Raw genomic sequence first — 57,288 nt, 5'->3', positions numbered from 1 at the left:
GCAGCTCATCGCCGATCACGAGGGCCTTGAAACGATGCGTGATGCCGAGCCCCGAGAGCAGCAGCTCGGCGTTGAGGCGCGGCGCATTCGTCACGGCGACCATGGCAATGCCGGCGGTGTCGGCGCGGTCGAGCAGCGCCATCAGGCCCGGCAGCGGCTCGATCTGTCCGGCGACGAGCTCGCGGAAGACCTCTTCCTTCTCGGCGAGAATCGCGGCACGCCGTTCCATGGTTTCATTGGGCAGAAAGCGCTCACCGATCGATACATTGGCGAAACCTTGCAGCTCCCGGGAGAAGCGCGCGTGATCGAACACATGGCCGCGCGGCCCGAGCACCTGATTGAAGGCCTTGAGGTGCAGCGGGTCGGTGTTGGCAAGCGTGCCGTCGATGTCGAACAACAATGCCCTGCCGAGAGCGTCGATCATTTCCGTACTTTCCAGAATGGATGCCGCATCAATACGGAAGCCGTATCAATACAGCGTCCATAGCGCAATGACGTGCACGCATGACCATCACGCAGCCCTCGACAAAGTCGCGCGCGGCTGCAACACTCCATGCAAGATCAAAAAGGAGGAAACGATGACGATCAACCGACGCGATCTGGCTCTCTCTGCTCTGGCTGTCTCCGCGCTCGCTCTCACATCACCCGCGCTGGCGGCATCGGCGGACGAAGAGGCCGTGGCGAAGAAGGTCGAGGCTTTCCGCCTCGCCCAGATCGCGGCCGACCCGAAAGCGCTCGGCGCGCTGTGCTGGGACGATCTCAGCTACAGCCATTCCAGCGGCAAGGTCGAGGACAAGGCGACCTTCATCGCCAACGCCACCGACGGCAAGTCGAAATTCCTGTCGATCGAATATCAGGATCCGACCATCAAGGTCGTCGGCCCCGCCGCCATCGTGCGCTTCCACTGGGTCGCGGAGCAGGAGATGGCAGCCGATGGGAAGAAAGTGCCGACCAACCTGCACATCCTGATGAACTGGCAGAAGCAGGGCGACGAGTGGAAGCTGCTGTCGCGCGCCGCGACGAAGTTGTGATCGACGACTTACCCTCTCCCCGACGGACTCCCTTTGTGGGAGAGGGCGCACGGGGCCTTCGGCCGCCTTTTGCACCCGGAAACGCAAGATCAAGAACGGAGAATAGGATGACCACGACGGACCACGAGGCGGTCGCAAGAAACGTCGAGGCGTTTCGTCTCGCCCAGATCGCGGCCGACCCGAAGGCACTCAGCGCGCTGTGCTCGGATGAACTGAGCTACAGCCACTCCAGCGGCTTCCTCGAGGACAAGGCGGCCTTCGTTGCTAACGCCACCGACGGCAAGACGGAGTTCCAGTCGATTACGTACAAGGACCCGACCATCAGGATCGTCGGCCCCGCCGCGACCGTGCGCTTTCACTGGCTCGCCGAAATGACGACCGGCGGACAGAAAGTGGCAAACAGCCTTCACATCCTGATGACCTGGCTGAAGCAGGACAACGAGTGGAAGCTGTTGTCGCGCTCCGCGACGAAGCTGTAACCAACAAGGTCATTCCGCGACGCGTCGGAAGGGCGCGAGCTAGGATGCGCAATTGCGCATCTGAGAATCCATTGGTCGGCAATTTCTGCAGCATGATGAATTCCGGGCTCGTGCTTGGCACGCCCGGAATGACAGGCGAAACTACGCCGCCTCCTTCACATCGCCGTTAACCAGCTTCCTTGCCGCACGCTCGGCTTCGCGGGCGTTGCGGAAGAGTTGGCCTTCAAGGCGGTTGAACTGGTGGGACGAGGCGAAGAAGCAGTAGCCGCCCTGGCCGCGAACCACGATGCCCGCGGTCTCTGAATTCACTTCGATGATGTAGCTGTCCGGCATGGCCCGTAGATTCCTCAGTGCGGGCAGATAACGGCATCTCTGCCCTTTGGTTCCCAGGGCAAATCAGCCGGTTTCCAGCCCGAATCGACGTGCTCATGGGTACGCCCGGACCTCATCCGTTTTATGACCCGTTCTTGGCAAAGCAGCGACGCGCTGACGCGTCGGCGCCGCGTTTCGTGAACCACAAGCTCTCGCGAGACGGGACGGAAGGTCGCGCGCGATTACGTCGCAATCGGTGCGTCGGTCGGGCGCACTTCCTGCGGGCGCCCATGTTCGTCGATCGAGACGTAAGTGAAGTTGCCATCGGTAACGAGAAACGGATGCTCCTCCCCGCGACGAAGCGCCCAGGCTTCGAGATGCACGGTCATGGACGTCCGCCCGACGCGCACGAGGTTGGCATAGACCGAAACGAGATCGCCGACATAGACGGCCTTGCGAAAATTCATCGCCTCGATCGCAACGGTCACGGTCCGTGACTTCGCCACCTTCGACGCGAAAACACCGCCGCCGACGTCCATCTGGCTGAGCAGCCAGCCACCAAAAATGTCGCCGTTCGCATTGGTATCGGCGGGCATCGCCAGCGTGCGGATGCAGAGATCGCCACGCGGCCCGGTGGTAGACTCTTCGGTCATGTGCCTCTCATTTGAAATTGTCCCAGCCCGGATCGGGCGCGAAGCGCGCGCCGAATCGCTCGGCCAGCGCGCGCAGGGTGGATACAATGTTCTCCACCCCGCGCGTGCGAGCGTAGTTCAGCGGGCCACCGCGGAACGGTGCATAACCCGTGCCGAAGATCATGGCGCCATCGACCGCATCGGGATCGTCGACGATGCCCTCGCGCAGCGCCGCGACGCAGACATTGGACATTGGCAGCACCAGGCGGTCGATCATCTGGTCGGTGACGCGCGGGCCGGTCTCGGGCAATGGCGCCTTCTCGGCCTTGCCGTCCTTCCAGGTGTAGAAGCCTTTGCCGGTCTTGCGGCCGAGTTCGCCCTTGGCGACTTTTTCGCGCAGCCACGCGGGCGTCGGCGGCAGCAGGTCCCCGAACTTGGTGCGGAGCATGTCGCCGACATCGAGGCAGATATCGAGCCCGACCTGATCGGCCAGCTCGATCGGCCCCATCGGCATGCCGAACTGCTCGGCCGCGGCATCGATCAGGCGCTGGTCGGTCTTCTCGTCCAGCATCACCATGGCTTCCAGCATGTAGGGCGTCAGCGCGCGGTTGACGAGGAAGCCGGGCGAGCTTTTTACCGACAGCGGCAGGCGATCGATCGCACCGACGAAGGCGAGCGCCTCTTTCAGCACCTCTGGCCGGTTGCCGTCATGACTGACGACTTCGACCAGCTGCAGCCGCGACACCGGGTTGAAGAAATGCAGGCCGACCAGCCGCTCCGGCCGCGCCAGCGTGGTGCGGAGGTCCTGGAGCGGGATGCTGGAGGTGTTGGTCGCGAGGATTGCGCCCGGCTTCATGCGCGGCTCGAGGGCGGCATAGACCTTCTGCTTCAGCTCGAGCTTTTCCGGCACCGCCTCGATGATGAGATCGGCATTGCGCACGCCCTCCCCGTCCATGTCGGGGATCAGGCGGTCCAGCGCGTCGCGGACCTCGGTCGGCTTGCGGATGATCTTGCCATAGAGTTCGGCGGCACGCTTCACCGCGCCGGCGATCGGCTCTGCCTTCATGTCGGCGAGGGAGACGCGCAGGCCCTGCCCGGCGACCCAAGCCGCGATGTCGCCGCCCATGGCGCCGGCGCCGATGACGTGGACATGCTTGATGGTGCTGCCGGAGCCCGCCGCCTTCTTCATCTGCTCGCGCAGGAAGAAGACGCGGATCAGGTTTTGCGCGGTCGGCGTCACCATCAATTTGGCGAAGGAGGCCTGCTCCGCCTTCAGCATCGCGGTCCTGCTGCCGCCATGGGTCTCCCAGAGGTCGATCAGGGCGTAAGGCGCGGGATAGTGCTCGCGTGGCGCGGCCTTCGCGGCCTCGCTGCGCATGCGCTTGCCCAGCAGCCCGCGCACCGGGCCGAGATTGGCCGCACGGGTGAGCAGGCCACGCTTGGCCCGCTTCAGCCGGCCGAACAGCACGTCCTTCACGGCGTTACGAACATGGCGCTCCTGCGTCACGGTGTCGACGAGGCCGAGCGATTTGGCGCGGCGCGCATCGATGGTGCGGCCGGTCAGCATCAGCGCCATCGACTGGGTCGGATTGACTAGCGCGGTGAAACGCGCGGTGCCGCCGAGGCCGGGATGCAGGCCCAGCATCACCTCCGGGAAGCCGAACCGTGCGCCGTCGATCGCGATGCGCGCCTGGCAGGCGAGTGCGACCTCGAGGCCGCCGCCCAGGCAGAAGCCGTGGATGACCGCGACCGTCGGCAACCTCAAGGCTTCCAGATGATCGACCACCGCATGCGCGGCGCGGATGCGGGTCTCGACCATCCCGGGATCGGTCGCACCGCGGAATTCGTTGACATCGGCGCCGGCAATGAAGCCGGACGGTTTTGCCGAGCGGATCACGAGACCGGCAGGACGCTCGGTCTCGATCGTCGCGAGCGCGGCGTCGAACTCCTCCATCACGTCGGAGGACAGCGTGTTGGCGCTGGCGCCAGCGCGGTCGAACAAGAGCCAGGCGACGCCGTCAGCATCGCGCGTCAGCTTGAAGTGCTTGTACGGGCCAGCGGTCGCGGGCTGCGGCCCCAGCGTCAGGACGCGGTCGCCAAGCGCGGTCATGATCCTGGAATCCATGGTCACACCGCCTCGATCAGCATGGCGCCGCCGAGCCCGCCGCCGATGCACTCGGTGGCGACACCGCGCCGCGTGCCAAGCCGCTTCATCGCGTTGACGAGATGCAGCACGATCCGGTTGCCGGAGGTGCCGACGGGATGGCCGAGCGAGATCGCGCCGCCATCGACATTGAGCTTGTCGCGGTCGATCTCGCCGGCGGCCCCATCAAGGCCAAGAATCTCGCGGCAGAATTTGTCGTCATTCCAGGCGGCGAGGCAACCGAGCACCTGCGTGGCAAAGGCCTCGTTCAGCTCCCAGGTCTCGACGTCCTGAACCGAGAGGCCATTGCGCTGAAGCAGCGGCGTCGCCGACATCACGGGGCCGAGCCCCATGATGCTGGGATCAAGCGCGGCCCAATTACTGTCGACGATCGCCGCCTTCGGCGTCAGCCTATGCTTTGCGACCGCCGTGTCGGAGGCGAGGATCACCCAGGACGCACCGTCGGTGATCTGTGAGGAATTGCCGGCAGTGACCTGGCCCCAGGGGCGCTCGAACACCGGCCGGAGTTTTGCCAGCGTCTCGGCCGTCGAATCCGGACGCACGCCATCATCATGGTCGAAGAATTTTCCGTCGCGGGCGAACGCGGTCTCGACCTCGCCCTTCAGATAGCCTTCAGCCTGCGCATGCGCGAGGCGGCGATGGCTCTCGGCAGCGTAGGCATCGGACTGCGCGCGCGTAATGCCGAAGAGATGACCGACGACCTCGGCGGTCTGGCCCATGTTCAGATCGGTGACGGGATCGGTCAGTCCGCGTTCCAGCCCTATGATCGGCTTGAGATAACGCGGGCGCAGCTTGAACGCGGCGGCCATCTTCGCGGCCACGCCCTTGGCGGTGGCAAGGCCGGCAAACCAGCGCACGCCGGAATTCGGCCAGACCAGCGGGGCGTGGCTCAGCGCTTCGGTGCCACCGGCCAAAATCATGTCGGCATGGCCTTCGCGGATGTAGCGGTAGGCGGTGTCGATCGACTGCATGCCGGAGCCGCAATTGATCTGCACCGTGAAGGCGACCATGTCCTCGCCCATGCCGAGCCGCAGCGCGGCGACGCGGGCCGGGTTCATCTCGTCCGCGATCACGTTGACGCAGCCGAGGATGACCTGGTCGAAATCGGTTGGAGCAAACGGCTGGCGCGCCAGCAGCGGCCGGCCGCATTGCACGGCGAGATCGACCGGCGTGAAGGGCCCGGGCCCCGACCGCGCCTTCAGAAACGGCGTCCTGCTGCCGTCGACGATGAAAACCGGTCGTGTCATCAGCTCGCCGCCCTCTGCTCACCGAGTTCCTGGAAGAACTGATGCACGTCGCCGGTTTTCTTGTAAATCGGCGACAGCGCCTCCGGCGCAAAATCGTCGACCTCGATCACCTTTGTGACGGCTTCACGAGCGGCGGCAAGCTGCTCGCCCTCGGCCTGCGTGATCACGCCCTTTGTGACGGCCTCCTTCCAGTCGCGGATGTGTGCGGCGCGCATCCGCTTGGCGATCGCGTCGGTCGCCGCGACCAGCTTGAACGCACGTTCCAGCCGGGCAAAGCCGCTGTCGTCATCGACATGAGCGAGATCCGGTGTGAGGCGTTCGCGCGCTGCCGAAGGCTCCAGCATGAGGCCGGCGCATTGGTGCACGACGCGGTCGGACGGGCCCAGCACGCGGGCGCCGAAGGGCTGAACGACGAACTTCAGGAAGCCGGCAACGAAGCGGTTCGGCAGGTTGGCGAGGATTTCGGCGAGCCGGTTCTCAATCGTTTTGAAGCCGGTCGCCATGCACCATTCCAGTGCGGCAAAATCCTCCTTCTGGCGTCCCTCGTCCTGCCAGCGTTTTAGCGCGGCAGACAGCAAGTATAGCTCGGAAAGAATGTCGCCAAAGCGCGCCGACAGCATCTCCTTGCGCTTGAGCGCGCCGCCGAGCGTCAGCAGCGCCATGTCGGCGCACAATGCGAATGCCGCGGAGTAGCGCGAGAGCTGGCGATAGAACGGCGTGGCATCGCCTGCATCCGGCGCCATTGCGAAGGCGCCAAAGGTCCAGCTCCGGCCGAAGGCGCGGAACAGTGTCCGGAAGCTATGGCCGACGTGCTTCCAGAACGCCTTGTCGAACGCGGTCAGCCCGCGCTCGCGGTCGGTGTCTGCCAGCGCGTTCATCTCGTCGAGCAGATAGGGATGCGCGCGGATGGCGCCCTGCCCGAACACGATGAGATTGCGGGTGAGGATGTTGGCGCCCTCGACGGTGATGCCGACCGGCACGGCGCGGTGGAGATTGCCGAGATAGTTTTGCGGACCGTCGATCACGGCCTTGCCGCCATGGACGTCCATGGCGTCGTCGACCGCAATGCGCATCCGCTCGGTCGCGTGCAGCTTCATGATGCCGGAGATGACGGCTGGATGAACGCCGGCATTCAGCGCCGCGCAGGTCAGCCGCCGCGCCGCGTCGAGCTGGTAGGCGGTCGCGACGATGCGCGCCAGCGGCTCCTCGACGCCTTCGAACTTGGAGATGGAGATGCCGAACTGCTCGCGGATGCGGGCGTAGGCGCCGGTGGTACGCGCGGCGTAGGCGGCGCCGGCCGCCGAGAGCGAGGGCAGCGAGATGCCGCGGCCGGCGGCGAGCGCCGTCATCAGCATCTTCCAGCCCTGCCCCAGCCGCTCTTTCCCGCCGATGACATAGTCGAGCGGGATGAAGACGTCGCGGCCCCGATTCGGGCCGTTCTGGAACACCTGCATCGACGGCAGATGGCGCTGACCGATCTCGACCCCCGGCAGATGGGTCGGGATCAGCGCCACGGTGATGCCGAGTTCTTCCTGGCTGCCGACGAGATGATCGGGATCATAAGCCTTGAAGGCGAGGCCGAGCAGCGTCGCGACCGGACCGAGCGTGATGTAGCGCTTGTGCCAGTTCAGCCTGAGGCCGACGACCTCGCGGCCCTCGAAAACGCCCTTGCAGATGATGCCGGTGTCGACCATCGAGGCGGCATCGGAGCCGGCTTCCGGACTGGTGAGGCCGAAGCAGGGAATGTCGCGGCCATCGGCCAGACGCGGCAGCCAGCGCTCCTGCTGCTCCTTCGTGCCGAAGCGCATCAAGAGCTCGCCCGGGCCGAGCGAGTTCGGCACCATCACGGTGACCGCGGCCGCGATCGAACGGGTCGAGATCTTCCGCACCACTTCCGAATGCGCATAGGGCGAGAAGCCGAGGCCGCCAAATTCCTTCGGAATGATCATGCCGAAGAACTTTTCGCTCTTGATGTAATGCCAGACGTCCGGTGGCAGGTCGCGCCATTCCCAAAAAATCTTCCATTCGTCGAGCATGGCGCAGAGCTCATCGACCGGGCCGTTGAGGAAGGCCTGCTCCTCGGCGGTCAGTTTCGCCTGCGGCACCTCTAGGAGCTTCGACCAATCAGGGTTGCCGGTGAAGAGATCGGCGTCCCACCAGACATCGCCCGCCTCCAGCGCCTCGCGCTCGGTGTCGGACATCGCCGGCAGCACGCCGCGCGCCCAGGAGAAGATCGGCTTGGTGATGTTGTCGCGGCGGAAGCTCATGGCGGACCTCATGGATCGGCGCGGGTGGCGGGTATTTTAGCGGAAACTGGCGGGCGGAAGGGAACACTTCGCCGGCAAAATTGACGCGGCCGGGCGGCCGCCCGGAGGTCTAACGGCCGGGTCGTGGGGGCAGTTCCGGGGAGGAGAATGGGACGGCATCCCCGCCGTCATTCCGGGGCGACGCGAAAGCGTCGAACCCGGAATCCATTTATCGACCAACGCTACCGCACGATGGATTCCGGGCTCGCGCCTGACGGCGCGCCCCGGAATGACGGCGTTGAGAGGCCGGCCTAATCCGGCCGGACCATCTCGAACATGTTTTCCGGCTTGATCTCGAAATAGTCGCCGCGGCGGCCGGCGCGGACGATGGGGCGGGCGGCAGCGGTCTGGTAGACGCCGTCCTTGATCATGGCCTTGTCGATGTGGACGGCGACGACCTCGCCGAGCGTCAGCCAGGCATCGGCCTCCTTGCCGTCGGCGCCCTTGAGGCGGACGATATCGGACACCTTGCACTCGAAGGCGACCGGGCTTTCGGCCACGCGCGGCACGTTGACGAGCTTGCCGGGAATGGCGGTCAGGCCGGCGATCTCGAACTCGTCGACTTCGGGGGCGACATGAGCGGCGGTCGCGTTCATGTGCCTGGCGAGGTCCATCGTGGTGAGATTCCAGACGAACTCCCGCGTCTGCTCCATGTTCGAGACCGTGTCCTTCCAGTTGGTGGAGGAGAACCCGATGATCGGCGGCACGTAAGCGAACGCGTTGAAGAAGCTGTAGGGCGCAAGGTTGACGTGGCCCTTGGCGTCGCGCGAGGAAATCCAGCCGATCGGCCGCGGCGCGATGATGGCGTTGAAGGGATCGTGCTTGAGGCCGTGGCCCTTGGAGGGCTCGTAGAAGTACAGGTCTTTGTCGGTCACCGCGGGGTCTTTCCTGATCCTGGTAGCCCGGACGGAGCGAAGCATAATCCGGGACCGCCAGCGCAACGCTGAACCACCCGGATTGCGCTTCGCTCCAGCCGGGCTACGTCAGCTTGCTTATAGGAGAGATTTCGCCGCCCGTCAGTGGCGCGGGGACAGACCGGCGATGACGAAATCGATCATCTGGTCGATGGTCGGACCAGGCTTGGTGGCGCACTGGGCGATCATCTGGGGGTGGAAGAAGCGCATCATCGCGGTGCAGGCGCACATGGAGGCCAGTTGCAGATCCGGCGCCGCGAACTCGCCGGATGCCACGCCCTGCGCGATCATCTGGCCGATCGACGTCGTGATCAGCTCCATATGGGCGACACAGACCTCCCAGTCCTCCTCCATCGCGATCGCGACCATCTCGTGCAGCTTGTTGTTGCCGACGTAACGCTCGGTGTTCATGCGGTGGATGGTGGCGAGCAGCTCCCGGAAGCGCGGGAGTACCGGACCCGGCCGGGCCACGATCCGCTGCGCCTCCAGCTCGACCTCGCCCATCAGGCCCCGGGCCACAGCCTGGTGGATCGCCTTCTTCGATTCGAAGAAGCGATACACGTTGGCGGGGCTCATCCGGAGCTCCTTGGCGATGTCCCCGACCGTGGTCTTCTGATAGCCGATCAGGCGGAACAGCCGCTCGGCCACCTCGAGGATACGCTCCCGGGTGTCGCCTTCGATATGTTCCGAAATCAGGGCCATGAGTCAGGACTCGTTCGTCAGTAGTCTTCTCACTTATTCAGCCGCTTCAGCAAGCGGAATTGCGTGGGGGTCATCGCTCCCATGCTGCGGCGCAGCAGGCTGCTCGGGGGTGCCCGCCTCGTCCAAGCTCTTCCTGAACCACAGGGCGTAGAGGCCCGGCAGGTACAGCAGCGTCAGGAATGTCGCGACAAACAGGCCTCCCATGATCGTGATGGCCATCGGGCCCCAGAAGGCCGAGCGCGACAGCGGGATCATGGCGAGGATCGCGGCGAGCGCCGTCAGCACCACCGGACGGGCGCGGCGGACGGTGGCTTCCACGATCGCCTCGCGGCGGGTCAGGCCGTGGCTGACGTCGGTCTCGATCTGATCGACCAGGATGACCGTGTTGCGCATGATCATGCCGGCGAGCGCGATCAGGCCGAGCAGCGCCACGAAGCCGAACGGGGCGTTGGCGACGTTGAGCCCGAAGGAAGCACCGACGATGCCGAGCGGCGCGGTGAGGAACACCAGGAACAGACGCGAGAAGCTCTGCAGCTGGATCATCAGCAGCGTCAGCATCACCATGACCATCACCGGGAAGAGGATGAAGATCGAGGCATTGCCCTTGGCGGACTCTTCGAACGCTCCGCCCGGCTCGATGCGGTAGGCCGGCTCGAGGTTGTCCTTGATCGCCTTCAGCTTCGGCGTGATCTGGTTGGTGACGTCAGGGGCCTGCACGCCGTCGACGACATCGGAGCGCACGGTGATCGCCATGTCGCGGTTACGCCGCCACATGATCGGCTCCTCGTGGGCATATTCGATCTTGGCGATCTGCTGCAGCGGCACGGCGACGCCGTTCTTCGAGGTGATGGTGAGATCGCCGACGCCGCCGAGGTCGAGGCGCTCGGACGGAACCGCGCGGGCGACCACGCCGACCTTCTCGATGCCGTCGCGGATGGTGGTGACCTGCGTGCCCGAGATCAGCAGCGCGAGTGCCTGCGAGACGTCCTGCGGCGTCAGGCCCATGGCACGGGCGCGATCCTGGTCGACGACGAGCTTGAGGTAGGGCGACTGCTCGTTCCAGTCGAGCTGGACATCCTTGACGCTCTTGTTCTGCCGCATGACGTCGCGAACCTGGTAGGCGATCTCGCGCACCTTGTTGGCATCGGGGCCGATCACACGGAACTGCACGGGGAAGCCGACCGGCGGGCCGAAATTGAAGCGGTCGACGCGCACGCGCGCCTCCGACAGGAAGCCGTCGGCCGCCGCGTTCTCGATCTTGGCCTTGATGCGCTCGCGCGCCTCGACGCCCTTGGCGACGATGACGATCTCGGCAAAGGCCTCGTTCGGCAGCTGCGGGTTGAGGCCGAGCCAGAAGCGCGGCGAACCCTGGCCGACATAGGCGGTGTAGGTCTCGATGTCCTTGTCGTCCTTGAGCAGCGTCTCGGCCTTCTTCACCGCCTTCTCGGTGACGTTGAAGGCGGTGCCTTCGGGCAGGCGCAGCTGGAGGAACAGCTCGGGCCGCTCCGACAGCGGGAAGAACTGCTGCTGGACATGGCCGAAGCCGACGATCGAGGCCACGAACACACCGACGGTGGCGGCCACCACCGTGATGCGGTGGTTGACGCACCATTGCACGATGGCACGCAGGCCACGGTACATGCGGGTCTCGTAAACCGCGTGCGGATCGTGGTTGTGGTGCACCTTGATGTCGGGCAGCAGCTTGACGCCGATATAGGGCGTGAAGATCACCGCCACGAACCAGGAGGCGACCAGCGCGATCGCCACGATCCAGAAGATGCTGCCGGCATATTCGCCGACTGCCGAATTGGCAAAGCCGATGGGGAGGAAGCCAGCGGCCGTGACCAGCGTTCCCGTGAGCATCGGAAACGCAGTGGATTCCCAGGCAAAAGAGGCCGCGCGCATGCGGTCCCAGCCCTGCTCCATCTTCACTACCATCATCTCGACCGCGATGATGGCGTCGTCGACCAGCAGACCGAGCGCGATAATCAGCGCGCCGAGCGTGATACGGTGCAAGTCGAGCGACATCGTGTTCATGACGATGAAGACGATGCCGAGCACCAAGGGCACGGACAGCGCGACGACGATGCCGGTCCGCCAGCCCAGCGCCAGGAACGAGACGAACAGCACGATGACCAGCGCCTCCATGAAGGAGTGCACGAACTCGCCGACGGCGTGCTCGACCACCTTGGGCTGATCGGCGATCAGCTTGACGTCGATGCCCTGCGGCACGGCCTTCATGAACTCGGCTGTCGCCTTCTCGACCTCCTTGCCGAGCTCGAGGATGTTGGCGCCCTTGGCCGTGACGACGCCGATGCCGATCGCGGCCTTGCCTTCCTGGCGGACGACGAAGCTCGGCGGATCGACATAACCATGGGTGACGCTGGCGATGTCGCCCAAGCGGAAGACGCGGCCGTTGCTCTCGACCGGGGTTTCGGCGACGGCCTTGGCGCCGTCGAGCGCGCCGGTGACGCGCAGCGGCACGCGCTGCGACGAGGTCTCGACCGTGCCGGCGGGCACCACGTTGTTCTGCTTGGCGAGCGAATCGAACAGCGCCTGCGGCGTGATGCCGAGCGTGGCGAGCTTCGCGTGGCTGAACTCGACGAAGATGCGCTCATCCTGGTTGCCGTAGACGTCGACCTTGGTCACGCCCGGCACCTTGAGCAGGCGCTGGCGGAAACCCTCGGAGACCTTCTTGAGCTGGGCGTAGTCGGCGCCGTCGCCGGTCATCATGTAGAGGATGGAATCGACGTCGGAGAACTCGTCGTTGACGACGGGTCCGAGAATCCCAGAGGGCAGCTGGCCCTGCACGTCGGCGAGCTTCTTGCGCAGCAGATAGAAGAGATAGGGCACATCCTTCGGCGGCGTGGAGTCGCGGAAGGTGACCTGGAGCGCGGTGAAGCCGGGCTTCGAATAGGTCTGCACCTTCTCGAAGTAAGGCAGCTCCTGGATCTTCTTCTCGATGGGATCGGCGACCTGCGCCTGCATTTCCTGCGCGGTCGCACCCGGCCACAGCACGGAGACGTTGACCACCTTCACGGTGAAGAACGGGTCCTCGGCGCGGCCGAGCTTCTCATAGGAGAAGAAGCCGGCGACGCCGAGGATGATCATCAGGAAGAGCACCAGCGTCGGATGGCTGACGGCCCAGGCCGAAAGGTTGAAGCGCTTCATCGCACTCTCCGAAAGACGATCCAGTTGCAAACAACGACAGCCGCTCTGTTCAAACCGTCGTCGCGAGGCAGCGAAGCAACCCAGGGGGCTGGGCAGGTTCTGGATCGCTTCGCCGCTTCAGCCTCTGCTTAGGGACACAGGCCGAAACTCACCTCACACGACGTAACTCGCAGGAAAACTAGAACGACAGGGACGACACGACCCGCACCCGCTGGCCCGGATCGAGCTTCTGCACACCGAGGGCGACGATCTTGGCACCCTCGTCCACACCGCTGGTGATGACGACGTCGTTGCTCTCGTAGGACTTCACCACCACCGGCTTCAGCGTGACGCCGCCGTTGTCGTCGACGACATAGAAGGAGGGCTTGCCGCCTTCGTTGAACAGCGCCGACAGCGGCAACCGCGCGACACGCTCGGTGGCTGCATCCGACAGCGTCAGCGTCGCGGTCATGCCGAGCGCGACCTTGTCGTCGGCCTCGGGCAGCGAGAATTTGGCGAGATAGGTGCGCGTCGCCGGGTCCGCGGCCGGCGCGATCTCGCGCAGCTTCGCCGTGTACTTCTTGTCCGGCTCGGACCAAAGAGTGACGCTGGCGACGCCCGACTTGGCGCGTCCAACCAGCGTCTCAGGGATCGCAACGACCGCTTCCTTCTCGGCAAAGCGGGCGACACGGATCGAAGCCTGGCCCGCGGCGACCACCTGGCCGGGCTCGATCAGCGTTGCGGTGACGACGCCACGGGCGTCGGCAACCAGCGTCGCGTAGGAAAGGGAATTCTTGGTCAGCTCGACCGAGCGGACGGCGCGATCGAGGCGCGCGCGGGCCTCGTCGGCGGCGGCGCGGCTCGAATCCATCACCGCATCCGTGGTCCAGCCCTTGGCCTTCAGGTCCTTGGCGCGCTGCTCGGCGGCCGCAGCCTGCGCCAGCACACCGGTCGCGGCGGTCTGCTCGGCCACGGCCTGCTCGGCCTGAAGCTTCAGGTCGACCTCATCGAGGGTGGCGAGCGGCTGGCCGATCTCGACGGTCTGGCCGACTTCGACCAGACGCTTGGCGACCTTGCCGGCAACGCGGAAGCCGAGATCGCTCTCGATCCGGGGGCGGACGGTACCGACGAAGCTGCGCTCAGGGGTTTCGGCATCATAATGGGCGGTTGCGACCAGAACCGGCCGCGGCGGCTCAGCCTTTTCGGCGACGGTGTCATTACACCCAGCCAGCGAGACCGCCACCACAGCCAGCGAGATACCCGCCAAGAGCTTGGAATAGCTCGATAAAACTGACCTGACGAACATCGAAGGACACTCCTGCCGCTGCAATGAGAGGAATGTCGACTAATCACTGATAAAAGTCAATAATCGTCAGTCATCAGGAAAGCGTGATCGTTAAGGGGTGGTAACGATTGGCAGACAGTTGCTGCGAAGGTGTTATCGTAGGGTGGGTAAAGCGTAGCGTGCCCACGGGGTCGAAATAATCAGGGCGAGATGGTGGGCACGGCGCTTCGCGCCTTTGCCCACCGTACAAGGCTCTCGCTACCGCCCCTGCTCCACGAACTCGTGCTTGCTCTCGTGACCGCCGATGAAGACCAGGATGCCGGCGATCAGCGGCAGCACGGCGAGCACGAGCAGGCCCGTCGAGGTCTGGCCGGTGGCTTCCTTGACCCAGCCGATCAGATAGGGGCCACCGAAGCCGGCGAGATTGCCGATCGAGTTGATCAGGGCAATGGCGCCGGCGGCCGCCGTGCCTGACAGCCAGGAGGTCGGCAAGGTCCAGAACACACCGAAGACGCAGAACACGCCGATGGCGGCGAAGGTCAGCGCCACCATCGTCATGGTGGGGTCAGTGAGATAGCTGGAAATGGCGAGCGCGATGGCGATCAGGATCATCGGCAAACCGACATGCTTCACGCGCTCGCGGGTGGCATCCGAGTGCCGCGCCCACAAGATCATCGCGATCGTGCCGAATAGATAGGGGATCGCGGTGACGAAGCCGGTCTGCGCATTGGTGAGACCGAACGCCTTGACGATCTGCGGCAGCCAGAACTGCATGCCGTAGAGCGCGCCGACAAAGCCGAAATAGATCAGGCTCAGCATGATCACCTTGGGCGAGGACAGCGCCTCGCCCAGCGTCAGATGCTTCACCGCCTGCTTGGCCGCGATCTCGGCGTCGAGCTTGCCCTTGAGCCAGGTCTTCTGCTCGGCCGAGAGCCAGTCCGCCTTCTCCGGCCGGTCCGTCAGGTAGAACCAAGTGACGATGCCGAGCAGCACGGAAGGGATGCCCTCGAGAATGAACAGCCACTGCCAGCCCTTCAGGCCCATCATGCCATCGAGCCCGAGCAGCAGGCCCGAGATCGGCGCGCCGATCACGGTCGAGACCGGCACGGCGATGGCGAAGGCCGCGAGGAAGCGCGCGCGATATTCGGCCGGATACCAATAGGTCAGATAAAGGATGATGCCGGGGAAGAAGCCGGCTTCGGCGACGCCGAGCAGGAAGCGCAGCACGTAGAAGCTGGTGACGCCGCTGACCAGCGCCATCAACGCCGAGATGATGCCCCAGGTCACCATGATACGGGCGATCCAGCGGCTGGCGCCGAACCTCTCGAGCGCCAGATTGCTCGGCACCTCGAAGATGAAATAGCCGAAGAAGAAGATGCCGGCGCCCCAGGAGAAGATCAGCGGCGTGAACTTCAGCTCGGCATTCATGGTCAGCGCGGCGAAGCCGAGATTGACGCGGTCGAGATAAGAGAAGAAGTAGGCCAGCACCAGGAACGGAATCAGGCGCCAGGAGATGGCGCGGATGGTCGAGCTCTCGATTTCGCTCTTGTCAGTGTTCCTGGCTGCGCCGGCGGAACCGGCATAGGTCGTGGTCTGGCTCATGGTTTCCCCCGGGGTTGTTGCTTTTATGGTCTGACCTGCGGTTTTGAGCATCGCGGGCAAAGAGTCAATGGAGCAAGCAATGCACGGGGCGCAGCCGGTCAACCTCATTGCGCTGCGGATCAGGCCAGACTGCGTGCCTGGAGTTCAGCGCGCACGTCCTTGAGGACGCTGCCCCAATCGCCGGGCTGCAATTGCCGGAATTGCCGCAAGCTCGGATACCAGGGGCTGTCGTCGCGGTTCAGCAGCCAGCGCCAGCAGCGGTCGAAACGATTGAGCAGCCAGACGGGGCGGCCCAGCGCGCCTGCAAGATGCACCACCGCGGTATCGACACCGATGACCAGATCCAGCGCCTCGATCAGCGCTGCGGTCTCATCGAAATCGTGAAGATCGTCCGTCCAATCGTGCAAGGACAGGCCAGGCGGCGGCGACTGGCGGGCCGCCGGTCCCTTCTGGAGCGAGACGAAGCTCACGCCCGGCAAGTCTGCCAGCTCCGAAAACCGTTCGAGCGACATGGATCGGCGCCGGTCACCGCTCATGGTCTGGTTGCCTGCCCAGACGAGGCCGACCCGGAGACCATCGAGTTGCGCGACGCGCTGGCGCCAGGCCGCCACGCGTTGCGGATCAGCCTGGAGATAGGGGGTCCGCTGCGGGATGGTTTCGAGGGTGGTGCCGAGGACCAGCGGCAGACTCAACAGCGGGCAATGCAGATCGAATGGCGGCAGCGGATCGCCATGGGCGATGATGCACTCAATGCCCGGGAGTCCCGCCAGCAGCCGCACCAGCGGCCGTTGAACCTCGAGCACGACCCGCCGCCCCGCCGCAATCGCCGGCACGAAGCGACAGAACTGGAGCGTGTCACCCAGGCCTTGCTCCGCATGCAGCAGCAGGACCCGATCGCCGATCTCCCCTCCATCCCAGAGCGGCTGGCTGAAGCCGCGCAGATGCGGCTTTTTCTTCTCCTGCTTCCAGCGCCACTCATATTCGCGCCAGCCTTCGTCGAACCGGCCGGCCAGCAGCAGCGCGGCCCCGAGGTTGAAATGCGCGTCGGGATAATCCGGCTTTTGCGACAGCGCCGCGCGCAAACTCCGAATAGCTTCATCAGGCCGTCCAAGATCGAGCAGCAAGGTGCCGAGATTGTTGAGCGCCTCCGGCCAGGCCGGATGGCGAGCGAGAGCTGCGCGAAAGCAAGGCTCGGCTTCATGGAAACGACCGGCCTCGCGAAGCGCGTTGCCGAGGTTCAGCAGCGCCGGGGCATAGTCCGGCTTCAGACGCAAGGCCTCCCGGCAGCATGCTTCCGCCTCGTCCGGCCGTCCCCGGCTGCGCAGCAGGTCACCGAGATTGTTCAAGGCCTCGGGGAAGCCTGAATTGAGTCTGCAAGCTTCGCGAAGATGGACCTCGGCTTCGTCGAGGCGCCCCAATTTGACGAGAAGACCGCCGAGATTGTTATGGGCCTCCGCGAATTTCGGATCGAGGCGCAAGGCCTCGCGATAGCAGCGCTCGCATTCCTCGAAAGCCCCCAGATCGAACAGCACGGCGCCGAGGTTGCAATGGGCCGCGACGAAATCGGGCTTCTGCCGCAGCACCTGACGAAAATCGCCGATCGCATCATCGAACTGCTTCCGCCTCACCAGCAGGTTGGCGAGATTGAAACGCGCATCGATCTGAGCGCGCGCGACATTGAGGTCGAGGCCGGGAGGATGTCGCAGCACGCGCCGGTATTGGGCCTCCTCACCGGCGAGGTCGCCGCATTCACCCAATAGGAGACCGAGCTGATTGTGCGCATCCAGATTGTCGGGCTTGTGCTGCAACACTTGCCGGTAGCTCGCGATGGCCTCGTCGCATCGTCCGAGCACGCGCAGAATGGTGGCCATGCTGCCATGATAGACGCTGTTGCGAGGTTGGAGCCTGACGGCACGACTGAGGAGATCGAGCGCCGCCTCGGGGTGACCAGCCCGGAGCAACACGAGCCCCAGGAGGTGGAGACTGTCCGCATGATCCGGCTCGGACGCGAGGATCTGCCGATAGATCGATTCGGCCTGTGGCAAGCGGCCTGCGCGATGGTGCGCGAGGGCGGCCTCGAGTGATGCAGAAACTGAGGATCTTTCGGCATACATTGCGATGGGCCTCGTCATCGATGCGATTACGCAAGATGCGAGACGGATGCCGCTTCGTGCATTTGCCGCTCATGCAGGCTCTTTGAAAACGCGTTTGCGCCTTGCGAACTGCACAGCCAGACAAGCCGCCTGACGCAGAGCAAGCCTGGATTTTGCTCACACCTCGCTCTCGGTCATCTTGCAGCAACGGCCTTGCGCGAAGCTGGACACGGCATGAGCGTCGACGTGTCAGCGGGAGCTGCCCCGCTCTCCGGTTCACTCCGCCAGCTGAAACCGCTCAAACCGGTCGAGCTCCTCTTCGATCACGCGCTTCAGCTCCTTGCGCCCCGCCGTTTTCTTCCCCTGCCCGACCCAGGTCCATTTCTGCATCAAGAGCTTTTTCGCCTGCCGGTCGGTCTTCAGGTCGAGCGCGGCGACGATCTCGTCACCGACCAAAACGGGAAGCGCGAAATAGCCGAGCTTGCGCTTGGCCTTCGGCACATAGGCTTCGAACAGATGATTGTAACCGAAGATGAGATTGGTGCGCTTGCGCTGAATAATCAGGGGATCGAACGGAGAGAGGATGTGGACGAGATCGGGCGCCACCTCGTGCGGCTCCAGTGCCGCAGGCGCGGCCCAATGCTCCTGCTTGCCGGCACCTTCGATTGCGACGGGCACGAGTTCGCCGCGGCGGACGCGGGACGCGATCAGGCCGGCCACCGCCTTCTTGCGCGGCGCATCGAGGTGGCAGACCGAATCCAGGCTGACCACGCCTTGCGAGCGCAGCGCGCGGTCGAGCAGATAGGCCGTGATGTCCTTGCTCGAGGCCGGCTTCGGCAGTCTGTCCCAGCCGAAATGGCGCATCATCAGATCATAGGTCTTGAGCATGCCCTGGCGCTCGCTGACGGTCGCAACGCCCGTGTAGAAGGCAAGCTGCAACGCCCGCTTCGAGGGCTTTCGGCTCTGCCAGAGATGCTCCTTCTCGGTGAGCACGTCGTCCTCGATGTCACGGATGGTCAGCGGGCCGGCGCGCAGCAGCCGCATCACCTTGCGCGTGTCGGCAGGCTTCACCGAGGCGTACCATTTGTGCCCCTCACGCTTGTGCTCGCGCATCGCCGGCAGGAAGAAGCGGAAATCGGCGGCCGGCACGTAAGAGAGCGCGTGCGTCCAGTATTCGAACACGCTTCTGTCGACGCTCTGGGCCTGGCGCAGATCGGCGCGGCGATAGGACGGGATGCGGCTGAACAGGATGTGGTGGTGGCAGCGCTCGATGACGTTGATGGTGTCGATCTGCACATAGCCGAGATGGGAGACGGCGTCCGCGACCGCCTGTGCCCCCTCGCCGAACGGAGCGCGCTCATCGAGCCGCTGGGCGTGCAGCCAGATGTGCCGGGCCTGTGTCGTGGTGAGCGGAAGAGGTTTGGGCGGGCGTGACATTGCAGGATGCAATGTAGCGGGATTCGCGCCGGGCGAAAGAATGGGGCAAAGCGGCGTGCAAAGAAAAAGCCGCGCTGCCAGCTGCTGACAGCGCGGCCGGATCGTGCGCGCCGCGCGCCTTACTTCATCATCATCGCCTTCTGCGACTTCATGTAGTGCATGCAGGCGCTCTTCATCTTGCCGTTGCTCATGTCGGTGTTGGCCATCGCCATTTCCTTGTTGGCCGCCATCTTGGCCGGCGTGTCGGGCGTGCCGCCCATCATGGCGGCGGATTTCATCATGTTGTCCTTGGTGCACCCCATCATCGCGGCGGATGCGGGGGACAGAGAAAGGGTGAACGCGACAAAGGCTGCGGCCGTGAGCAAGATCTTCATCGAAAAGTCTCCTCCGTAAAACGAAACCGGCGTCATGCCGGCCTTCGCAATTACGTATTCTCTGCCGCCGGCGTTTCGCGGAGAAGACAATTTTCTTGCTGCGGTGCGAAGGCTGAAGGCCTCAATGGCCATCCTTCGGCACCTTGGGACCACTGCCCAGGCTGCCTGTGGCGACATCGGGCTCGCAGGAAGCCTTGCCGCGCGCCTCCGCCTGGCAGCGATAGACGTTGCCGGTGAGGCGGTCGACCAGCCACATGTTCTCGTCGGTCGGCCCGTCGAGGCCGACATAGCGGCTTGTCAGCCCCGTGATCAGCGTCGACAGCAGGATCGCCACCGCGATCATTGCCGCGCCAATATAGATGGGCATGGAACTCAGGAACACGGTCCGATCCGGCGGGCCACTACGATAGGACTGATAGTCGCGCTGGTAATCACTCGGCCTCGGCACTGGACGAAACTCGGCTCCCTCGCCTGCAATTGTCGGATGGATCCTCCTGCTAGGCGCGCATCTGGCCGAAAGCGTGTTCGCAGGCGGGCCATGCCGCGACGGCTTTGCGATGATCGGTGTGCGCAGGCTTCCGACGCGGCCAGGCGGCCGTTCGGGCCGCCCCGTCGTTTGCGATGGTTCCGGTGTCAGCGGCGGCCGAACAGTCCGCCCATCATGTGGCCGAACACGGCACCGGGCCCGGCCATCCCGCCGCCACCATGTGCGCGGCGGCCACCGCCGGAGGCGTGGCGGCGCGCGGGTTCCTCCTCGGATTCGTCGGAGCTGGCCACGCGGCTGGCGACGATCTCGGACTGCATCGCCTTGTGCTGCAGCTTGTTGAGATAGCCGGTCGCGGGATAGCCGCGCGCCGCCTGCCAGCGCTTGATCACAGAGCGGGTTTCCTCGTCGAACTTGCCACTGGCTTTCACATCGAAGCCGAGGCCGGTGAGGCGGCGCTGGACGTCGCGGCGCTGGTTCTTGTCGAGACCGATCTGGTCCTCGGAGACTTGGTCGGCGGCGTCGGTGAAAGTGGCGGGATCGACGCCGGCCGTGAGGTTGCGCGTCGTCGTCGAGGGACCGTCCTGAAGCGCGGCGATACGGGCGAGCGCCAGTGGCCTGAACATGCCGTTCGGATAATTGGTGAGATAGGCGTTGAGCTCCTCGACCTTGTTGGTGTCCTTGATCGAGCGCCAGAATTCGAGCTCGACTTCGCCGGCCTGGGCGATGGTCGCAGGCGCCACGGCATCCGGCGCAGGCGCGGCGGCCGGGTTGAGATAGACCGTGCCGGTGAGATTGGTGTGGCCCCAGGGCAGCTGCGCCTTGCCCGTCTCGTCCTTGACCTGGGCGCGGACCCTGGTCATCGCCTGCTGGATCTCGAGGCCGGGGGCCGCGATGTTCGCAAGGAGCGCGCGGGTAAACGGGCTGTTGGTGCCGGCTTCGCCGTCGAGCGCGGTCTGGCCGGGGCCAGTCGCGAACCCGATCAGCGTGCCTTCGCCCGACTTCATCTCGGCAAGACCGCTAGCGACGTTGACGGAGCGCGTCGCCCTGGCCGCACGGATCTTGGCCGCGAAGGGATTGTCGCGGCAGGCATCGAGGAACACCAGCTTCACCTTGGCATCCGCCATGGTCTGCTCGAGCGTGAGATCGACATTGATCGCGGCGCCGAGCTTGACGTCCATCTCGGATTTGAGGTCTGCATCGATGGGCAGCAGGTAGTTGGTACCGTTCACCGCAATGCCGTGGCCGGCATAAAAGAACAGCGCGACGTCGGCGCCTTCGCTCTTCTTGCCGAACTCGAGCAGCTTCGCCGTCATGGCATCGCGGGTGAGATTGGCACCTTCGACCACGTCGAAGCCGACATTGCGCAGCACCTGCGCCATCGACTTGGCGTCGATCGCGGGGTTCGGCAATTGCGGGACATTCTTGTAGGTGGCGTTGCCGACCACGAAGGCGACGCGCTTGTCGGCGAGCGCCGCATGACCGCTGAAGACGAAGGCTGCGAGAGACATTGCCGCGAGCAGGACACGCATGGTCTTTCTCCCCAGATCCAGAACCATCGATGCGGCCAGTGTGATCTCCTCCACCGACGCTGGATGTGATCTAGATCACGTCGAGATCGCGACCGATCGAACCGGCCGCAAAAAAGACACAACGATACCTGTTCGCCTATCTTCCTGCGGGAACGCCTCCGGCCCGGCCACGCGGTCAAAAAGCGGCGAATTGGGCTAGATTGGGCCAGGACGGCCCGGTCGTCACCGTGACCAGGATCACATCAGGGCTTTTGAACCTGCCCTAGGCTCGCAGCATCAAATCGCCATCAGGCGTAACAGCGAGGATACGACAATGACCCGTTTTGATAAGTTTTTTGCACTGAAGGCGATCACCCTCACGGCCGCGCTGTCGATGACGGCGAGCCTGGCTCTGGCGGGCGACAGCAACGTCTCCGCTGGCCAGATTCTCGATGCGCTGAAGCCCAAGCCGGCGACCCGCGGCCTGTCCGTCGGTCCGCAGGCCGATCCGACCGCACAGGCCAAGGAAGCGACCTTCCTGAACACCGTGCGCAACCGCTCGACCCGGTCGCTTTCGATGGGCGAGCGCGAGCAGATCGCCGAGCTCGCCGCGACCAAGCCGAAGATCGATCTGGAGATCCAGTTCGACTACAACTCGGCCGACATCGCAAAAACCTCGATACCGTCGGTGCAGGCGCTCGGCAACGCACTGTCCGATCCGGCGCTGAAGGGCTCGACCTTCGTGGTCGCCGGCCACACCGATGCGATCGGCGGCGAGGAGTACAATCAGGGCCTCTCCGAACGGCGCGCCGACACCATCAAGAAGTATCTGGTGCAGAACTACGGCCTCAACGGCACCGATCTCGTCACGGTCGGCTACGGCAAGACCAAGCTGAAGGACACTGCCAACGGCGCCGACCCGATCAACCGCCGCGTCCAGGTCGTGAACATGGACACCAAGACCGCCTCGAAATGATCCGACGACGACGACCGCCTGCCAATGATGGCAGGCGGTCCGCCGCTCAGACCGGGACGGGAGCGGCCATTGCCTCGCGCACCAATCTCGCAAGCTCCGCCTTGCGGTAGGGCTTTTCGAGGATGAGTGCGCCCTGCCTGACGTGCCCGTTCGCCGCCAGCGTTTCGAGCGCGTAACCCGACGTCAGCAGCACGCGCAACTCGGGCCTCTGCTTGCGCGCAAGACCCGCAAGCTCCCAGCCATTCACACCCCCGGGCATCACGACGTCGGTGAACAGCAGGTCGACATGCGCCGCCGCCGCGAGCGTCTGCAAGGCCTCTTTGCCGTCGACCGCGGAGATCACCTTGTAGCCCAGGCTCTCCAGGCTCATGACCGCGTAGGACCGGACGAACGGATCGTCCTCGACGACCAGCACCATTTCCGAGCCGGTCTGTGCCGCCTCCTTCTCGACCGCCAGCGGTGCGCTCTGCGTCTTCGCCAGCACGGCCGGAAGATAGATCCGCACGGTCGTCCCCAGGCCCGGCTCGCTGTAGATCGTGACATGTCCGTTGGACTGCTTGGCAAAGCCATAGACCATGCTGAGCCCGAGCCCGCTGCCCTTGCCGACCTCCTTGGTGGTGAAGAACGGCTCGAAGGCGCGTTCCAGCACCCGCTTCGGCATGCCGGACCCGGTGTCGGTCACCGCTATCACGACATATTCGCCAGGTCCGACGTCGGGATGTGTATTGTGATCAGAGACATCCAGCGATGCGTTCGCCACCGAAATGGTCAGGCGTCCGCCTGAAGCCATTGCGTCCTGGGAATTGAGCGCGAGATTGAGGATCGCCGATTCGAGCTGCACCGGATCGGCGAAGGCATACCGGAGCGCCGGATCGGATTGGGTGGCGATCTCGATGTCTTCGCGCAGTGTTCGCCGCAGCAGCTTGTGCATGGTCTCGACGAGCTTGTTGCATTCGGTCTCAACCGGGCGAAGCAGCTGCTTCCGGCTGAAGGAGAGCAGGCGCTGCGTCAGCTCCGCGCCGCGTTCGCCTGCGCTGCAGATGTCGTCGGCGAGCCGCTTCAGATCACCGCGTGACACCAGCTGCTCGGCGAGATATTCGGCGTTACCGACGATCACGGTGAGGAGATTGTTGAAGTCGTGGGCAATGCCGCCCGAGAGCTGCCCGACCGCCTCCATCTTCTGGGCCTGCATGAGCTGGGCCTCGGTGCGCTTACGGTCGGAGAGGTCGTGGATCATGCCGACGAAGATGGAGGAGCCGTCCTGCTTGGCCTCACCGACCGAAAGGTCCATCGGGAAGGTGGTGCCGTCCTTGCGCTGGCCAAGCACCTCGCGGCCGATGCCGATGATCTTCTTGTCGCCGGTCGCGATGAAATTGCGGATATAGCCGTCATGCCCGGACCGGTAGGGCTGCGGCATCAGCATCCGGACATTCCGTCCGAGCACCTCGTCAGCCTCATATTTGAACAGTTTTTCGCAGGCCGGATTGAACTTCAGGACGATGCCGTCGGAATCGATCAGAATCACGCCATCCACCGCGGTGTCGACGACCGCCCGCAGTCGTGCCGCGCTCTCGCGCAGCTCGCGCTCGACCCGTTCGCGCTCGGTGAGGTCGTGAACGATGCCGACGAAGGTGGTTTCGCCCGCTGCCTGCCGCGTCTCGCCGACCGACAGATGCATCAGGAAGGTGGAGCCGTCCTTGCGCTGCCCCACCACCTCGCGGCCGATACCGATGATCTTGCGTTCGCCGCTGACATGATAATTGTGCAGATATCCGTCATGGGAGTCGCGGTAGGACTTCGGCATCAGGAGCTTGACGTTCCGTCCAACGACCTCATCGGCGGGATAGCCGAACAGCTTTTCACAGGCCGGGTTGAACATCAGGATCGAGCCGCGCGCATCGATCAGGATCACGCCATCGACCGCGGTGTCGACCACGGCGCGCAGCCAGTCCGCGTTGGAATGGTCCGGTCTTGCGATGCGATCCTCGGTGCCCACCTGCCGCCTCTCGGATTCCGATATTGGCAGCCAGTCCACACGCGCGGATTGATTCAGGCAAGACAAATTGCAAGGCAAATTCCTGCGGGCTTATGCACGCAAGCGGGCACTGGAGCCGCTTCGCTCGAAGACGTTCTAGATCCAGCTCTGGAACAGCATCAGCCGGTTGAACGTCTGCATCGACGTCCCGATGAAGGCTGCCGAGATCGGCAGCATCAGCGCAAAGCCGATCGCAGCTACGCCGACATAGGCCCAGAGCAGCCAGCGCGGCAGGTTATCCCGGCGTAGCACATAAACCAGTGCAAGTGACGCCGCGGTGGCGGCCGGCAGATAGTAGTAGATGAAGCCGAGCGTGCGCGGCAGCAGCGCCCAGGCCAGCCAGGGACCGAAATAGAACGCCGCGATCAGGAACGCATCCCAGCGCCGTGCGACGACGACATCGCGCGCCACCACGATGAGTGCGAGCAGCGCCGGCCACGCGACCAGCGGATTGCCGAGGAAGACGACCGCGGAAATCCTGTCCTCCGCAATCTTGTCGAACAGGAACCACACCGGGCGCGCGAGCAGCGGCCAGGATGGCCACGAGCTCATATAGGTGTGGCCGGCGATCGCCGTCGTGGTGTTGTCGGCAAAGATCCGGCGCTGCGCCTCGATGAGATCCGGCAGCGACAATCCGTAGAGCGGAACGAAAGCGGCAAGATAAGTCAGCATCGGCAGCGCGGCGAAACAGAACCCAACATGCACCGCGCGAAAATCGGGCCAGAGATCGGGCCGATACCAATCATCCGGCTTCGCATCGGCAAACAGCGCGCGCCAGCCCTGCATCAGACGGACCAGCGCGACGATGGCGACGCAGACGCCGAGCGGAAACAGGCCGCTCCATTTGCAGGCGGCTGCAAGGCCGAACAGGCTGCCCGCCAGCGCGAACAGCGCATGCGGCCGTTCTCGCCGAAATCCGTGCATGAAGGCGGCGGTGGCGAGCAGACCGAAGCCGAGCGCGAAGATGTCGAGCATCGCGATGCGCGCCTGCACGTAGAGCATCTGGTTGAATCCGGCGATCAGCGCCGCCGCGATCGCGGGCCCTTGCGCGGCGAACAGCGCGAGGCCGCACAGATAGATCGCGACGATCGCGAGCGCACCGAACAAGGTCGCCGGATAGCGCCAACCAAGCGCGTTGTCGCCGAAGGCCGCGATCGATGTCGCCATCAGCTCCTTGGCCAGCGGGGGATGCATCGGATTGAGCATCGGCTGCGACATCGACGGCGACAGCATCTGCCGCGCCGCCGGCACATAATGGACCTCGTCGAAAACGAACTTTTCCGGCGTGGTGAGACCGACCAGCAGAGCCAGATGCGCGATCAGGAAGATTGCGACAGCGATGACTGCGCTCTGCGACACCTTCGGAACCGCGGGCGATTCGAGCGACTGCTGTGGGACTATCTTGCGTGGCAAATTGGCTGCACCGCGGAGAAAAACAAAGACGGCACTTTTCATTGAACGCATTCTGCCGCAACTGTCACTAAGCATAACGCACGTCCCGCGCCGCTTGTGATAATTTCGCCACATCAGAAGCGCGCGCGGTCCGGTACGATCAGGGACACATCGATCGGTTGCGACATGAATTTGCGTTTCTGGCTCTTCCCAACCCTGTTGTCGGCCGCATTGTGCGCATCGTTCGGCGCACAGGCGCAGACGCGCGTCGGCCAAGCCGTAGTGATCCAGAACGACGTGGCGCGCGTGGCCGCGACCACGACGCCGATCAATGTCGGCGACAGCATGCTGCGCGACGAGACCGTGCGCACCGGCGCCGACAGCGCGGCGCGCTTCGTCATGGCCGACAGCACCAACCTGTCGCTCGGTCCCAGCGCCACGCTGAAGCTCGACCGCACCGTCTTCAACGATGAGCACAGCTATCGCGACGTCGCGATCCGCATGACCACGGGCGCATTCCGTTTCGTCACCGGACATTCGGAGAAGGCCGCCTACAAGATCACGACGCCGCTCGCGACCATCGGCGTGCGCGGCACCACGCTCGACATCCTCTCCCAGCGCGGCCGCTCCGTCGTCGTGCTTCAGGACGGCGCCGCCAGCGTCTGCACGAAGAGCTTCCAGTGCGTGCAACTGTCCCAGCCCGGCGACACCGCGATCATCACATCGACCGGCGGCAAGGCCTCGATCACCAGGATCAACACGCCGCCCTGGACCTTCGCCGCCAATTGCGCTGCGAGTGCCGGGCTGTGCGCGGTCAACCAATATGCCGAGGCATCACCGACCATCACGCCCGCCGTCGATGAGGGCGGCATGCTGTGCGGGCGGTGATGATGGTGAAATTCAAGATCAGGCGCCTCATTCTGGCTGCCGCACTGACCGCAGCTGCGGCGTTCTCGCTTGTCGCATTCAATGTCCGCCCCGCGGCAGCGCGGGCGGCGGAGTGCGAGTCCGGGTGCGGTGAACCGAATCCCAATCCGTCGCCGACCTCTTCTCCATCGCCTTACCCGTCCCCGACCTATTCGCCGTCTCCGACGCCGACACCCGCGCCGTCGCCCTCGCCTTCTCCTTCGCCCTCGCCTTCACCAAGCCCCTCCCCGTCGCCGTCGCCAAGCCCGTATCCACCACCGCCGACGGGGCCAACCGGCGCGGATTCCAGCGGCAGTTCGATAAACGGCCTTGCCAATCAGCGCTTCAACCAGATGATCACCAACCGGGTGCTCGGCACGGTGCTGCTCGGCGTCAACGAGCAGGTCAATTGCAGCGACTGCATCAGCGCGTTCGGCTCGGCCGGCTCGTTCTCGGCCGGCGTCCACGGCCGCAAGGAGCTCACCAACAATCTGTCGCTGCTCGCCGGCATCGCCTATACCCAGTACAACGAAGGCGGCTATCACATCACCAGTGCGCCAATCGGTGCCTTCGCGCTGCGCTACGACTTCACTGATTGGGGGTCCTCGCGCCCGTTCTTCGACCTCGGCACGATCCTGACGCCGTGGGAGAAGGCGCGCTACACGCGCAGCTACAACACCAGCCTCGGGCCGGTCACCGTCACGGGCTCGACCAATGCTGCCAATTACGCCGTCTACGGCCGCGCCGGCTGGATCAGCCGCCTCTCACCGCGCGACGAGGTCGCAGCGTCGATCGAGGTCTGGCAGCTCTGGCAGCGCGTCTCCGGCTATAGCGACAGCGCGGTCGCGTTCAATCCGTTCGATGCCAGCATCGCGACCGGCACCGACCGCACCAGCCTCGTCAAGATCGGCGGCCAGTGGACGCACCTGTTCGGCGGCAACATCGAGACCAACATCAATGGCGGCTGGGTGCAGTCCTTCGCCAGCCATAGCGGCATCGTCGCCACCGTGACCGGTGACGGCGTGGTGGTGCCGACGATGGGCAACCAGGGCTGGTTCGAATATGGCGGCCGCCTCGGCTTCCGCGTGCAGAAGGGCTGGATCGTGGACCTGTTCGCGAACGGCACGCTCGGCCCGCAGCCGGTGGGGAATACCATCCACGGCGGTGTGGGGCTGAGGATTAATTATTGAGGCCAGGCACAGTTTCGTAGGGTGGGCAAAGCGAAGCGTGCCCACCACCTCTCACGATGGCAAACAGATGGTGGGCACGGCGTAAGGACGCCTTTGCCCACCCTACGACACCTGTGCTGATGTCACGCCGCCGACCTGCCCTCGAACGCCCGCCGCAAAGCCTCGACGTCGAGCTTCACCATCTTCATCATGGCCTGCATCGCGCGAGCGGCTGCGGCCTTGTCGGGGCTCGACAGGAATTCGAACATCACTTTCGGCACCACCTGCCAGGCCACGCCCCAGCGATCCCTGAGCCAGCCGCACTGCTCTTCCTTGCCGCCATGGGCCAGGAAGGCGCTCCAAACACTATCGACCTGGGCCTGGTCGTCACAATGGATCATCAGTGAAATCGCATGCGTGTACTCCATCTTCATGCCGCCGTTGAGCGCGACCAGCGGCTGCCCGGCCACAGTAAATTCGACCACCAGCACGGAGCCCTCCTTGCCGGACGGGCCATCCGAAACATTACGCTGGACATGGGTGATTGCCGAATCCGGCACGAGCGAGACGTAGAATTTCGCGGCTTCTTCGGCATCGCCGTTGAACCACATGCAGGGCACGAGTTTGGACATCGTGAATGCTCCTCTTCGGATTGCTGGAGTCGTGGGGCTTCGTTCAGGCGTTTGCCATTTCGGACTGCGCGGCGAAGGCCGCGAGGTCCATCCAGTTCACACCCCACATATGGCCATCGGGATCCTCGAAGCTGCGGCCATACATAAAGGCGTATTCGTCGATCGGGCTGGGATCGGCGACCCCGCCCGCGGCCTTGGCCCTGCCGACGATATCGTCGACCTCGGCCCGGCTGTCGGCGGACAGGCAGAACAGCGCCTGGTTCGTGCTCTTGGCATCGGCGATCGGCTTGGGCGTGAACTGACGGAATTTGTCGTGGGTCGTCAGCATGGCATAGATGGTCTCGGAAAAGACCATGCAGCTTGCCGTGTCGTCGCTGAATTGTGGGTTCCTGACCGCGCCGACCGCCTCGTAGAAGGCGGTCGCGCGTTTGAGGTCGGTGACCGGCAGATTGATGAAAATCATCCTGGGCATCGGAAGCTCCTTGGGCGCGGGGTCTGCCCAAGGACGGATGGCCAGACGGCCATCCGACACAGCTTCCGGATAATTTTTACGTCTCGACCTTGCGGGGTTCTGCCGCACCGACTCCCGCGGGGCCTGTCGCCTTACTTCTTCTCTCCGGGGTCCCGGTGAATGGGGTCGACCCACAGCACGGTCTCGGGCTTCTCGACCGGCTCAATGTCGAGATTGATCGCGACCGCCTCGCCGTCGCTGCGCACCAGCACGCATTCCAGCACCTCGTCCGGGCTGGCGTTGATCTCCTGATGCGGCACGTAGGGCGGCACGAAGATGAAATCGCCGGGGCCGGCTTCCGCGGTGAATTGCAGGCTCTCGCCCCAGCGCATCCGCGCCTTGCCCTTCACCACATAGATGACGCTTTCGAGATGGCCGTGATGATGCGCGCCGGTCTTGGCGTCGGGCTTGATGCTGACCGTGCCCGCCCACAATTTCTGCGCACCGACGCGGGCGAAATTGATCGCAGCCGCACGGTCCATGCCGGCGGTCGACGGCACGTTGGTGTCGAGCTGGTTGCCGGGAATGACGCGCACGCCGTCATGTTTCCAGCGATCGTCGTGGTGATCGTGGTCATGGTGGGGATGCGAATGGTCATGGCCGGTCATGGGTTCTTGCTTTCTGTTGGTTCCGTGCGCGCGAACCTAACCAAAGCCGCGACATCAAGCCATACCAAAAAAGGAACTCTCATAGCCGCCGGACGTTGTCATCGCGAGCAAACTGGAAGGAGAGTTTCATGGGTAGCACCAGCGACAAGATCAAGGGCACCGCCAACGAAGCCATCGGCAAGGCCAAGCAGGGCATCGGCGAAGCCACCGGTTCCGACCGCATGAAGGGCGAAGGCGTGGTCCAGGAAGTGAAGGGCAAAGGCCAGCAGGCCATGGGCGATGCCAAGGACGCCGCGAAGGACGCGATCGATCGCGCCGCTGCGGCGGCACGTCGCGCGGCAGAGTAACACGGGCAGAACTGAAAAAGAAAAGACCGGCCGAGAGGCCGGTCTTTTTTATTCTGGGTGCGCTTATGCTCACTTCACCGCGAGCAGCTCGACATCGAACATCAGCGTCGCGTTCGGCGGGATCACGCCGCCGGCACCGCGGGCGCCGTAGCCGAGTTGCGGCGGAATGATCAGCGTGCGCTTGCCGCCGACCTTCATGGTGGCGACGCCCTCGTCCCAGCCTCCGATGACGCGGCCCTTGCCGATCGGGAATTCGAACGGCTCGTTGCGGTCGACGGACGAGTCGAATTTCTTGCCCTTCTGGCCATTCTCATAGAGCCAGCCGGTATAGTGCATCACGCAGATCTGGCCGGGCTTTGGCGAGGCGCCGGTGCCGACGACGCTGTCGATGATCTGCAAACCTGAAGCTGTGGTCATGGTCTTTCCTGCGGTCTGGGCCGAGGCCGTGGTGGAAACGAATGTCGACGCGCCGGCGACCAATGTGATCGCGAGGGCCGACGTGATGGCGAGGAGTGCGCGCCGGAGACGCTGCATGAGGCACCTTCCGTTAGAGGCGGGAGGTGTCTAGCCCAATGCAGGTGTCGTTTCCAGCCCTTCCGCCTCGCTCAATAGCCGAGTGCGCAGCCGTCCTTGCGCGGATCGGAACCGCCGGTGAGCGTGCCCTTGTCCCAGTCGATCCAGATCGCCTGGGCACCGCCGAGCGGGCCGACCACGTTGGTGGTCTTGTGGCCGAGCTTCTTGAGGCCCTCGACGATGTCAGCGGGTACGCTGTCCTCGAGCTGATACTGGCCCTCATAGTGCAGCCCGCGCGGCATATCGATCGCCTCCTGCACGTCGCAGCCATAGTCGAGCATGTTGGTCAGCAGATGGGTCTGGCCGGTCGGCTGGTACTGGCCGCCCATCACCGCGAACGACATCGTCGAGCGACCACCCTTGGTGAGCAGGCCCGGCATGATCGTATGCAGCGGGCGCTTGCCGCCTTCGATGCAGTTGGGATGGCCCGGCTGGATGCGGAAGCCGCCGGCGCGGTTCTGGAACAGCACGCCGGTCTTGTTCGAGACGATCGCCGAGCCGAAGGAATGCGCGACCGAGTTGATGAACGAGCAGACGTTGCGGTCCTTGTCCACGACAGTGATGTAGATGGTCGAGGGATTCATCGGCGGCGCCACGTTCGGCAGGTCGAGCACGCCGTCCATGCGGATCTTGCTGATGTACTCGTCGGCAAAGCTCTTCTCGAGCATTTCGGCGACGTTGATCTTCATGTGCTCGGGAGAAGCGACGTGCATCTCGCGGTTCATGTAGGCGATGCGCGCGGCCTCCGCCTCGAGATGGAAGCGCTCGACGCTGACGGGGGCATACTTCGCGAGGTCGAAGCGCGAGAGGATGTTGAGCATCAGCAGCGCGGTGACGCCCGGACCGTTCGGCGGGCACTGCCAGACGTCATAGCCCTTGTACATGGTGCCGATCGGCGTCGTGACTTCCGTGGTGTGCGCTGCGAAATCGTCGAGCGTGTGCAGGCCGCCGATGCCGCGCAGCGTCTCGACCATGTCCTCCGCGATCGCGCCCTTGTAAAAGGCATCGCGGCCGTCCTTGGCGATGGCGCGCAACGTCTTGCCGAGCTCGGCCTGGCGGATGACGTCGCCGGCGACCGGCGGCTTGCCGCCCGGCAGCAGATAACGCACGGTGTTGGTGCCGTTCTTGAGCTTCTCGAACTGGTTCTTCCAGTCAAAGGCGATGCGGGGCGCGACGACATAGCCCTCCTCCGCGGCCTTGATCGCGGGCTGGAGCAGGCGGTCGAAGCCGAACTTGCCGTGATCGCGCAGCACCGTCGCAAACGCGTCGATCACGCCGGGGATCGAGACCGCATGGGCCGAAGTCAGCGGCACGGATGTGATCTTGCGCTCGAGGTACCAGTCGGCGTTCGCCGCCTTCGGCGCCCGGCCGGAGCCGTTATAGGCGACGATCTTGCCCTCGCCGCGCGGCTGGATCAGCGCGAAGCAGTCGCCGCCGATGCCGGTCGATTGCGGCTCGATCACGCCGAGCACGGCCGAACCTGCCACCGCCGCATCCACCGCCGTGCCGCCCTCGCGCAGCACCTCGATCGCGGCCAGCGAGGCCTGCGGATGCGAGGTCGCCACCATCGCATTGGTGGCGTGGACCGTGGACCTGCCGGGGAAGTGGAAGTTTCTCATCGAATTCTTGCTCTCTAAAGGCCGGTGGGCGCGGGTGGCGCCATCTGGGAAAACCGGGCCTACATGACACATTCCGGCCCATCCGGGCAATGCTGGCATACCAGGGAAATGGCTGCCATCCGCTGGGCGTATAGACCTTTTGCCGTCCGGGGCCATGCGGGTTTTCTGAGCGGCGGCCGCCTGCTAAACGAGCCGCCGGGATTTAGAACATGAACTTCAAGGTTGCCGCCTTCTACCAATTCGCCGCCCTGCCCGATTACCGCGAGCTGCGCGAGCCGCTGCGCGCGTTCTGCGCCGGCTTGTCGCTGAAGGGCAGCGTGCTGCTGGCCCAGGAGGGCATCAACGGCACCATCGCAGGCACGCCCGAGGCGATTGACGCCTTTTCCCATGAGCTCGCGCATGGCGCGCTGTTCGGCGGCCGGCTGGACAATCTCGAACTCAAATTCTCGACGGCGGAAGCGATGCCGTTCGGCCGGCTCAAGGTGCGGCTGAAGAAGGAGATCGTCACGCTTGGCGATGCGGCCGCCGATCCGACGCGGCAGGTCGGCACCTATGTCGACGCCAGCGAGTGGAACGCATTGATCGCGGCACCCGATACGCTCGTGCTCGACACCCGCAACGCCTTCGAGGTGGCGATGGGGACCTTCGAGGGCGCTGTCGATCCCGACATCAAGAGTTTCGGCCAGTTCAAGGACTTTGTCAGCCGGCACCTCGATCCGGCAAAGCACCGCAAGATCGCGATGTTCTGCACCGGCGGCATTCGCTGCGAGAAGGCGAGCGCGCATCTGCTCGCGCGCGGCTTCGCCGAGGTCTATCACCTCAAGGGCGGCATCCTGAAATATCTCGAAGCCGTGCCGGAAGCGCAGAGCCGCTGGCGCGGCGAATGCTTCGTCTTCGACGAGCGCGTGGCGCTTGGCCATGGCTTGAAAGAATTGGGTCTGCGCGAACGAGAATTGGATGCGGCACGTGACGAGTGAGATCAAGGATCTGAGTGAGCGCGTCGACACCCTGGAGATGCGCATCGCCTATCAGGACGACACCATCGAGACGCTGAACCAGACCATCACCGCGCAGTGGAAGCAGATCGACGCCTTGACGCGGAAGATCGCAGAGCTCGGCGAGCGGCTCCAGGAAGCCGAGGCGAACGCGCCGGGCGCAGCCAATGAGCGCCCGCCGCATTATTGAGCGGTATCACTCGCCGACCGCCTTGGGCAGCGGGCGCGCGACCTCGACCGACATCATCAGGCGATCACGGCCGGACTCCTTGGCCGCATAGAGCGCCCGGTCGGCAGCCTCGATGAGCGTGCCGACGCCGGCCGTGCGTTCCAGCGCCGGCCGGCAGGTCGCGCCGCCCAGCGAAGCGGTGACATAGCCCGACGGCTGATTGCCGCGGTGGACGAGGCCGGCTTCGCCGATCGCCTTGCGGATCCGCTCGCCGACCCGGGCGCAACCGGCGGCGTCGGTGTTCGGCAGCAGCATGGCGAACTCCTCGCCGCCGTAGCGGCCCGCGAGGTCTCCGGGACGCTTCATCTCGGCCGCGATGACCTGCGCCACAACGCGCAGGCAGGCATCGCCCGCAGGGTGGCCGTATTGGTCGTTGTAAGCCTTGAAGCGATCGACGTCGATCATCAGCAGAGCGAGGTTGGAGCGGTCGCGATAGGCGCGCGCCCATTCCTCGCTCAGTCGCTCGTCGAAATGGCGGCGGTTGGCAAGCCCGGTGAGACCATCCTCGGTCGCGAGCGTCTCGAGTTTGGTCTCGAGCTTCTTCTGCTCGGTGATGTCGCGCGAGATCGCGACCACGCCGTCGATTTCGCCGTTGTCCTTGCGCGTGACGCGCATGGTCGATTCGAGCCAGACCTCGGTGTCGGTCCGGTGCGTGTTGCGGTAGGTGATGCGCGCCTCCTCGGCCTCGCCGCGCTTCATGGCATCTACGGCAGCCTGGACGTGCGGCCGGTCTTCCTCGTGAATGCCCGCAAGCGCGGGCGTGCCGATCAGCTGATTGGCGCGCCACCCGACGACGCGGGCGGACGAGGGCGAGACATAGCGCAGCTGCCCGTCGAGCCCGATGCGCGTCACCATGTCGCTGGACCCTTCCGCCAGCAGGCGGAAATGCGCTTCCTTCTCGACCAGCGCCACGGCCATGCGCTGCCCGCGCTGCAATTGCCGCACCAGCACCGCGCCGATGACGGCGATCAGCATGACCAGCGCCAGCACGTGGAGCATGCGGGAAATCGCGGCTGCGCGCCAGGGCGCGAGCAGCTCATCCTTGTCGACGGTGGCGAGCAGCATGAGCGGGTAGCGGCCAGAGCGCTTGAAGAAGCTGAGCCGCTCGACGCCATCCAGCGATGACTTGAAATGATAGGCTCCGGCGGGCCGCTGCAAACTCGCGTCGCGAAACAGCGGCTTGTCGGCGACGTTGCGGCCCACGAATTTGTCATTGCTCGGGTTGCGCGCAATGATCATGCCGTCGCCATGCGTCAGCGCCACGGAGCTGTTGCGGCCGATCTCGAACTGCTCGTAGAAATGCGAGAGATAGTTGGAGCTGATGGTCGCGAGCACCACGCCGCCGAAACTGCCGTCGAGCTTGTTGAAGCGGCGCGACAAGGTGACGACCCATTCTCCGTCGAGCAAGCTCTTCACCGGATGGCCGACATGGGCCTCGCGCTTGGGAGAAAGCTGGTGTTGGCGGAAGAACGCGTCGTCGCTGAGCGTGGACGAAATCGTGCCGGGCGAGGTCAGCCAGTTGCCTTTGTCGTCGATGATGGCGAGGCTGTGGATGCGCGCGATCGCCTTCTTGCGCGCGTCCAGCAGGATCTTGAGCTTGGCGATCGTGGCGGGATCGGTGCCGTCCATCTCCAGCCGGCTGACGACGCCGACCACGCCGGAATCGAGCAGGTCGAGACTGTCCTCGGCATGCTGGGTCAGCGAGCGGGCGACGTTCGCCATCTCGGTCTCGGCGCCCTTGAGCACCTGATCGCGCGCAGCCCATTCGCGCCAGCCACTGATGCCGAGGATGGTCGCGCAAGTGAGCACGACGAACGCCGCCGCGCGCAGCGGCAGGCGGCTCGATCCAACTCGGTGTGAGGCGGCGTTCATGCGGCAGACATCTCCGGTCGCCGGAAGTTCCACCGCTTCTGTTATTGAACTCTGAAACGCGCGCCGACATTCGCAGGGATATGCGGAGTTTCCCGTACTCCTACGGACCGGGGCTTCCGCAGATCACTAACAAGATCTTAGCAAGCCTATCGGAAACTGGCGCCCCCTCCGCGCTAGCTGAAGATCGCCTTCACCTTGTCCCAGAGCGACGGGCTATCGGCGTCGGCATCGGCCTTTGACGGCGTCGGTTGCGCGGCGCTGACCGGATCGGATGCCGGGAAGGTATCCTCCAACCCGGTATCGAGCTTGGCGTGACGGTCAGCGGCAAGCGCCTCATGCAGGTCGTCGGCGTGCTTGTCGTGCGGGGCGGGATTGAAAGTCTGGGCCATGGAATTCCTCCTCCAGTGGCCGGGTCAACGCGGCGCAATTGCGCTGGTTCCCCTGTTCCGCTTCCGCGCCCGGCGGTGTATCAGGAACCTCACTTCTGCATCAGGATGTCTCGTGCCCCAGTCTGCGACCAAGCCCTTCATCGACGTGCTCTCCGGCCAGCGGCAAGCCGTCCCGCCCATGTGGATGATGCGGCAGGCCGGCCGCTATCTGCCGGAGTATCGCGAGGTGCGGGCTAAGGCCGGCGGCTTCCTCGATCTCTGCTTCAATCCGGAGCTTGCCGCCGAGGTCACGCTGCAGCCGATCCGAAGGTTCGGCTTCGATGCGGCGATCATCTTTTCCGACATTTTGGTGATCCCCTACGCGCTCGGCCGCTCCGTGCGTTTCGAGGCCGGCGAAGGTCCGCGGCTGGAGCCGCTGGACGATCCGGCGAAGGTTGCAACGCTCGCCGCACAGGCCGATCTCGGCAAGCTCGATCCGGTGTTCGAGGCGCTCAGAATCGTGCGCGGCGCGCTCGATGACAAGACCGCGCTGATCGGCTTCTGCGGGGCGCCGTGGACGGTTGCGACCTACATGGTCGCGGGCCACGGCACGCCGGACCAGGCACCGGCGCGGATGATGGCCTACCGGCATCCGGAGGCGTTCGCCGGGATCATCGACGTCCTCGTCGAGAACTCGATCGCGTACCTGCTGAAGCAGCTGGCTGCCGGCGCCAACGCGCTGCAGATCTTCGACACCTGGGCCGGTGTGCTGCCGCCGGCCGAATTCGCGCGCTGGTCAACCGAGCCGACGCGGCGCATCGTCGAGGGCGTGCGCGCCAAGGTGCCGGATGCGAAGATCATCGGCTTTCCGCGCGGCGCCGGCGCGCAGCTGCCCTTCTATGTCGAAGCGACCGGCGTCAACGCCGTCAGCATCGACTGGACCGCGGAGCCGGCCTTCATCCGCGAGCGCGTGCAGAGCAAGGTCGCCGTGCAGGGCAATCTCGACCCGCTGGTGCTGATCACTGGCGGCGCCGCGCTCGACCGTGCGATCGACAACGTGCTGGCGAATTTTGCGCAAGGGCGCTTCATCTTCAACCTCGGCCACGGCATCCAGCCGGAGACGCCGATCGCCCATGTCGAGCAGATGATCAAACGGGTGCGAGGATAAAAACGAAAACGCGAAAACAACCCCATGCACAGTAGCGACCTCGCTGGGCTCCTAAGCAAATTCAAATAATCCGAAATTTTGCTTGACCCGTCAGGCAAAACAGGTGCATAGTGGCATCATTGCACAGTGCCCAGCACGCCCGGCCCCGGAAGCCTCCCTGTCAGTGAACCGTTACGTCGTCGGGGTCGGCAGGCTCGTTCGGCAAGGGCTCTGCCCCTTCGAAGGCCATGATCGAAAGCTGCGCGATCGTTTTCGCACCCGCCTTCCGCATGATGCTCGCCCGATGGTCCTCGACCGTTCGCGGACTGATCTTCAATTGCCGCGCGATCGCCTTGTTAGATGAACCGGCGATCAGGTGATCCAGTATTTCGCGTTCTCTCCTGGTGAGGCCGCACGAATGCTTGAAATGTTCGACCGGCTTCTCCGAACGGGCAAGCGGTCCGGCAGACGCCGAAACGATCCTCCCGACCAGATCTGACGGACTGAATGGCTTCTCGACGAAGTCCGCCGCCCCATTCCGCAGCGCGCGCACAGCAGTCGGAATATCGCCCTGCCCCGACACGATGAGAATAGGCGCGGGATGGGTTCGATCGGTCAACTGTCCAAGGATATCCAGACCGGACTGTCCCGGCAGGCACAGGTCGAGAAGGATGCAGGCCGGAGCCGTGTAGCGCGCCCTGGAGATGAGCGCATTGCCGTCCGCGAAAAATACCGGATGATACCCGGCGCCCTCGAGAACGACCCTGAGCATCGCTCGCGTCGTCAGGTCGTCTTCGAGGATGAAAATCTCTTTCGCGGTCATGATGGGTGCCTCTCCTGCTCAAACCGCGAGTGCTATGCGCTGGCCGCGGCGAGAGGAAAAGCAAAAGACATCGAGACAGTTCTCGATCAGATAACGACAAGTTTGCGTAAAATTAGATCGGATTAGGCGGGAATTAACGGGTTCACCGCGGCCGGCTGCGCTCGATGATGTCGGCGGCGCCCTTCGCCAACAGATCGAGCCCCACCGCACGACCAAGCTCGCGCGGGCGGTTGGCAAGGCCCCTGCGCGAGGCTTCGATGATGGTGTTGCCGGAGAGGTTGAGCACGGACGCGGTCAGCGACATCCGGTCGCCTGTGATGGTCGAGAAGCCCGCCACCGGCGAATTGCAATGGCCGTTGAGCACCCACAGCACCTCGCGCTCGGCATCGGCACAGGCATGCGCGGCGGGATCGTCGATCGATGACAGGATTTTTCGCGTTTCCCAGTCCTGCGCGGCACATTCCACCGCGACGATGCCCTGCCCGGCTGCGGGCAGCATCTCCGCCGCGGTGAACTCATAGGCGATACGGCTGGAGAGACCGACGCGGTCGAGGCCCGAGCGCGCCATGATCAGCGCATCGGCAGGACCGACGGCGCCGCCATCCGGCAGCTTCTGCTTCTCGCCATTGTCGAGCTTGCGCACGCGCGTGTCGGCGGCGCCGCGGAAGTGGATCACCTCGACGTCCGGGAACAGCCGCCGCGCATAGGCGGCGCGGCGGACGGCGTTGGTGCCGATCTTAAAGCCCTTGCCGCGGGACTTGCGCAGGGCGTCCAGCGTCACGCCGGCACGCAGCACCAGCGCATCACTAGGGGGATCGCGCGACAGCGTGGCGCCGATGACGAGGCCGGGCGTGTCCTCGTTGCCGGGCATGTCCTTCAGCGAATGCATTGCCGCCTGGAGCTCGCCTGCCAGCACGGCAGCGCGGATCTGCGCGACGAAGGCGCCGCCCTTGCCGCCATGCGGCAAGAGCTTGCTGGTCTGGTCGAGATCACCGGTGGTGTCGAACTTGACGATCTCGACGTCGAGACCGGGTATGGCCGATGTCAGGCGGCGGGCAATCTCCTCCGTCTGGGCCAGCGCCATCGCGCTCTTGCGGGTGCCGATCTTGAATCGCGATGCCAATCCGTTCTCCATCAGTCGCGCGGCCTATCGCGCATCCTGCAATATCATATCGGACGCCTTCTCCGCGATCATGATGATCGGCGCGTTGGTGTTCCCCGACACGAGGTCCGGCATGATCGATCCGTCGACGATTCGAAGTCCTTCGAGCCCCCTCACCTTCAGCCGCTGGTCCACCACCGCAAGCGCGTCGTTGCCCATACGACAGGTCGAGGTCGGATGGTAGATGGTGCTGCCGCGGTCGCGGCAATAATCCAGGATTTCGGCGTCCGTGGCTACCTTCGACCCCGGATCGTACTCGCTGATCACGAACGGCTTCAGCGCCGGCGCATTCAGGATCTTGCGCAGGATCTTGATGCCTTCGACGTTGGTGGTGCGGTCGGTCTCGGTCGACATGTAGTTGATGCGGATCTCCGGCGGCGCGGTCGGGTCCGCGCTCCGGATGCGCAGGGACCCACGGCTCTCGGGCCGGAGCTGGCACACCGACGCCGTGAAGCCCGAGAAATCATGCAGCCGCTCGCCCATCTTGTCGGTCGAGAACGGCAGGAAGTGGACCTGGATATCGGGCGTTGCGAGGCGCGGATTGGTCTTGAAGAACGCGCCGGCCGTGCCGGCCGCGATGGTCAGCCAGCCTTTGCGGAACAGCGCATAGCGCGCGCCGGCGAGCGTGCGGCGAAGCGGATGGTTGACGGTGTCGTTCAGGGTGATCTTTTGCGAGCAGCGCATCACGATGCGGACCTGCATGTGATCCTGCAGATCGCGGCCGACGCCTTGCGCATCCAGCACGATATCGATGCCGTGCTTGCGCAGGAGATCGGCGGGACCGACGCCGGAGAGTTGCAAGAGCTGCGGCGAATTGTAGGCCCCGCTCGATACCACGACCTCTCTTCTCGCGCGGACACGGCGCACGGTTGGGCCCTGCCTGTATTCGACCCCCACCGCACGGCGTCCCTCGAACAGCACGCGCTGGGCGAGCGCCTCGGTCTCGATCTTGAGATTGCTGCGCGTCTTCGCCGGGCCGAGATAGGCCACCGCGGTCGACGCACGACGGCCGTTGCGCGTAGTGGTCTGAAACAGGCCGACGCCTTCCTGCGTCGCGCCGTTGAAATCAGGATTGTAGGGCAGACCGGTCTCGACCGCAGCATCCATGAAGGCCTTCGACAGCGGATCGGTCACCACCATGTTGGAGACCGGCAGCGGCCCGCCGGTGCCGTGATATTGATCGGCGCCGCGGGTCTGGTTCTCGGCCTTCTTGAAATAGGGCAGCACGTCGTCATAGCCCCAGCCGGCATTGCCGTGCTGGCGCCAGCGATCGTAATCCTCGTGCTGGCCGCGCACATAGAGCAGGCCGTTGATCGAGCTCGAGCCGCCCAGCGTTTTTCCACGCGGCTGGAACACTTGCCGTCCCTTCAGCTCGGGCTCCGGCTCGGTCTGGTACATCCAGTTGACGGATTTTTCCTTGAACAGCTTGCCATAGCCGAGCGGCACGTGGATCCAGATGTTGGAATCTTTTGGGCCGGCCTCGAGCAGCAGCACTGAATGCTTGCCGTTCGCGGAGAGACGGTTGGCGAGCACGCAGCCGGCGGAGCCTGCGCCGACGATGATGTAGTCGAACTCGGGATCGGATGGTACGAGGGGCGAAGTTGCGTTCATGCGCTATTGTTCTTCTCGTTGGCGTGGGCGTTTCCGGCTTCACCTCTCCCCGATGGGGAGAGGTCGGATTGCGCAAGGCGATGCGCAGCATCGTCCGTAGCAATCCGGGTGAGGGGCCGCAACGGGCGGCTGAGACCAGAACCCCTCACCCGGACTGCATCTTCGATGCAGTCCGACCTCTCCCCGTGGGAGAGGTAGTCCAAGTCCTGGGCTCGCATCGTCCGCAAAACTGATCGCGCATCGGCGTCATCATGCACGGACCCGCAGCGCCTCGACCAGCGACTTGAACGCACGGGCGTATTCCGCGCCCGCCCTTGCGATGTCGGCGCGTCCGGCGCAGGCGACCGCGGCCTCCGTGACCGCGCCAAGCAGCAGGCGCGCCAGCGGCTCGACCGGCTGCCTGGCGATGAGGCCGGCCTCCATCGCGGCCGACAGCGCGCGCGGCATCTTGCCGCCAAAATGCCTGGCGTCGATCTCGCGCCAGCGCTCCCAGCCGAGCACGGCCGGGCCGTCGCGCAGGATGATCTGGCCGATCGGGCCTTTCGCGGTCGCGGCAAAATAATGCTGGGTGCCGGCGACCATGGCGGCCAACACGTCCTTTTCGTTGCGCGCGGTGCGGTCGATCTCGGCAACGAGATCGTACGAGACAGCATCGAACACCGCTTCGAACACCACCTCCTTGGTCTTGAAGTGATGATAGACCGCGCCCTTGGCGACGCCGGCGGCCTCCGCGATCTCGTCCATGGTGGTCACGGCAAAGCCTCGTATCCCGAACAGGCGGCGCGCCGCCGTCAGGATCGCCTCCGATGTCGCCGCGCGACGGTCTGCTTGTTTGGCCATGCCGTTCCTGTCTAGCGCAGATCGGGCCGCGGGCTCGCTCAACCTCTCCCGCCCGCAAGCGGGAGAGGGAGTCGACCTTCTTCGCGAACATAACTCGGCCTGATCTGGTGATGCTCTAATCTAATTCGAACGAGGCCGCCAGTTGACTTTTCGACCAGCGGTCGGTATTTACCGACTAACAGTCGGTTTAATCGCGAGGTGACCCCATGCCGAGTCGTGAGATCGTCGAAGCTTTTGCGCAGCGGCTGGAGGACGGGGATTTCGTCGGCGCGATAGAACAGTTCTACACCCCCGATGCCGCCACCTATGAGAATAATGCCGCGCCGATGGTCGGCCGCGACAAGCTCGTCGCAAAGGAGCGCGGCGTGCTGGCCGCATTCAAGGAGGTCAGGGCTGTCCGCGTCGGGCCGAGCCTGATCGAAGGCGACAACGTCGCCTCGCGCTGGATCTTCAGCTTCACGAATGCCGAGGGCGTGACGAGAACGCTGGACGAGATCGCGTGGCAGACCTGGCAGGGCGACAAGCTGATCGAGGAGCGGTTCTATTACGATCCGAAGCAGCTGGGGCGGAGAGCCAGCGCGGACACTCCGTTCCGCGGAGTGAGCGGCAAACATCTCTCCGCGCGTTACAGCCGTAACGCGGCACGCCGCATTTGTATCGATTTGTTATCGATACTGCGCGCGAACACGCAGAAGTGGTCGCGGCGGGCGTGGTGAACGGAGATAATTCATAGTTCGTCAAAGGTTGGCGGCGAATTCTCCGGATCGAGCCGGACAAACGGCCCATGCTGCTGCAGGCTCTGGAATGCGGACTCGACTGACCAGCTTTTTCGCGCGGCTGCTTGCCGGCGATCTGTCGGTGTTCGGCGGTCCCGCAACCGACGACACCATGGCCGGCCACATCCGCGCCGAACAGATGGCGCTGGTGCTCGGCTATTCGGTCGGCATCATGCTCGCCAATGCCTGCAACGCCATCGTGCTGGCGATCGCGCTGTGGCATTCGCCGGACCGGGAGCTCGCCCTGATCTGGGCGATCGTCGTCGCCAGCGCCGCAATCGCGTTCGGACTGCAATCCCACACCGCGCGCCGCATCACCAAACCGCAATTCGTCTCGCGCCACGCCATGCATCGGCTGGTGCGCAATGCCTTCGTGCTCGGCGCCGCCTGGGGCATCGTGCCGGTCGCCTTCTTTGCCGACGCCGCTTCCGGCGGCCAGCTCGTCATCACCTGCCTGTGCTCAGGCATGCTAGCGGGCGGCGCGCTGGCCTTCGCCACCATCCCGGTCGCGGCGATCGCCTTCACGGCGCCGATCTTCGTCGGCATCGCGATCTGCCTCAGCCGGGACGGCGATCCCGCCTATGTGCTGGTGGCGATCCTGGTGGTGGTCTACGGCACCGTGCTGCTGCGCGCCGTGTTCGTCTATTCGTTCTCGTTCGCGCGGCGCGTGATCCGGCAGGTCGAGGCCGAGCGCACGGTGCGGCAGGATCCGCTGACGCTGCTGCCCAACCGCTTCGCCTTCAACGAGACGCTCGATGCCGCGCTGAAGCGCCTTGCGCTGTCGGGCGAGGCGTTCGCGGTGCTGCTGCTCGACCTCGATCGCTTCAAGGAGGTCAACGACAAGTTCGGCCATCCCGCCGGCGACGAATTCCTGGTTCAGGTCGCGAGCCGGCTGCAGCGCTGCACGCGCGCGGCCGAGCATGTCGCGCGGATCGGCGGCGACGAGTTCGCGCTGGTGATGGCCAATCTGGCGCGGCCTGACGATGCGCTCGAGATCGCCGAGCGCTTCGTCGCTTCCTTCACCGCGCCGTTCGAGATCGAGGGCCGCCAGATCATCGGCGCGACCAGCGTCGGCATCGTGCTGGCGCCGCGCGACGGCAGCACGCAGCTCGACATCATGAAAAATGCCGACGCTGCGCTCTACCGCGCCAAGAAGGCCGGACCCGGCACGGTCTGCTTCTTCGAGGCCAGCGACGACAGGATGTCGCGCGACCGCAAAGCGCTGCAGGCAGACCTCGAGGGCGCCATCGCGCGCGACGAGCTGTTCCTGGTTTTCCAGCCGTTCCTTGATCTCGCAGCAAACCGCATCACCGGCTTCGAGGCGCTGCTGCGCTGGCAGCATCCGCAGCGCGGCCTGGTGCCGCCGAGCGAGTTCATCGCCGTCGCCGAGGAGACCGGGCTGATCCACGAGATCGGCGAATGGGTGATCGGCCGCGCCTGCGCTGCGCTGGCCGGCTGGCCCGAGGACGTCAGGGTCGCCGTGAATTTTTCCGCGGCGCAGTTTCACAACACGACGATCCTCCAGACCATCGTGCAGGCGCTGGCCGACGCGAATATCGCCCCGCACCGCTTCGAGATCGAGATCACGGAATCGATGCTGCTGTCGAAATACGGCGCGGCCGGCGCGATCCTGACTGCGCTGCTCGAACTCGGCGTCACGCTCGCGCTCGACGATTTCGGCACCGGCTTTTCCTCGCTCACCTATTTGCGCAAGCTCCCGTTCAGCCGCATCAAGATCGACCAGTCCTTCATCCGCGACATGCTGGTGCAGCCGGACTGCGCCGCGATCGTGAAATCGGTGATCTCGCTGGCGCGCGACCTCGACATCGACGTGGTCGCCGAAGGCGTCGAGACCGCCGACCAGCTCGACTATCTCAGGCAGATCGGCTGCGACGAGGTGCAGGGCTATCTGATCAGCCGGCCGGTGCCGGCGGATGCAGTGCTGAAGTTGCTGGACATGAAGAAGCTGCGGGCGATCTTTGCGGCGTAGGCGCCAAAGCTTTTTACAAGCGTCATGGCCGGGCTTGTCCCGGCCATCCACGCCTTACCACTCGGCTCAAAGAACGTGGATGCCCGGGACAAGCCCGGGCATGACGACGTTTGCGCGGATGTATCGCCTCAAACCGCATCCGCCCGCAGCAGCGTATCGACTGTGATCGTCCCCCTCGCCCGCGAGACGCAGGCGCAGATCTTTTCGTTGCTTTGCTTCTGGTGATCGCTGAAGAAGACGTCGCGATGGTCGATCTCGCCGTCGACGGCGACGACATCAATGGCGCAGAGGCCGCATTCGCCGCGCTTGCAATCGGCTATCACCTCAAAGCCGCTGGCGTTGAGCACGTCCAGCATCGAGCGTTCGCGCGGAATCTCCAGCTCGATGTTGGAGTCCTTCAATCGCACGCGGAAGGTTTCGGTCGGCAGCGTCCCGCTGGAGCCGAAAGTCTCGTAGCGCAGATCCGGCAGCGGATGACCGCCGCCGATCCAGGCGTGGCGTGCCGCATCCAGCATCCGCATTGGGCCGCAGAACAGCGCCAGCGTGCCCTTCGGCAATGAGGCGAACAGCGCGTCGAGATCGAGCCGCCGGCCTTCATCGCTGGCATGGACGACGAGGCGATCGCCGAGCATGTTGGCGAGATCGTCGAGATAGGCGGCTTCAGCGCGGGAGCGCACGGCGTAATGCAGCGTGACATCGGCGCCGCGCCGCGCCAGCGCCTGCGCGGCGCCGAGGATCGGGGTGATGCCGATGCCGCCGGCGATCAGGCAGTAGTTTTGGCGGGTCCAATCCACCGCAAGCAGCGACGACGGCCGGGTGATGTCGAGCCGCGCCCCCGGCTGCAAGGACCACATATAGCGCGAGCCGCCGCGGGAATCCTCGGCCCGGCGCACCGCAATTCGAAGCCCGCGCGGCGATGCCTCGCCGACCAGCGAATAGGACCGCGTCTCCGGCTGGCCGTCGATGCTGACGCTGACATTGATGTGGCTGCCGACCGGATAGGCCGCGCCGTCGAACTGATCGGGGCGGATCAGGAATTCGCGGATGCCGGGCGCGAGATCGCGGGTCGAGACGAGCGTTGCCGGAATCCAGGTTTCGATGAAGCGCATGATGCCCTCAATCGGTTGCGGTCTTGATCAGCGCGAGCGCCGGCAAAAGGTCGAGATGGGTGCGGTTGCGCAATGCGAGCCTCAGGTTTCGCACCGCGAGCCGTGCATGCTCGCGCATCACGGCTTCCGCACGCGCGCCTTCGCGGTTCTCGATGGCGTCGATCACGACGCGGTGGTGCTCCTGCCCGATGATCAGGATCTGCTGCGCCTCGGGCAAGGCCGATTGCGCCATCACGAACGCGCTCGGCGATGCGAATGGCAGCGCCGAGGCGCGGTCGATCTGGCGGACCAGCGGCGGGCTGCGCGACAATTCGGTCAGCAACGCGTGGAAGCGCGCGTTCAGCGCGACATAGGACGAGAATGCCTCGATCGAGATCGGCACCTGGCGCAGCAATTCGTCGATTGCGGCAAGACACTCCTTGAGCGGCTCGAGCTCGCGCGCCGAGACGCCGCGCTCGGCGGCAAAGCGCGCGGCCAAACCTTCCAGCGTACCGCGCAGCTCGATGGAATCGGAGATGTCGCGTTCCGAAAACGCCTTCACCATGAAGCCGCCGGAGGGGATCGCCTCCAGGAGGCCCTCCTCCTCCAGCCGCACCAGCGCCATACGCACCGGCGTGCGCGAGGCGCCTGTCGTCTCCACCGCCTGCAGTTCGGAAATGCGCTCGCCGGGCCGCAAAGATCCGGACAGGATCTGATCGCGCAGCGCAAGCTGCGCCTTCACGGTCTGCGAGACGGAGCGGTCGACCTCACGTTCGGCCATGGTCTACTCCGCGGCCTGCAGGCGCGGCGGCGGGTTTTCCTTCGCCACCATCCTGTCGATCAGCTTGCGCGACCACATCGCGCCGGCGTCGATGTTGAGATTGTAGAAGATGCGGTCGGGGTTCTCGTCCATCGCGCGCTGCTGCGCCTCGAGGATCAGCTCGTCCTCGCGGAAGATTCCGGAGACACCTTCGCGGATCTCGGTGGTGATGCGCTGCTCGCCGATCCGGTAGTTGCGGACGAAGGCCCAGAAATAGTGACAGGTCTTCTCGGTCTCGGGCGTGATGGTGTTGAGCACGAAACCGTTGACGCCCTGCGAGCGGTCGCCTTCCGGAGCGCCGGTGCCGGTCGGCGCCACGCCGACGTCGATGGCGATGGTGCAGGGCGCCTCGAAGCGGATGATCTGCCAGCGGTCGACCAGGCCCGGCTTGCCGAGCTGCTTGGCCCAGAACGGCGGCGCCTCGATGCCGCGCATCCAGCGCGTCACGGTGACGGTCTTCTCGCCATGGGTGACGTCGAACGGCGCTTCGGCGACCGCGTCATTGCCGATCGAGGAGCCGTGCACGAAGGTCTCGTGGGTGAGGTCCATGAGATTGTCGAGCACGAGGCGGTAGTCGCAATTGACGTGGATGGTCTTGCCGTCGCCGGCCCAGGCCGGATCGTGATTCCAGTGCATGTCCGGCACAAGCGCAGGGTCCGCGAGCGCGGGATCGCCCATCCAGAGCCAGATGTAGCGGTGACGCTCGACCACGGGATAGGCGCGTACGCAGGCCGAGGGGTTGATGGTCTCCTGCGAGGGCATGAAGGTGCAGCGGCCCTGCGCATTGTATTTCAGACCGTGATAGCCGCAGACGACGGTGTCGCCTTCGAGCCGGCCCTTCGACAGCGGCACCAGGCGGTGCCAGCAGGCATCCTCCAGCGCGGCGACCGAGCCGTCGGCCTTGCGATACATCACGACATGCTTGCCGCAGATCGTCCGCGGCAACAGCGCGGGCTTCACCTCCGCGTCCCAGGCGGCGGCGTACCAGGCATTCATGGGGAAGGGTTTTGTCACCGGCGATTCTCCCAAGGCTTATGTATGCGTTATGTATACAATAGCGCGGAGATGGAATCGTTCAAGGGTAAAATTGGAGTATCAAGGTACCTATTTTCCAGATGATGTATACAGGGGTAACGGCGACGTCATTCCCCGCGAAGGCGGGGAATCCAGTACTCCGCGGTGGATATTAGGTTCACACAATTGGAGCCGCGGCGTACTGGATCGCCCGCCTTCGCGGGCGATGACAGCGGAGGACGTAGAGGCTTACGCCCCAAACACCTTCTTCAGCCCGGCCTGGGCCTCGTCCTGAATCCGCTTCAGGTGCTCGGTGCTGCGGAAGCTTTCCGCGTAGATCTTGTAGACGTCCTCGGTCCCCGAGGGACGCGCGGCGAACCAGCCGTAGTCTGTCTCGACCTTGATCCCGCCGAACGACTGGCCGTTGCCGGGCGCCTTGCTGAGCGTGGCGCGGACCGGGTCGCCGGCGAGATCCTTCAGGCCGAGCTGCTCGGGCGTGACCGATTTCAGGATGTTCTTCTGCGGTCCGGTCGCGGCGACGTCGATGCGCGCATAGTGCGGCACGCCGAACTCGGCGGTGAGATCATTGAAGAGCTGGCTCGGATCGCGACCGGTCTTCGCCATGATCTCCGCGGCGAGGAGACCCAAAATGATGCCGTCCTTGTCGGTGGTCCACACCGTGCCGTCGCGGCGCAGGAACGAGGCCCCTGCACTCTCCTCGCCGCCGAAGCCAAAACTGCCGCCGACGAGGCCATCGACGAACCATTTGAAGCCGACCGGCGTCTCCACCAGCTTGCGGCCGAGCTTCTTCGCAACACGATCGATGATCGAGCTCGACACCACGGTCTTGCCGATCGCGGCATCCTTGCCCCAGTTCGGCCGGTGCGCGAACAGATAGGAGATCGCGGTCGCCAGATAATGGTTCGGGTTCATCAACCCGCCGGTACGGGTGACGATACCGTGGCGGTCGGCGTCGGTGTCGTTGGCAAAGGCGACGTCGAAACGGTCGCGCATCGCGATCAGGCTCGCCATTGCGTAAGGGGACGAGCAGTCCATGCGGATCTTGCCGTCCCAGTCGACCGTCATGAAGCGGAAGGTCGGATCGATCGCCTCGTTCACGACGGTCGCTTTCAGGCCGTAGCGCTCGATGATCGGGTGCCAGTAATGCACCGCGGCGCCGCCGAGCGGGTCAATGCCGATATTGACGCCGGCGGATTTGACGAGGTCGAGATCGACGACGTTGCCGAGATCGGCAACGTAAGGCGTGATGAAGTCGTAGGCGTGAACGTTCGACGACTTCCTCGCCTTGGCATAATCGATGCGCTTCACGTCCCTGAGGCCGTCGGCGAGCAACGCGTTGGCGCGTTTCTCCACCACGCCCGTCACGTCCGTATCGGCCGGGCCACCATGCGGCGGATTGTATTTGTAGCCGCCGTCCTCGGGCGGATTGTGCGAGGGCGTGACGACGACGCCGTCGGCAAGGCTCGAGGTGCGGCCCTTGTTGTAGGTGAGGATCGCGTGCGAGATCACCGGCGTTGGCGTATAGCCGCCGTCCTTGTCGATCATGATGTCGACGCCATTGGCGGCGAACACTTCGACGGCGCTGACCAGCGCCGGCTCGGCCAGCGCGTGGGTGTCGATACCGATGAAGAGCGGGCCGGTCAGCCCCTTCTCTTTCCTGTAGTCGCAGATCGCCTGCGTCGTCGCGAGGATATGGCCTTCGTTGAAGGTGTTCTTGAACGAGGTGCCGCGATGGCCCGACGTCCCGAACGCCACCCGCTGCGCAGAGTCCGCCACATCGGGCTTGCCCGCGAAATAAGCCGTCACCAGCCGCGGAATGTTGGTGAGCGCGTCCGGCGAGGCCTGCTTGCCCGCCGCGGGATGAACATCAGCCACTGAGATATCCTCGTTCTGTCGCAGAGATTGCCGGGACACCATAGCATCGGGCGGGCCACCGCCAAGGGAACAACACGCGCGGTGGGCCGACCGTTCCTGAGATCATGCTATGGTCCTTCAGATCGGGGCTTTTTCGAGTCGGGCATGACGCTGCTTCACAGGCTGTTGGTTGTTCTGATGGCCTGGCTGGCGACGGCCGGCATCGCGCCCGATGTGATGGCCGCGGAGTTCTATACCGAGGATCTGCGCATCCCGATGGCGGAGGCCGGGCCGCAGGGGCTGGAGGCGTTCCTCGTCCGCCCGGCGGGGACGAAACGCTATCCGCTGGCGTTGCTCAGCCACGGCTCGCCGCGCAGCTTCGACGACCGCGCGACCATGTCGGCGCACAAATATTATGGCATCGCGCTGGAATATGCCCGGCGCGGTTTTGCCGCGCTGATCGTGATGCGGCGCGGCTATGGCACCTCGCCGGGCGGGCGCGTCGACAGCATCGGCGGCTGCGCCAATGCCGCCTATCTGCCGGCGGCCGCGGTTGCGGTGGCGGATTTGCGCGCCGCGATCGATGCGATGGCACGGCGAAGCGACGTCACGATTTCAGGCATGATCGCGGCGGGCCATTCCGCCGGCGGGCTCGCCACCGTCGCGCTGACCGCACAGGCGCCGCCAGGCCTCGTCGCCGCGATCAGCTTTGCCGGCGGCCGCGGCTCGCGCGACGACGACGATGTCTGCAACGAGGACGGCCTGGTGCAGGCTTTTGCCGCGTTCGGCAAAACCTCGCGCGTGCCGATGTTGTGGGTCTATGCCACTAACGATTCCTTCTTTGGTCCCGATCTCGCCCGCCGGCTCTATGGCGGATTTCGGAGCAATGGCGGTCAGGCGAAATTCATCGCCGCGCCGGATTACAGCGACGACGGCCATTACCTCTATTCCGTGGTCGGCCGGCCGCGATGGACGCCTTATGTGGATGCGTTCCTGCGTGAGCGCGGGCTCGGCCATGACGTGCTGAGCCCGCCCGATCCGCTGCCGCCGCCGGGCCAGCTCAACGAGGCCGGGCAGGCCGAGTTCGCGCGCTATCTCGCCAGCACCATGCCGCACAAGGCCTTCGCGGTGTCGCCGAACGGCGGCTACGGCTGGCGTTCGGGGCGGACCACCACCGACGACGCCCAGCGGGATTCGCTCGGCGCCTGCATGAAATGGTCGCCCACCTGTACGCTTTATGCGATCGACGACCGGCTGGCGGGGCCGGCGCAACCGACACTGACGAGCCAAAGCGCCCGCGCGCGATAGAGGCGCGGCGAAGCAGGAGCGCGCGGTCTATGCCGGCAAAACAGCGTCGAGCCGTAACCATACGGATTGCGTCAAATCCGAGCTTGCCCAATGTTCGTCCCGCACTTAACGCGTCCGCTTCGATCGAGGGCAGGTCGCGTCATCAAGAATGAGACTGCGACGGGAAGCACCGGAGGTTGGCAATGACTGCGGCGTTGCAGATCAACTTCGCGCTTTGGGGAATGATCATCTGCGCGGTGATCAAGATCTCCCACCTTGCTCTCTAGCCGACGATCCAGCGCATGGCAGCCAGCGCCGCACGGACAATGCCATAGAGCCAGCCTGCCATCGCAATACCGACCAGGGTTAGGTAGGCGAACGCCACGGCGCGCTCGCCAAGCGGCGCCTTGGCGACGTCGCGCTGTTCGGCAACCATGTCGGTCCCGAGGCTTGCGTGATTGACTGCATCAGACATGGAGCACCTCCGACTGGAACTCTGTCGCAGGATGGTTGCGCCCGATCGACATGAAGCTGAAAAGATCGAGGGGCGCCAGCCAGACCGAAACGGCAGCTGCAATTGATGAAGTGCAGGAGGCGCAGCGTTGCCCCGCCTGCCAATAAAGAAGGCAGTTTGTCACGTTTGTCCCGGTGCAGCTACCGTCCTGAGGTTGCTTCACCTGGCCGGGTATACCTGCTCTGGAGGGCCGACCTCGCTGCGACCGCAGATTATTAACTCCCACGCGATATCTGGTGTCCATGCCGTGGGACCGAGCTCACTTCAGAACCGGGGGGACGTGGAGAAACGTCGCGGCCGCCGCGCTCGTGCTCGCATCGACCGGTGCGCAGGCCGGGGACGACGACGTCGCCACCGCAGGCATCGCGCGTGCGCCGGAGCTGGGGGCTGCGGAGACCTCGGCGTCACGCGCCGAGATCCGAAGGCTCGTCGATTCCGAAACCGGCAAGGCGAATTTGCCGGCCGACCTCGCCGACGCCGTGATCTTCGTCGAGAGCGGCTATAATTCGAGCGTCGTCGGCAGCGTCGGCGAAGTCGGGCTGATGCAGGTGCGGCCTGAAACCGCGGCGATGCTTGGGTTTCGGGGCACGGCCGAGGAGCTGGCCAAGCCGGATATCAATGTTCACTACGGCGTGCTTTATCTCTCGCGCGCCTGGCGGCTGTCTGGCGGAGATCTCTGCCGCACCCTGATGAAGTACCGGGCCGGCCACGGCGAGGAGAGCATGACTCCCCGTTCGCAGGTCTATTGCAATCGCGCACGCAACCATCTGCTCGCCATGAACTCACCCGTGGTAACAGGCGCAACGATTGCCCCGCCGCCGGCACCGGCTCCCGTCGAGGCGACGGTGGCGGCAACGGCGACGACGAGCGTTGCGCGCAGCCCCAAGGGGCCATCGCGGCCCAAGGAGGTCTATATGCGCTTCCGTCAAGGCACGGCTGCGGCAAGCCGCGCCTATTGGGCGGCGCATGAGGTCCGGATCCGCGTCATCAAGGCGCGCATCGAAGCCAAATGGCAAAAGGTCGCGGCGCGCTGAAGCGCGGCGACATGTCCCTCGGAGCTAGAGCCGCTCGCTGAGCGCGAGCTTGTAGCCGACGCCGGTGACGGTCGCGATCACGGGCGTGCCGCTGCCGATGAGCTTGCGGCGCAACCGCGCGACCAGCGCATCGACGGTGCGAATGTCGACCTCGGCCTGGCGGTTGCTGACGACCTCGATCAAATAGTCACGGCTGAGCGGCCGGCCGTCGGCGCCGACCAGGGCCGCGAGCAGATCGAATTCGGCCCGCGTCAGCGCCACCGGCTTGCCGTCGCCACCGAGCAGCTCGCGCCGCGTCAGGTCGATGATCCAGTCGCCGAACGCAATCGAATTGTGATTGCGCGCCGCCTTGCGGTCGATCGAGCGCCGCCGCAGCACGCTGCGCGCACGCGCGAGCAGGTCGCGCAGGTTGATCGGCTTGGTGACGTAATGATCGCCGGCGATCTCGAGGCCGAGGATGCGATCGACATCGGTGTCGCGGCGGGTCACGAAGATGATGCCGGCATTGCTGGTCGCCTGGATCTCCTTGGCGAGCTCGAAGCCGTCGCCATCGGGCAACTGCACATCGAGGAAGACGAGATCGGTGCGCGAGCGCAGCGCCTGGCGGCACTCGGCGCAGGAGCCGGCGCCGACCACGTCGAAATTGTTCTCGCTGAAATAGCCGACCAGCATGGTCCGCGTCACCGGGTCGTCCTCGACGACGATCAGCCGCTCACAGCTCGCCGGACGCACCTCCTGACGCGCGGGATCCGTCACGATGTTGGATGTCCTGTGTGCCTGCGGCGCGGCCTGAAAATTCAAGTCGTCGCGCAAGGCGCCGTCCTGTGAACGTACATTCACGACTGGTTCGAGCCCCCGAATTGCCTGCTGGAATACTAGGCGTGTTGTGCAGCCCAAACAATATTGGTCACGGTATCGAAGTATTAAGTATGAACTGCCCCACAATTCTCATCGAGCGCATCGTTACCTCCGAATGCACCGGGATCCGCTTGTCGCAATGCGGGCTCAACCGCTGGTTAACGTAAAGAAGGTGTTTAGCTTCGGAAAAGCCGGCCACGCCTCTATGGTCCTCGCTCGCAGATAGCAAACCACGGAGCAGGCGCGATGCACGGGCAGGCCCGGCCGATTGTCGGTCGAACCGAGGACGGCGTAACGCCCTTCGCCCGTTCGCACAGCCTCGATGTCCTGCGCGGTCTCGCCATCGTCGGCGTGATGGCGATCCACGTTTCACAATCCTTTCCCTCAAATATCCACGCCGTCGATTACGCCTTCCTGTGGGGCTGGACCGGCGTCAATGTGTTCTACTTCGTCAGTGCCATGACGATGTGCCTGATGTGGACGCGGCGGACCGAGACGAACCCGTCGCGCAAATTCTACATCCGCCGCGTCTTGCGCATCGCACCGCTGTTCTGGCTCGCAATTCCGCTCTACCTCTTCGTCAACGGCACCGGCCCGAGCACCAACGCGCCCAACGGCATCGGTCCGCTCCAGGTGATCCTGACCGCGACCTTCCTGCACGGCTTCTGGCCCGACAGCGTCAACAGCGTCGTGCCCGGCGACTGGTCGATCGCGGCTGAGATGACTTTCTATCTGGTGTTTCCGCTCTTGATCACCGCGTTCGGGTCGCGCCGCCATCTCTATCTCGCGCTCGCGATCGTGCTGCATCTCGTCAATGTCTGCCTGTTCAAGCCGTTCGCCTTCGCGGCATTCTCGGCCTATTACGGACCGGGCCACGAAGGCTTCGTCTGGAACGCGCTGCATATCAGCTTCCTCAACCAGCTACCTGTCTTCCTCACCGGATGCGCGCTGTTCTTCGGCTTGCGCGACGGCTTTGCCACGTCGGATGCTGCGATCTTCGCTGTCTTCATCGCGCTGTCCTTCATTGCCGATCGCGTGACCACCTCGCACGAGTTCAACTATCTGATGATCAATCTCGTGCTCGGCGCGGGTGTTGCCGGCTGCATTCGCTTGGCGCTCCGCTTTCAGCCGCTCGAAGCGCTCGGCCGCAATTCCTATTCGATGTATCTGTCGCACTTCGCGGTGATCGCAGGGCTGCGCCAGATCTGGCCGCTCGCGGACGGGCTGGTCTCGCTGCTGATCGCCTATGCCGTCACCGTCGCACTCAGCTATCTCCTCGCGCGCGCGACCTGGCATCTGGTCGAGCGGCACGCCCAGGATCTGGCGCATCGGCTGACGTCGGGGAGCTCGGAGCGGCCAGCCATCCGGCCGAACATCGCGGCGCCTGCGACCGGCATGCGCTGACTGCAAGCCTGATGCGGCTTGCCTCGCCGCAAGCTTCGAATCTACTCTACGCCCCGAAACGATTTGGTTTCCAGGGGCCCAATGAGCATCGACACACAACGCACGACGCGGCGGGCAATTCTCAAAGCCGCCGGCGGAGCCGCCGCCGCACTCGCCACCCGGGCCGAAGCACAGACCTCTGAGAAGACCACGAAGGTCGTCGTCGGGTTTCCGGCCGGCGGCGGACTCGATGCGATGAGCCGCATCATCGTCGAGAAGCTGCGGACGCAGACCGGCGTTGCCGCCATCGTCGAGAACAAGCCGGGTGCCGCAGGCCGCATCGCTGCCGAAGCGGTGGTCCGGTCCGAGCCTGACGGCGCGACGCTGCTGTCCGCGCCGATCGTGGCGACCGCGTTCTATCCCTTCATCTTCAAGTCGCTGCCGTTCGATCCGCTGGTCGATCTGGCACCGATCACCAGGTTCTGCACCTTCCAGTTCGCGCTCGCCGTCAACACCAAGCTGCCGGCCGCCAATCTGGCGGACTTCCTCGCCTATGCGCGCGCCAACAAGGAGCGGGTGAATTTCGGCTCGCTCGGCGCGGGCACGCCCTCGCACTTCCTCGGCGTGATGCTGAACCAGGCCGCCGGCATCGAGATGGCCCACGTGCCTTATCGGGGCTCGGCGCCCGCCATCACGGATCTCTTGGGCGGCACCATCCAGGCGGCGTTCGACACGACCGCGAGCCTGATGGAACAGTACAAGGCCGGCACGATCCGGCTGCTGGCGATCACAGGCGCAAGCCGCTCGCCGCGCCTGCCCGACGTGCCGACCTTTGCCGAGCTCAAGCTCGGCCTCGGCGCCATCGAGGCGGCGGATTTCTGGTATGGATTCTTCGCCACGGGCAAGACGCCCGAGCCGATCCTCGACAGGCTCAACGGCAATCTGCGCAGCGTGCTGGCCGATTCCGCTGTGCAGCAGTTGCTGTCCGCGCTCGATGTCGGCGTCGTCACTGATACACGTGCGGAGTTCGCCCGCATCATCAAGGCCGATTACGACCGCTGGGGCAGCGTGATCAAATCGACCGGCTTCACGCTGGAGTAGGCGCCATGGAAGTCATCTTGCTCGGCACCGGCGGCCCGCGCCCGGACCCGCAGCGCATGGCAACGACCACACTGATCAGGCTTGGCGAGGAGAACATCCTGTTCGACGCCGGCCGCGGCGTCATGGTGCAGCTCCACAAGGCCGGCGTGCCGCTCGGCGCCATCAATACGATGTTTCTCACGCACCATCATTTCGACCACATCGGCGACCTCTACGACGTGATGCTGAATTCGTGGATGCATGGGCGCAAGGACGATTTACGCATCTTTGGGCCACCCGACACCGAACGGCTCGTCAACACGCTGGTCACGCAGGTCTACGACAAGGACATTGCCTGGCGCGACCAGGGCGAGCCGACCTTCGGCGGCTGGAAGCCGGTGATTGCGACCGACATCATTCCCGGCCCCGTGCTCGACACCGGCCGCTGGAAGATCAGCGCCGAGCTGGTGTCGCATGGCGACGGCCTCGACATGTCACCGGCATTTCTGGCGCGCTGGATGTGTCTCGGCTACCGCTTCGAGGCGGAAGGCAAGGTCATTGCGATCTCCGGCGATACCGTCCCCTGCCCCGGCCTCGAGCGCCTGGCCGAGGGCGCCGATTTGCTCGTCCAGGTTTGTTTCCTCGCGACGCCCGAGATCAACAACGAGCACTTCCGCCGGCTTGCGAAATACACTCTCGCCTGCGGCGACACCGTCGGTAAAGTCGCGGCCAAGGCCGGCGTCAAGAAGCTCGCGCTGACCCATCACCGTCCACGCACCGACGATGCCATGCTGCGCGCGCTGCTGGCGGATGTCAGGAAGGATTATGTGGGTCCCGTCGTGCTCGGCGAGGATCTCACGCGGATCGAGGTCTGAGAACGTTAGGACGATCCTACCTCGATCCGGTACGACAGCTCTTCCGCCGCACCTGGCGCGAGATGCATCAGGCCCGGCTTGTCGCTGAACTCGCCGTCGAACTCTTTGGGGCTGGCATAGCCGCGCCAAGGCTCGATGCAGAGGAACGGCGCGCCCGTCGGTTTCGACCAGATGCCGAGCTCGCGAAAACCGCGCCATGACATCCTGAGCCATGGTCCGGCGCCATGCCCGGCCGCATAGCGGACCGCATCGCTGTTGACGGGGGCGAGGATGACGGCGTCGTTGGTGAACAGGGATTCCGACAGCGCAAGCACTGTGCCTCGCACGGGACTCGGATCCGTTGCCGCGAGCAGCAGCCCGGCCTCGACGCGGCGAACCGGAGACGGCTCCTCCTCCGTGAAGGTCAGCACGTAGCTTTCCTTCGGTACGCCGGCCTGAAGCGGCCAGTTGAACGCGGGATGGCCGCCGACCGAGACTGGCAATGTCTCGTCACCGGTGTTGACGACCGTGAGCGCGAGATCGAGGCTGGCCTCATCAATCGTGTAGGTGGCAATCAGGCGGAACGCGAACGGATAGAGCGCGCGCGTCGCCTCGCTGTCCTCGAGCACCAGCGCACAACTGCGCTCACCGCGCTCCGCCCAGGTAAACCGGCTGTCGCGCGCGAAGCCGTGCTGCGTCATCCGGTAGGTCTTGCCGAGGTGCCGCATCTCGTCATTGCCAAGGCGCCCGACGATCGGAAACAGCAGCGGCGCATGGCGTTGCCATTCCGGTCCTGCTTGCCAGATGAATTCGGTGCCACCACCGTCTGTCAGCGAACACAGCTCGGCGCCGTGCGCCTTGATGGTCGCCGTGAGGGAGCCGCTGCGAAGCGTGTGGGTGTCGTCGGTCATGACCATTACCCTCGAAGCGGCCCTTGGCGCGCCGTTCAGAGCGGCCCGCAACAGCGCTCGCGACCTTCATGACAGCTACTGCAAGAGGGACATCAAATCCATAGGTTTTTCTCGGTTGCCAAACTGCCGCAATTATCGGCCATAAGCCTTCATTCCTACCTTCCGTTGCGGCCCGGCATTCGCTAAGGCTGCGTCATTTCCTGCCCTCTTTTCACGAGACCGTCTCAATGTTTCCCAAGCCGAAATCCGTCCTGCTGCCCAACACC

At 64.7% G+C, this 57,288-nt stretch carries 51 protein-coding genes and 2 pseudogenes (1 of these 53 only partly in view); 16 read left to right on the top strand and 37 right to left on the bottom strand.

All coding sequences use genetic code 11. The features are described 5' to 3' along the window. Positions 1-424, bottom strand: partial view of an HAD family hydrolase gene (locus tag HYH08_RS19465; RefSeq protein WP_220011422.1) — the 5' portion only. It extends 251 nt beyond the left edge of the window; the window shows 424 of its 675 coding nt (coding positions 1-424); it begins with the start codon at positions 422-424; its stop codon lies off the left edge, out of view. Between the two features lie 154 nt (positions 425-578). On the opposite strand from HYH08_RS19465, the gene HYH08_RS19460 reads away from it, so the two are divergent. Together HYH08_RS19460 and HYH08_RS19455 are read left to right on the top strand one after the other, a co-directional pair. Continuing rightward, positions 579-1,031 carry a nuclear transport factor 2 family protein gene (locus tag HYH08_RS19460; protein ID WP_220011421.1) on the top strand — a complete coding sequence of 151 codons (453 nt, stop codon included), beginning with the start codon at positions 579-581 and terminating at the stop codon, positions 1,029-1,031. A gap of 107 nt (positions 1,032-1,138) precedes the next feature. Further along, complete coding sequence (locus HYH08_RS19455) at positions 1,139-1,510, top strand: nuclear transport factor 2 family protein (RefSeq protein ID WP_220011420.1); 372 nt, start codon at positions 1,139-1,141, stop codon at positions 1,508-1,510. 141 nt (positions 1,511-1,651) lie between these two features. Here HYH08_RS19455 and HYH08_RS19450 read toward each other — a convergent pair whose 3' ends face one another. The 16 genes and pseudogenes from HYH08_RS19450 to HYH08_RS19380 all read right to left on the bottom strand — a co-directional run bounded on the left by HYH08_RS19450 (position 1,652) and on the right by HYH08_RS19380 (position 21,744). Further along, positions 1,652-1,843, bottom strand: coding sequence for a hypothetical protein (locus HYH08_RS19450; protein WP_008137732.1), 192 nt, complete (start codon positions 1,841-1,843; stop codon positions 1,652-1,654). A 221-nt stretch (positions 1,844-2,064) separates the two neighbouring features. Continuing rightward, positions 2,065-2,475 carry an acyl-CoA thioesterase gene (locus tag HYH08_RS19445; protein ID WP_220011419.1) on the bottom strand — a complete coding sequence of 137 codons (411 nt, stop codon included), beginning with the start codon at positions 2,473-2,475 and terminating at the stop codon, positions 2,065-2,067. Positions 2,476-2,482: 7 nt separating this feature from the next. Beyond that, positions 2,483-4,579 (bottom strand): 3-hydroxyacyl-CoA dehydrogenase NAD-binding domain-containing protein, encoded by a 2,097-nt coding sequence (locus HYH08_RS19440; protein WP_220011418.1) that lies wholly within the window; start codon positions 4,577-4,579, stop codon positions 2,483-2,485. A gap of 2 nt (positions 4,580-4,581) precedes the next feature. Next, positions 4,582-5,865, bottom strand: a complete 1,284-nt coding sequence (locus HYH08_RS19435; protein WP_220011417.1) for an acetyl-CoA C-acetyltransferase — start codon at positions 5,863-5,865, stop codon at positions 4,582-4,584. After that, on the bottom strand, positions 5,865-8,132 hold the full coding sequence (locus HYH08_RS19430) for an acyl-CoA dehydrogenase (protein WP_220011416.1): 2,268 nt from the start codon (positions 8,130-8,132) through the stop codon (positions 5,865-5,867). Before HYH08_RS19430 ends, HYH08_RS19435 begins: the two co-directional genes overlap by 1 nt. A 290-nt stretch (positions 8,133-8,422) precedes the next feature. After that, a complete protein-coding gene (locus HYH08_RS19425; RefSeq protein WP_220011415.1) occupies positions 8,423-9,046 on the bottom strand; it encodes a flavin reductase family protein in 624 nt (207 codons plus the stop codon). 141 nt (positions 9,047-9,187) lie between these two features. Beyond that, entirely contained in the window at positions 9,188-9,787 is a 600-nt protein-coding gene (locus tag HYH08_RS19420; protein ID WP_220011414.1) for a TetR/AcrR family transcriptional regulator, read from the bottom strand. A gap of 33 nt (positions 9,788-9,820) precedes the next feature. Further along, complete coding sequence (locus HYH08_RS19415; protein WP_220011413.1) at positions 9,821-12,958, bottom strand: efflux RND transporter permease subunit; 3,138 nt, start codon at positions 12,956-12,958, stop codon at positions 9,821-9,823. A gap of 178 nt (positions 12,959-13,136) precedes the next feature. Next, positions 13,137-14,243 carry an efflux RND transporter periplasmic adaptor subunit gene (locus HYH08_RS19410; RefSeq protein WP_220011412.1) on the bottom strand — a complete coding sequence of 369 codons (1,107 nt, stop codon included), beginning with the start codon at positions 14,241-14,243 and terminating at the stop codon, positions 13,137-13,139. A 237-nt stretch (positions 14,244-14,480) separates the two neighbouring features. Beyond that, positions 14,481-15,824: an MFS transporter gene (locus HYH08_RS19405; protein WP_220011411.1), complete on the bottom strand. Its 1,344-nt coding sequence runs from the start codon at positions 15,822-15,824 to the stop codon at positions 14,481-14,483. A gap of 119 nt (positions 15,825-15,943) precedes the next feature. Beyond that, entirely contained in the window at positions 15,944-17,695 is a 1,752-nt protein-coding gene (locus HYH08_RS19400; protein WP_249782281.1) for a tetratricopeptide repeat protein, read from the bottom strand. A gap of 3 nt (positions 17,696-17,698) precedes the next feature. Continuing rightward, positions 17,699-17,938: pseudogene (locus HYH08_RS37905) on the bottom strand (tetratricopeptide repeat protein); the annotation flags it as partial. A 255-nt stretch (positions 17,939-18,193) separates the two neighbouring features. Continuing rightward, entirely contained in the window at positions 18,194-19,354 is a 1,161-nt protein-coding gene (locus HYH08_RS19395; protein ID WP_220011409.1) for a winged helix-turn-helix domain-containing protein, read from the bottom strand. A gap of 119 nt (positions 19,355-19,473) precedes the next feature. After that, a complete protein-coding gene (locus HYH08_RS19390) occupies positions 19,474-19,728 on the bottom strand; it encodes a hypothetical protein (protein ID WP_220011572.1) in 255 nt (84 codons plus the stop codon). 121 nt (positions 19,729-19,849) lie between these two features. Next, positions 19,850-20,095, bottom strand: a complete 246-nt coding sequence (locus HYH08_RS19385) for a hypothetical protein (protein ID WP_220011408.1) — start codon at positions 20,093-20,095, stop codon at positions 19,850-19,852. Positions 20,096-20,361: 266 nt separating this feature from the next. Continuing rightward, positions 20,362-21,744, bottom strand: a complete 1,383-nt coding sequence (locus tag HYH08_RS19380) for a caspase family protein (protein ID WP_220011407.1) — start codon at positions 21,742-21,744, stop codon at positions 20,362-20,364. Between the two features lie 313 nt (positions 21,745-22,057). Between HYH08_RS19380 and HYH08_RS19375 the strand changes: the two genes are divergently transcribed. After that, positions 22,058-22,699 carry an OmpA family protein gene (locus HYH08_RS19375; RefSeq protein WP_220011406.1) on the top strand — a complete coding sequence of 214 codons (642 nt, stop codon included), beginning with the start codon at positions 22,058-22,060 and terminating at the stop codon, positions 22,697-22,699. A 46-nt stretch (positions 22,700-22,745) separates the two neighbouring features. Here HYH08_RS19375 and HYH08_RS19370 read toward each other — a convergent pair whose 3' ends face one another. Beyond that, on the bottom strand, positions 22,746-24,695 hold the full coding sequence (locus tag HYH08_RS19370; RefSeq protein WP_220011405.1) for a hybrid sensor histidine kinase/response regulator: 1,950 nt from the start codon (positions 24,693-24,695) through the stop codon (positions 22,746-22,748). A gap of 135 nt (positions 24,696-24,830) precedes the next feature. Next, on the bottom strand, positions 24,831-26,261 hold the full coding sequence (locus HYH08_RS19365; RefSeq protein WP_220011404.1) for a phospholipid carrier-dependent glycosyltransferase: 1,431 nt from the start codon (positions 26,259-26,261) through the stop codon (positions 24,831-24,833). A 51-nt stretch (positions 26,262-26,312) separates the two neighbouring features. Here HYH08_RS19365 and HYH08_RS19360 point away from each other — a divergent pair, with 51 nt between their 5' ends. After that, positions 26,313-27,014: a FecR family protein gene (locus HYH08_RS19360; RefSeq protein WP_220011403.1), complete on the top strand. Its 702-nt coding sequence runs from the start codon at positions 26,313-26,315 to the stop codon at positions 27,012-27,014. Between the two features lie 2 nt (positions 27,015-27,016). Next, on the top strand, positions 27,017-28,222 hold the full coding sequence (locus HYH08_RS19355; RefSeq protein WP_220011571.1) for a hypothetical protein: 1,206 nt from the start codon (positions 27,017-27,019) through the stop codon (positions 28,220-28,222). 122 nt (positions 28,223-28,344) lie between these two features. On the opposite strand, the gene HYH08_RS19350 is transcribed toward HYH08_RS19355, so the two are convergent. The 3 genes from HYH08_RS19350 to HYH08_RS19340 all read right to left on the bottom strand — a co-directional run bounded on the left by HYH08_RS19350 (position 28,345) and on the right by HYH08_RS19340 (position 29,952). Further along, positions 28,345-28,833, bottom strand: a complete 489-nt coding sequence (locus tag HYH08_RS19350; RefSeq protein WP_220011402.1) for a VOC family protein — start codon at positions 28,831-28,833, stop codon at positions 28,345-28,347. 43 nt (positions 28,834-28,876) lie between these two features. After that, positions 28,877-29,305: a VOC family protein gene (locus HYH08_RS19345; RefSeq protein ID WP_220011401.1), complete on the bottom strand. Its 429-nt coding sequence runs from the start codon at positions 29,303-29,305 to the stop codon at positions 28,877-28,879. Between the two features lie 131 nt (positions 29,306-29,436). Continuing rightward, positions 29,437-29,952 (bottom strand): cupin domain-containing protein, encoded by a 516-nt coding sequence (locus tag HYH08_RS19340; protein WP_220011400.1) that lies wholly within the window; start codon positions 29,950-29,952, stop codon positions 29,437-29,439. Positions 29,953-30,080: 128 nt separating this feature from the next. Here HYH08_RS19340 and HYH08_RS19335 point away from each other — a divergent pair, with 128 nt between their 5' ends. Continuing rightward, complete coding sequence (locus HYH08_RS19335; protein WP_220011399.1) at positions 30,081-30,299, top strand: CsbD family protein; 219 nt, start codon at positions 30,081-30,083, stop codon at positions 30,297-30,299. A 69-nt stretch (positions 30,300-30,368) separates the two neighbouring features. Here the strand turns inward: HYH08_RS19335 and HYH08_RS19330 are convergent, their stop codons facing one another. Both HYH08_RS19330 and ggt read right to left on the bottom strand, forming a co-directional pair. Then, the gene (locus HYH08_RS19330) at positions 30,369-30,833 is read right to left on the bottom strand and encodes an FKBP-type peptidyl-prolyl cis-trans isomerase (RefSeq protein ID WP_220011398.1); all 465 of its coding nucleotides are present in this window, start codon (positions 30,831-30,833) and stop codon (positions 30,369-30,371) included. A 71-nt stretch (positions 30,834-30,904) separates the two neighbouring features. Beyond that, positions 30,905-32,491 (bottom strand): gamma-glutamyltransferase, encoded by a 1,587-nt coding sequence (gene ggt / locus HYH08_RS19325; RefSeq protein WP_220011397.1) that lies wholly within the window; start codon positions 32,489-32,491, stop codon positions 30,905-30,907. Positions 32,492-32,700: 209 nt separating this feature from the next. On the opposite strand from ggt, the gene trhO reads away from it, so the two are divergent. Both trhO and HYH08_RS19315 read left to right on the top strand, forming a co-directional pair. Next, positions 32,701-33,468 carry an oxygen-dependent tRNA uridine(34) hydroxylase TrhO gene (gene trhO / locus HYH08_RS19320; protein WP_220011396.1) on the top strand — a complete coding sequence of 256 codons (768 nt, stop codon included), beginning with the start codon at positions 32,701-32,703 and terminating at the stop codon, positions 33,466-33,468. Further along, positions 33,458-33,676: a SlyX family protein gene (locus tag HYH08_RS19315; protein ID WP_220011395.1), complete on the top strand. Its 219-nt coding sequence runs from the start codon at positions 33,458-33,460 to the stop codon at positions 33,674-33,676. The genes trhO and HYH08_RS19315 overlap by 11 nt, the downstream gene beginning before the upstream one ends. Before the next feature lie 6 nt (positions 33,677-33,682). On the opposite strand, the gene HYH08_RS19310 is transcribed toward HYH08_RS19315, so the two are convergent. Both HYH08_RS19310 and HYH08_RS19305 read right to left on the bottom strand, forming a co-directional pair. Then, positions 33,683-35,587, bottom strand: coding sequence for a sensor domain-containing diguanylate cyclase (locus HYH08_RS19310; protein ID WP_220011394.1), 1,905 nt, complete (start codon positions 35,585-35,587; stop codon positions 33,683-33,685). A gap of 173 nt (positions 35,588-35,760) precedes the next feature. Further along, positions 35,761-35,976: a hypothetical protein gene (locus HYH08_RS19305; RefSeq protein WP_220011393.1), complete on the bottom strand. Its 216-nt coding sequence runs from the start codon at positions 35,974-35,976 to the stop codon at positions 35,761-35,763. 112 nt (positions 35,977-36,088) lie between these two features. Between HYH08_RS19305 and hemE the strand changes: the two genes are divergently transcribed. Beyond that, positions 36,089-37,123, top strand: a complete 1,035-nt coding sequence (gene hemE, locus HYH08_RS19300) for a uroporphyrinogen decarboxylase (protein WP_220011392.1) — start codon at positions 36,089-36,091, stop codon at positions 37,121-37,123. A gap of 160 nt (positions 37,124-37,283) precedes the next feature. Here hemE and HYH08_RS19295 read toward each other — a convergent pair whose 3' ends face one another. The 4 genes from HYH08_RS19295 to HYH08_RS19280 all read right to left on the bottom strand — a co-directional run bounded on the left by HYH08_RS19295 (position 37,284) and on the right by HYH08_RS19280 (position 41,538). Further along, positions 37,284-37,925 carry a response regulator transcription factor gene (locus tag HYH08_RS19295; RefSeq protein ID WP_220011391.1) on the bottom strand — a complete coding sequence of 214 codons (642 nt, stop codon included), beginning with the start codon at positions 37,923-37,925 and terminating at the stop codon, positions 37,284-37,286. A gap of 142 nt (positions 37,926-38,067) precedes the next feature. Next, positions 38,068-39,048, bottom strand: a complete 981-nt coding sequence (gene hemC, locus HYH08_RS19290) for a hydroxymethylbilane synthase (protein WP_220011390.1) — start codon at positions 39,046-39,048, stop codon at positions 38,068-38,070. A gap of 24 nt (positions 39,049-39,072) precedes the next feature. Next, a complete protein-coding gene (locus HYH08_RS19285) occupies positions 39,073-40,698 on the bottom strand; it encodes a GMC family oxidoreductase (RefSeq protein WP_220011389.1) in 1,626 nt (541 codons plus the stop codon). A gap of 249 nt (positions 40,699-40,947) precedes the next feature. Next, a complete protein-coding gene (locus HYH08_RS19280; protein ID WP_220011388.1) occupies positions 40,948-41,538 on the bottom strand; it encodes a TetR/AcrR family transcriptional regulator in 591 nt (196 codons plus the stop codon). A gap of 206 nt (positions 41,539-41,744) precedes the next feature. Between HYH08_RS19280 and HYH08_RS19275 the strand changes: the two are divergent. Further along, positions 41,745-42,107: pseudogene (locus HYH08_RS19275) on the top strand (nuclear transport factor 2 family protein); the annotation flags it as partial. 235 nt (positions 42,108-42,342) lie between these two features. Beyond that, on the top strand, positions 42,343-44,304 hold the full coding sequence (locus tag HYH08_RS19270) for a putative bifunctional diguanylate cyclase/phosphodiesterase (RefSeq protein WP_220011386.1): 1,962 nt from the start codon (positions 42,343-42,345) through the stop codon (positions 44,302-44,304). A 128-nt stretch (positions 44,305-44,432) separates the two neighbouring features. Here the strand turns inward: HYH08_RS19270 and HYH08_RS19265 are convergent, their stop codons facing one another. The 4 genes from HYH08_RS19265 to pgm form a co-directional block, all read right to left on the bottom strand. Then, complete coding sequence (locus HYH08_RS19265) at positions 44,433-45,413, bottom strand: PDR/VanB family oxidoreductase (protein ID WP_220011385.1); 981 nt, start codon at positions 45,411-45,413, stop codon at positions 44,433-44,435. Positions 45,414-45,420: 7 nt separating this feature from the next. Then, a complete protein-coding gene (locus tag HYH08_RS19260; RefSeq protein ID WP_220011384.1) occupies positions 45,421-46,173 on the bottom strand; it encodes a GntR family transcriptional regulator in 753 nt (250 codons plus the stop codon). A 3-nt stretch (positions 46,174-46,176) separates the two neighbouring features. Then, a complete protein-coding gene (locus HYH08_RS19255) occupies positions 46,177-47,226 on the bottom strand; it encodes an aromatic ring-hydroxylating dioxygenase subunit alpha (protein WP_220011383.1) in 1,050 nt (349 codons plus the stop codon). Between the two features lie 249 nt (positions 47,227-47,475). Continuing rightward, positions 47,476-49,122 carry a phosphoglucomutase (alpha-D-glucose-1,6-bisphosphate-dependent) gene (gene pgm / locus HYH08_RS19250; RefSeq protein ID WP_220011382.1) on the bottom strand — a complete coding sequence of 549 codons (1,647 nt, stop codon included), beginning with the start codon at positions 49,120-49,122 and terminating at the stop codon, positions 47,476-47,478. Between the two features lie 144 nt (positions 49,123-49,266). On the opposite strand from pgm, the gene HYH08_RS19245 reads away from it, so the two are divergent. Next, positions 49,267-50,409, top strand: a complete 1,143-nt coding sequence (locus tag HYH08_RS19245) for an alpha/beta hydrolase family protein (protein WP_220011381.1) — start codon at positions 49,267-49,269, stop codon at positions 50,407-50,409. Positions 50,410-50,671: 262 nt separating this feature from the next. Here the strand turns inward: HYH08_RS19245 and HYH08_RS19240 are convergent, their stop codons facing one another. Continuing rightward, complete coding sequence (locus tag HYH08_RS19240; protein WP_220011380.1) at positions 50,672-50,863, bottom strand: hypothetical protein; 192 nt, start codon at positions 50,861-50,863, stop codon at positions 50,672-50,674. A 347-nt stretch (positions 50,864-51,210) separates the two neighbouring features. Here HYH08_RS19240 and HYH08_RS19235 point away from each other — a divergent pair, with 347 nt between their 5' ends. Continuing rightward, a complete protein-coding gene (locus HYH08_RS19235; RefSeq protein WP_349631446.1) occupies positions 51,211-51,936 on the top strand; it encodes a lytic transglycosylase domain-containing protein in 726 nt (241 codons plus the stop codon). Between the two features lie 24 nt (positions 51,937-51,960). On the opposite strand, the gene HYH08_RS19230 is transcribed toward HYH08_RS19235, so the two are convergent. Beyond that, positions 51,961-52,776: a response regulator gene (locus HYH08_RS19230; RefSeq protein ID WP_220011378.1), complete on the bottom strand. Its 816-nt coding sequence runs from the start codon at positions 52,774-52,776 to the stop codon at positions 51,961-51,963. Positions 52,777-53,040: 264 nt separating this feature from the next. Here HYH08_RS19230 and HYH08_RS19225 point away from each other — a divergent pair, with 264 nt between their 5' ends. From HYH08_RS19225 to HYH08_RS19215, 3 genes are all read left to right on the top strand, one after another. Continuing rightward, a complete protein-coding gene (locus HYH08_RS19225) occupies positions 53,041-54,198 on the top strand; it encodes an acyltransferase family protein (RefSeq protein WP_220011377.1) in 1,158 nt (385 codons plus the stop codon). Between the two features lie 81 nt (positions 54,199-54,279). After that, positions 54,280-55,278, top strand: a complete 999-nt coding sequence (locus HYH08_RS19220) for a Bug family tripartite tricarboxylate transporter substrate binding protein (RefSeq protein ID WP_220011376.1) — start codon at positions 54,280-54,282, stop codon at positions 55,276-55,278. Between the two features lie 5 nt (positions 55,279-55,283). Then, positions 55,284-56,132 carry an MBL fold metallo-hydrolase gene (locus HYH08_RS19215; RefSeq protein WP_220011375.1) on the top strand — a complete coding sequence of 283 codons (849 nt, stop codon included), beginning with the start codon at positions 55,284-55,286 and terminating at the stop codon, positions 56,130-56,132. A gap of 5 nt (positions 56,133-56,137) precedes the next feature. Here HYH08_RS19215 and HYH08_RS19210 read toward each other — a convergent pair whose 3' ends face one another. Further along, positions 56,138-57,022 carry an aldose 1-epimerase family protein gene (locus HYH08_RS19210; RefSeq protein WP_220011374.1) on the bottom strand — a complete coding sequence of 295 codons (885 nt, stop codon included), beginning with the start codon at positions 57,020-57,022 and terminating at the stop codon, positions 56,138-56,140. Between the last annotated feature and the right edge of the window lie 266 nt (positions 57,023-57,288).

Source organism: Bradyrhizobium sp. BR 10289 (assembly GCF_019455385.1).
Lineage (GTDB): Bacteria > Pseudomonadota > Alphaproteobacteria > Rhizobiales > Xanthobacteraceae > Bradyrhizobium.
Note: the sequence above shows the minus strand (reverse complement) of the source record. Positions and strands in the feature narration are given on the sequence as shown.

Bases quoted from the DNA above. Each gene is read 5' to 3' on its own strand.
- HYH08_RS19460 (WP_220011421.1), top strand. From the start codon at position 579: ATGACGATCAACCGACGCGATCTGGCTCTCTCTGCTCTGGCTGTCTCC.
- HYH08_RS19455 (WP_220011420.1), top strand. From the start codon at position 1,139: ATGACCACGACGGACCACGAGGCGGTCGCAAGAAACGTCGAGGCGTTT.
- HYH08_RS19450 (WP_008137732.1), bottom strand. From the start codon at position 1,843: ATGCCGGACAGCTACATCATCGAAGTGAATTCAGAGACCGCGGGCATC.
- HYH08_RS19445 (WP_220011419.1), bottom strand. From the start codon at position 2,475: ATGACCGAAGAGTCTACCACCGGGCCGCGTGGCGATCTCTGCATCCGC.
- HYH08_RS19440 (WP_220011418.1), bottom strand. From the start codon at position 4,579: ATGGATTCCAGGATCATGACCGCGCTTGGCGACCGCGTCCTGACGCTG.
- HYH08_RS19435 (WP_220011417.1), bottom strand. From the start codon at position 5,865: ATGACACGACCGGTTTTCATCGTCGACGGCAGCAGGACGCCGTTTCTG.
- HYH08_RS19430 (WP_220011416.1), bottom strand. From the start codon at position 8,132: ATGAGCTTCCGCCGCGACAACATCACCAAGCCGATCTTCTCCTGGGCG.
- HYH08_RS19420 (WP_220011414.1), bottom strand. From the start codon at position 9,787: ATGGCCCTGATTTCGGAACATATCGAAGGCGACACCCGGGAGCGTATC.
- HYH08_RS19415 (WP_220011413.1), bottom strand. From the start codon at position 12,958: ATGAAGCGCTTCAACCTTTCGGCCTGGGCCGTCAGCCATCCGACGCTG.
- HYH08_RS19410 (WP_220011412.1), bottom strand. From the start codon at position 14,243: ATGTTCGTCAGGTCAGTTTTATCGAGCTATTCCAAGCTCTTGGCGGGT.
- HYH08_RS19405 (WP_220011411.1), bottom strand. From the start codon at position 15,824: ATGAGCCAGACCACGACCTATGCCGGTTCCGCCGGCGCAGCCAGGAAC.
- HYH08_RS19400 (WP_249782281.1), bottom strand. From the start codon at position 17,695: ATGGCCACCATTCTGCGCGTGCTCGGACGATGCGACGAGGCCATCGCG.
- HYH08_RS19395 (WP_220011409.1), bottom strand. From the start codon at position 19,354: ATGTCACGCCCGCCCAAACCTCTTCCGCTCACCACGACACAGGCCCGG.
- HYH08_RS19390 (WP_220011572.1), bottom strand. From the start codon at position 19,728: ATGAAGATCTTGCTCACGGCCGCAGCCTTTGTCGCGTTCACCCTTTCT.
- HYH08_RS19385 (WP_220011408.1), bottom strand. From the start codon at position 20,095: ATGCCCATCTATATTGGCGCGGCAATGATCGCGGTGGCGATCCTGCTG.
- HYH08_RS19380 (WP_220011407.1), bottom strand. From the start codon at position 21,744: ATGCGTGTCCTGCTCGCGGCAATGTCTCTCGCAGCCTTCGTCTTCAGC.
- HYH08_RS19375 (WP_220011406.1), top strand. From the start codon at position 22,058: ATGACCCGTTTTGATAAGTTTTTTGCACTGAAGGCGATCACCCTCACG.
- HYH08_RS19365 (WP_220011404.1), bottom strand. From the start codon at position 26,261: ATGTGGCGAAATTATCACAAGCGGCGCGGGACGTGCGTTATGCTTAGT.
- HYH08_RS19360 (WP_220011403.1), top strand. From the start codon at position 26,313: ATGAATTTGCGTTTCTGGCTCTTCCCAACCCTGTTGTCGGCCGCATTG.
- HYH08_RS19355 (WP_220011571.1), top strand. From the start codon at position 27,017: ATGGTGAAATTCAAGATCAGGCGCCTCATTCTGGCTGCCGCACTGACC.
- HYH08_RS19350 (WP_220011402.1), bottom strand. From the start codon at position 28,833: ATGTCCAAACTCGTGCCCTGCATGTGGTTCAACGGCGATGCCGAAGAA.
- HYH08_RS19345 (WP_220011401.1), bottom strand. From the start codon at position 29,305: ATGCCCAGGATGATTTTCATCAATCTGCCGGTCACCGACCTCAAACGC.
- HYH08_RS19340 (WP_220011400.1), bottom strand. From the start codon at position 29,952: ATGACCGGCCATGACCATTCGCATCCCCACCATGACCACGATCACCAC.
- HYH08_RS19335 (WP_220011399.1), top strand. From the start codon at position 30,081: ATGGGTAGCACCAGCGACAAGATCAAGGGCACCGCCAACGAAGCCATC.
- HYH08_RS19330 (WP_220011398.1), bottom strand. From the start codon at position 30,833: ATGCAGCGTCTCCGGCGCGCACTCCTCGCCATCACGTCGGCCCTCGCG.
- ggt (WP_220011397.1), bottom strand. From the start codon at position 32,491: ATGAGAAACTTCCACTTCCCCGGCAGGTCCACGGTCCACGCCACCAAT.
- trhO (WP_220011396.1), top strand. From the start codon at position 32,701: ATGAACTTCAAGGTTGCCGCCTTCTACCAATTCGCCGCCCTGCCCGAT.
- HYH08_RS19310 (WP_220011394.1), bottom strand. From the start codon at position 35,587: ATGAACGCCGCCTCACACCGAGTTGGATCGAGCCGCCTGCCGCTGCGC.
- HYH08_RS19305 (WP_220011393.1), bottom strand. From the start codon at position 35,976: ATGGCCCAGACTTTCAATCCCGCCCCGCACGACAAGCACGCCGACGAC.
- HYH08_RS19295 (WP_220011391.1), bottom strand. From the start codon at position 37,925: ATGACCGCGAAAGAGATTTTCATCCTCGAAGACGACCTGACGACGCGA.
- HYH08_RS19285 (WP_220011389.1), bottom strand. From the start codon at position 40,698: ATGAACGCAACTTCGCCCCTCGTACCATCCGATCCCGAGTTCGACTAC.
- HYH08_RS19280 (WP_220011388.1), bottom strand. From the start codon at position 41,538: ATGGCCAAACAAGCAGACCGTCGCGCGGCGACATCGGAGGCGATCCTG.
- HYH08_RS19270 (WP_220011386.1), top strand. From the start codon at position 42,343: ATGCGGACTCGACTGACCAGCTTTTTCGCGCGGCTGCTTGCCGGCGAT.
- HYH08_RS19265 (WP_220011385.1), bottom strand. From the start codon at position 45,413: ATGCGCTTCATCGAAACCTGGATTCCGGCAACGCTCGTCTCGACCCGC.
- HYH08_RS19260 (WP_220011384.1), bottom strand. From the start codon at position 46,173: ATGGCCGAACGTGAGGTCGACCGCTCCGTCTCGCAGACCGTGAAGGCG.
- HYH08_RS19245 (WP_220011381.1), top strand. From the start codon at position 49,267: ATGACGCTGCTTCACAGGCTGTTGGTTGTTCTGATGGCCTGGCTGGCG.
- HYH08_RS19240 (WP_220011380.1), bottom strand. From the start codon at position 50,863: ATGTCTGATGCAGTCAATCACGCAAGCCTCGGGACCGACATGGTTGCC.
- HYH08_RS19225 (WP_220011377.1), top strand. From the start codon at position 53,041: ATGCACGGGCAGGCCCGGCCGATTGTCGGTCGAACCGAGGACGGCGTA.
- HYH08_RS19220 (WP_220011376.1), top strand. From the start codon at position 54,280: ATGAGCATCGACACACAACGCACGACGCGGCGGGCAATTCTCAAAGCC.
- HYH08_RS19215 (WP_220011375.1), top strand. From the start codon at position 55,284: ATGGAAGTCATCTTGCTCGGCACCGGCGGCCCGCGCCCGGACCCGCAG.
- HYH08_RS19210 (WP_220011374.1), bottom strand. From the start codon at position 57,022: ATGACCGACGACACCCACACGCTTCGCAGCGGCTCCCTCACGGCGACC.